48 protein-coding genes, 2 tRNA genes and 1 riboswitch (2 of these 51 running past the window's edge) are annotated in these 57002 nt (G+C 66.2%); of the genes, 8 read left to right on the forward strand and 42 right to left on the reverse strand.

Annotated elements, in window-relative coordinates; all coding sequences use genetic code 11:
* On the forward strand, positions 1–807 hold the 3' portion of the coding sequence (locus tag AC4BCK_RS11525; protein WP_490565961.1) for a hypothetical protein. The gene continues 417 nt to the left of window position 1, outside the view; the window shows 807 of its 1224 coding nt (coding positions 418–1224); the start codon falls outside the window, past its left edge; the stop codon is at positions 805–807.
* Between the two features lie 202 nt (positions 808–1009).
* Here the strand turns inward: AC4BCK_RS11525 and nrdF are convergent, their stop codons facing one another.
* The 8 genes from nrdF to AC4BCK_RS11565 form a co-directional block, all read right to left on the reverse strand.
* Entirely contained in the window at positions 1010–1984 is a 975-nt protein-coding gene (gene nrdF, locus AC4BCK_RS11530; RefSeq protein WP_490565962.1) for a class 1b ribonucleoside-diphosphate reductase subunit beta, read from the reverse strand.
* Complete coding sequence (locus AC4BCK_RS11535; protein ID WP_490565963.1) at positions 1981–2775, reverse strand: NUMOD3 domain-containing DNA-binding protein; 795 nt, start codon at positions 2773–2775, stop codon at positions 1981–1983. Before AC4BCK_RS11535 ends, nrdF begins: the two co-directional genes overlap by 4 nt.
* 38 nt (positions 2776–2813) lie before the next feature.
* Positions 2814–4934 (reverse strand): class 1b ribonucleoside-diphosphate reductase subunit alpha, encoded by a 2121-nt coding sequence (gene nrdE / locus AC4BCK_RS11540; RefSeq protein WP_490565964.1) that lies wholly within the window; start codon positions 4932–4934, stop codon positions 2814–2816.
* A gap of 20 nt (positions 4935–4954) precedes the next feature.
* Entirely contained in the window at positions 4955–5407 is a 453-nt protein-coding gene (nrdI, locus tag AC4BCK_RS11545) for a class Ib ribonucleoside-diphosphate reductase assembly flavoprotein NrdI (protein WP_174180307.1), read from the reverse strand.
* An 88-nt stretch (positions 5408–5495) separates the two neighbouring features.
* Positions 5496–5741 (reverse strand): glutaredoxin-like protein NrdH, encoded by a 246-nt coding sequence (gene nrdH / locus AC4BCK_RS11550; protein WP_066276552.1) that lies wholly within the window; start codon positions 5739–5741, stop codon positions 5496–5498.
* Between the two features lie 370 nt (positions 5742–6111).
* Positions 6112–7497 carry a class I SAM-dependent methyltransferase gene (locus AC4BCK_RS11555; protein ID WP_490565965.1) on the reverse strand — a complete coding sequence of 462 codons (1386 nt, stop codon included), beginning with the start codon at positions 7495–7497 and terminating at the stop codon, positions 6112–6114.
* Positions 7494–8225 carry a DUF1365 domain-containing protein gene (locus AC4BCK_RS11560; protein WP_310112560.1) on the reverse strand — a complete coding sequence of 244 codons (732 nt, stop codon included), beginning with the start codon at positions 8223–8225 and terminating at the stop codon, positions 7494–7496. Before AC4BCK_RS11560 ends, AC4BCK_RS11555 begins: the two co-directional genes overlap by 4 nt.
* Positions 8222–9622 (reverse strand): NAD(P)/FAD-dependent oxidoreductase, encoded by a 1401-nt coding sequence (locus tag AC4BCK_RS11565; protein ID WP_490565966.1) that lies wholly within the window; start codon positions 9620–9622, stop codon positions 8222–8224. Before AC4BCK_RS11565 ends, AC4BCK_RS11560 begins: the two co-directional genes overlap by 4 nt.
* A gap of 120 nt (positions 9623–9742) precedes the next feature.
* Between AC4BCK_RS11565 and AC4BCK_RS11570 the strand changes: the two genes are divergently transcribed.
* Positions 9743–10660 carry a LysR family transcriptional regulator gene (locus AC4BCK_RS11570; RefSeq protein WP_400591395.1) on the forward strand — a complete coding sequence of 306 codons (918 nt, stop codon included), beginning with the start codon at positions 9743–9745 and terminating at the stop codon, positions 10658–10660.
* A gap of 45 nt (positions 10661–10705) precedes the next feature.
* Positions 10706–11212: a DUF2004 domain-containing protein gene (locus AC4BCK_RS11575; RefSeq protein ID WP_104186131.1), complete on the forward strand. Its 507-nt coding sequence runs from the start codon at positions 10706–10708 to the stop codon at positions 11210–11212.
* A 123-nt stretch (positions 11213–11335) separates the two neighbouring features.
* Here the strand turns inward: AC4BCK_RS11575 and metE are convergent, their stop codons facing one another.
* From metE to AC4BCK_RS11615, 8 genes are all read right to left on the reverse strand, one after another.
* Positions 11336–13678: a 5-methyltetrahydropteroyltriglutamate--homocysteine S-methyltransferase gene (metE, locus tag AC4BCK_RS11580; RefSeq protein ID WP_174180214.1), complete on the reverse strand. Its 2343-nt coding sequence runs from the start codon at positions 13676–13678 to the stop codon at positions 11336–11338.
* A gap of 66 nt (positions 13679–13744) precedes the next feature.
* Entirely contained in the window at positions 13745–14707 is a 963-nt protein-coding gene (locus tag AC4BCK_RS11585) for a methylenetetrahydrofolate reductase (protein WP_366278435.1), read from the reverse strand.
* Positions 14708–15029: 322 nt separating this feature from the next.
* Positions 15030–15791: a hypothetical protein gene (locus AC4BCK_RS11590; protein ID WP_400512043.1), complete on the reverse strand. Its 762-nt coding sequence runs from the start codon at positions 15789–15791 to the stop codon at positions 15030–15032.
* Entirely contained in the window at positions 15788–16936 is a 1149-nt protein-coding gene (locus AC4BCK_RS11595) for a VWA domain-containing protein (RefSeq protein ID WP_364273912.1), read from the reverse strand. The genes AC4BCK_RS11590 and AC4BCK_RS11595 overlap by 4 nt, the downstream gene beginning before the upstream one ends.
* The gene (locus tag AC4BCK_RS11600) at positions 16933–18000 is read right to left on the reverse strand and encodes a vWA domain-containing protein (protein WP_400512044.1); all 1068 of its coding nucleotides are present in this window, start codon (positions 17998–18000) and stop codon (positions 16933–16935) included. Before AC4BCK_RS11600 ends, AC4BCK_RS11595 begins: the two co-directional genes overlap by 4 nt.
* Positions 17991–18461, reverse strand: a complete 471-nt coding sequence (locus AC4BCK_RS11605; protein ID WP_400512045.1) for a hypothetical protein — start codon at positions 18459–18461, stop codon at positions 17991–17993. Before AC4BCK_RS11605 ends, AC4BCK_RS11600 begins: the two co-directional genes overlap by 10 nt.
* A complete protein-coding gene (locus AC4BCK_RS11610) occupies positions 18451–19350 on the reverse strand; it encodes a DUF58 domain-containing protein (protein WP_400512046.1) in 900 nt (299 codons plus the stop codon). Before AC4BCK_RS11610 ends, AC4BCK_RS11605 begins: the two co-directional genes overlap by 11 nt.
* A gap of 7 nt (positions 19351–19357) precedes the next feature.
* Complete coding sequence (locus AC4BCK_RS11615) at positions 19358–20365, reverse strand: AAA family ATPase (RefSeq protein ID WP_364273919.1); 1008 nt, start codon at positions 20363–20365, stop codon at positions 19358–19360.
* Positions 20366–20505: 140 nt separating this feature from the next.
* Between AC4BCK_RS11615 and AC4BCK_RS11620 the strand changes: the two genes are divergently transcribed.
* Positions 20506–20709, forward strand: a complete 204-nt coding sequence (locus AC4BCK_RS11620) for a hypothetical protein (RefSeq protein WP_174179838.1) — start codon at positions 20506–20508, stop codon at positions 20707–20709.
* A 42-nt stretch (positions 20710–20751) separates the two neighbouring features.
* On the opposite strand, the gene AC4BCK_RS11625 is transcribed toward AC4BCK_RS11620, so the two are convergent.
* The 6 genes from AC4BCK_RS11625 to AC4BCK_RS11650 all read right to left on the reverse strand — a co-directional run bounded on the left by AC4BCK_RS11625 (position 20752) and on the right by AC4BCK_RS11650 (position 27762).
* The gene (locus AC4BCK_RS11625; protein WP_174179840.1) at positions 20752–21627 is read right to left on the reverse strand and encodes a carbohydrate ABC transporter permease; all 876 of its coding nucleotides are present in this window, start codon (positions 21625–21627) and stop codon (positions 20752–20754) included.
* Complete coding sequence (locus AC4BCK_RS11630) at positions 21624–22505, reverse strand: carbohydrate ABC transporter permease (RefSeq protein ID WP_251424118.1); 882 nt, start codon at positions 22503–22505, stop codon at positions 21624–21626. Before AC4BCK_RS11630 ends, AC4BCK_RS11625 begins: the two co-directional genes overlap by 4 nt.
* A gap of 3 nt (positions 22506–22508) precedes the next feature.
* A complete protein-coding gene (locus tag AC4BCK_RS11635) occupies positions 22509–23861 on the reverse strand; it encodes an extracellular solute-binding protein (protein WP_364273922.1) in 1353 nt (450 codons plus the stop codon).
* A 117-nt stretch (positions 23862–23978) separates the two neighbouring features.
* Positions 23979–25181 (reverse strand): ROK family transcriptional regulator, encoded by a 1203-nt coding sequence (locus AC4BCK_RS11640; RefSeq protein WP_174179959.1) that lies wholly within the window; start codon positions 25179–25181, stop codon positions 23979–23981.
* A gap of 212 nt (positions 25182–25393) precedes the next feature.
* Positions 25394–26599, reverse strand: coding sequence for a class I SAM-dependent methyltransferase (locus AC4BCK_RS11645; protein ID WP_490565967.1), 1206 nt, complete (start codon positions 26597–26599; stop codon positions 25394–25396).
* Between the two features lie 80 nt (positions 26600–26679).
* Positions 26680–27762 (reverse strand): FAD-dependent oxidoreductase, encoded by a 1083-nt coding sequence (locus AC4BCK_RS11650; RefSeq protein ID WP_174179848.1) that lies wholly within the window; start codon positions 27760–27762, stop codon positions 26680–26682.
* A gap of 66 nt (positions 27763–27828) precedes the next feature.
* Here AC4BCK_RS11650 and AC4BCK_RS11655 point away from each other — a divergent pair, with 66 nt between their 5' ends.
* Positions 27829–29151 carry a class I SAM-dependent methyltransferase gene (locus AC4BCK_RS11655; RefSeq protein WP_400619836.1) on the forward strand — a complete coding sequence of 441 codons (1323 nt, stop codon included), beginning with the start codon at positions 27829–27831 and terminating at the stop codon, positions 29149–29151.
* Positions 29152–29245: 94 nt separating this feature from the next.
* Here AC4BCK_RS11655 and AC4BCK_RS11660 read toward each other — a convergent pair.
* From AC4BCK_RS11660 to AC4BCK_RS11720, 13 genes are all read right to left on the reverse strand, one after another.
* Positions 29246–29318: transfer RNA gene (locus tag AC4BCK_RS11660), tRNA-Ala, on the reverse strand.
* Positions 29319–29501: 183 nt separating this feature from the next.
* Positions 29502–29574, reverse strand: a tRNA-Ala gene (locus AC4BCK_RS11665).
* Between the two features lie 113 nt (positions 29575–29687).
* Positions 29688–30089: a ribosome silencing factor gene (rsfS, locus tag AC4BCK_RS11670; protein ID WP_066276611.1), complete on the reverse strand. Its 402-nt coding sequence runs from the start codon at positions 30087–30089 to the stop codon at positions 29688–29690.
* A gap of 59 nt (positions 30090–30148) precedes the next feature.
* A complete protein-coding gene (locus AC4BCK_RS11675; protein WP_490565968.1) occupies positions 30149–31528 on the reverse strand; it encodes a hypothetical protein in 1380 nt (459 codons plus the stop codon).
* A gap of 7 nt (positions 31529–31535) precedes the next feature.
* Complete coding sequence (gene nadD / locus AC4BCK_RS11680) at positions 31536–32147, reverse strand: nicotinate-nucleotide adenylyltransferase (protein ID WP_229666279.1); 612 nt, start codon at positions 32145–32147, stop codon at positions 31536–31538.
* 55 nt (positions 32148–32202) lie between these two features.
* Complete coding sequence (locus AC4BCK_RS11685; RefSeq protein WP_104186060.1) at positions 32203–32433, reverse strand: hypothetical protein; 231 nt, start codon at positions 32431–32433, stop codon at positions 32203–32205.
* A 77-nt stretch (positions 32434–32510) separates the two neighbouring features.
* The gene (locus AC4BCK_RS11690; RefSeq protein ID WP_490565969.1) at positions 32511–33884 is read right to left on the reverse strand and encodes a glutamate-5-semialdehyde dehydrogenase; all 1374 of its coding nucleotides are present in this window, start codon (positions 33882–33884) and stop codon (positions 32511–32513) included.
* Between the two features lie 26 nt (positions 33885–33910).
* A complete protein-coding gene (proB, locus tag AC4BCK_RS11695; protein ID WP_104186062.1) occupies positions 33911–35062 on the reverse strand; it encodes a glutamate 5-kinase in 1152 nt (383 codons plus the stop codon).
* Complete coding sequence (gene obgE / locus AC4BCK_RS11700; RefSeq protein ID WP_174179856.1) at positions 35052–36641, reverse strand: GTPase ObgE; 1590 nt, start codon at positions 36639–36641, stop codon at positions 35052–35054. Before obgE ends, proB begins: the two co-directional genes overlap by 11 nt.
* A 115-nt stretch (positions 36642–36756) precedes the next feature.
* Positions 36757–37020, reverse strand: coding sequence for a 50S ribosomal protein L27 (rpmA, locus tag AC4BCK_RS11705; RefSeq protein ID WP_009372867.1), 264 nt, complete (start codon positions 37018–37020; stop codon positions 36757–36759).
* Between the two features lie 61 nt (positions 37021–37081).
* Positions 37082–37390 (reverse strand): 50S ribosomal protein L21, encoded by a 309-nt coding sequence (gene rplU, locus AC4BCK_RS11710; RefSeq protein ID WP_066276623.1) that lies wholly within the window; start codon positions 37388–37390, stop codon positions 37082–37084.
* Between the two features lie 264 nt (positions 37391–37654).
* Positions 37655–39214, reverse strand: coding sequence for a bifunctional hydroxymethylpyrimidine kinase/phosphomethylpyrimidine kinase (gene thiD, locus AC4BCK_RS11715; protein WP_490566910.1), 1560 nt, complete (start codon positions 39212–39214; stop codon positions 37655–37657).
* 7 nt (positions 39215–39221) lie between these two features.
* Positions 39222–39319: riboswitch (TPP riboswitch) on the reverse strand.
* Positions 39320–39539: 220 nt separating this feature from the next.
* Positions 39540–43025 carry an Rne/Rng family ribonuclease gene (locus AC4BCK_RS11720; RefSeq protein ID WP_490565970.1) on the reverse strand — a complete coding sequence of 1162 codons (3486 nt, stop codon included), beginning with the start codon at positions 43023–43025 and terminating at the stop codon, positions 39540–39542.
* 439 nt (positions 43026–43464) lie between these two features.
* On the opposite strand from AC4BCK_RS11720, the gene AC4BCK_RS11725 reads away from it, so the two are divergent.
* The gene (locus tag AC4BCK_RS11725) at positions 43465–44136 is read left to right on the forward strand and encodes a vitamin K epoxide reductase family protein (RefSeq protein WP_174179860.1); all 672 of its coding nucleotides are present in this window, start codon (positions 43465–43467) and stop codon (positions 44134–44136) included.
* A gap of 63 nt (positions 44137–44199) precedes the next feature.
* On the opposite strand, the gene ndk is transcribed toward AC4BCK_RS11725, so the two are convergent.
* Genes ndk through ileS form a run of 4 tightly spaced genes read right to left on the reverse strand, consistent with a single transcriptional unit; the run spans position 44200 to position 49823 of the window.
* Positions 44200–44619, reverse strand: a complete 420-nt coding sequence (ndk, locus tag AC4BCK_RS11730) for a nucleoside-diphosphate kinase (protein WP_066276631.1) — start codon at positions 44617–44619, stop codon at positions 44200–44202.
* Between the two features lie 40 nt (positions 44620–44659).
* Positions 44660–45124, reverse strand: coding sequence for a DUF4233 domain-containing protein (locus AC4BCK_RS11735; protein WP_251424111.1), 465 nt, complete (start codon positions 45122–45124; stop codon positions 44660–44662).
* Positions 45125–45128: 4 nt separating this feature from the next.
* Positions 45129–46487 carry a bifunctional folylpolyglutamate synthase/dihydrofolate synthase gene (locus AC4BCK_RS11740; RefSeq protein WP_364407166.1) on the reverse strand — a complete coding sequence of 453 codons (1359 nt, stop codon included), beginning with the start codon at positions 46485–46487 and terminating at the stop codon, positions 45129–45131.
* Positions 46488–46490: 3 nt separating this feature from the next.
* A complete protein-coding gene (ileS, locus tag AC4BCK_RS11745) occupies positions 46491–49823 on the reverse strand; it encodes an isoleucine--tRNA ligase (RefSeq protein WP_490565971.1) in 3333 nt (1110 codons plus the stop codon).
* 334 nt (positions 49824–50157) lie between these two features.
* Between ileS and AC4BCK_RS11750 the strand changes: the two genes are divergently transcribed.
* Positions 50158–51237, forward strand: coding sequence for an endonuclease/exonuclease/phosphatase family protein (locus tag AC4BCK_RS11750; RefSeq protein ID WP_490565972.1), 1080 nt, complete (start codon positions 50158–50160; stop codon positions 51235–51237).
* A gap of 3 nt (positions 51238–51240) precedes the next feature.
* Here AC4BCK_RS11750 and AC4BCK_RS11755 read toward each other — a convergent pair whose 3' ends face one another.
* Positions 51241–51999 (reverse strand): SDR family oxidoreductase, encoded by a 759-nt coding sequence (locus AC4BCK_RS11755; protein WP_400512053.1) that lies wholly within the window; start codon positions 51997–51999, stop codon positions 51241–51243.
* A 115-nt stretch (positions 52000–52114) separates the two neighbouring features.
* On the opposite strand from AC4BCK_RS11755, the gene valS reads away from it, so the two are divergent.
* Positions 52115–54736, forward strand: a complete 2622-nt coding sequence (valS, locus tag AC4BCK_RS11760; protein ID WP_490565973.1) for a valine--tRNA ligase — start codon at positions 52115–52117, stop codon at positions 54734–54736.
* A 363-nt stretch (positions 54737–55099) separates the two neighbouring features.
* Here the strand turns inward: valS and AC4BCK_RS11765 are convergent, their stop codons facing one another.
* Together AC4BCK_RS11765 and clpX are read right to left on the reverse strand one after the other, a co-directional pair.
* On the reverse strand, positions 55100–55714 hold the full coding sequence (locus AC4BCK_RS11765) for a mycothiol-dependent nitroreductase Rv2466c family protein (protein WP_310112518.1): 615 nt from the start codon (positions 55712–55714) through the stop codon (positions 55100–55102).
* Between the two features lie 135 nt (positions 55715–55849).
* Positions 55850–57002, reverse strand: partial view of an ATP-dependent Clp protease ATP-binding subunit ClpX gene (gene clpX / locus AC4BCK_RS11770; RefSeq protein ID WP_174179877.1) — the 3' portion only. Its footprint extends 128 nt past the window's final position; only the last 1153 of its 1281 coding nucleotides appear in the window; its start codon lies beyond the right edge, outside the window — the gene reads right to left on this strand; it ends in the stop codon at positions 55850–55852.

Consider the following 57002-nt stretch of genomic DNA (forward strand, 5'->3'; position numbering starts at 1 on the left):
CGCTGGAAGCCGGAGCAACTCCGGCACCACGGCACCGACCAAGACATAGAGAAACTCGTGTCGCTGTCGGCTGGCATGGCCGGGCCCGCATCAGAGATCCTGAAGCTGTACCCGGACGTGGCGAGAGCCAACACAAAGGACGCTCTTGGTCGCCTCAGGAAGCGCATCACAGAAACTATGATCCAGTGCGGATCGGACTGCATATCCTGGCTTGAGGCTGCCGTTCTTCTGAGAGGGGTCCGGACAACGCCCTATGACGAAATCCCCGCGAGCGTTGCAACTACGCTTTATGCCTCTGGGCTGGGCAGCGTTGACTTCCAGACAGACTGTTTCGACTTACTCCCTGGCGTTTCTGATACAACCGTCAAGGCTTGCATCGAGCTTGCGGAGCGGAGCTTTCTTGATGCCCCTCCACAATGGACTTCAATTGCGGGGGCGCTTTTCAAGTTTGAGCGAACAGCCCGAGCGCTGCTGGCAGAATCCACACCATCGGCCGAAGCACTCCTGGAGCTCCTTAGCGATCACACCGAGAAAATTCGGCGCAATTTCACTGCGGAGTATGGTGTAACCTCTCCCGACTTAGGCGCATTACCAAATCCCGCGAGATGGATCGACCTATCAGACTTGCTTGATCTACTTATACACGTTTCCGAAAATTCTAGAGTTGGAGGTCTAACCTCCAAACAATGGACCATGGCGAAGTTGGAAGTTCTTCCAATTCGCAACAAGATCCAGCATATGCGACTGCCCTCCGATGGTGACAAGCGCACAATCGAGAAGCATATTCGCGCTATTACACGCCAATAGCTCTCGAACGAACTAACTGCTGAAAGAGATCGTGGCCCCGCACTCGGTGAGCGCGGGACCGTTCATCAATGAACCGTCAAAGATGGCATCTCTGCAGATTTGATGTCGTGGTTGCAAAACATTGTTAGGACTAGAACGTATTGCCGGGCCAGCTGCGTAGCCAGTGCCCGCAGCAACAACCAGCAAAGTAGAAAGAAAAGACCTAGAAGTCCCAGTCCTCGTCCTCTGTGTTGACGGCCTTGCCGATAACGTAGGAGGAGCCGGAGCCACTGAAGAAGTCGTGGTTCTCGTCGGCATTCGGGGACAAGGCTGAGAGGATGGCCGGATTCACGTCCGTAACTGAGGACGGGAACATGGCCTCGTAGCCGAGGTTCATCAGAGCCTTATTGGCGTTGTAGTGCAGGAACTTCTTGACATCCTCAGCCAGGCCAACGGAGTCGTAGAGGTCATGCGTGTACTGAACTTCGTTTTCGTACAGCTCGAAGAGCAGTTCGAAGGTGTAGTCCTTGATCTCCTGCTTGCGCTCCTCGGACAGGCCTTCGAGGCCCTTCTGGAACTTGTAGCCGATGTAGTAGCCGTGCACGGCCTCGTCGCGGATGATCAGGCGGATCAGGTCAGCTGTGTTCGTCAGCTTGGCGCGTGAGGACCAGTACATGGGCAGGTAGAAGCCCGAGTAGAAGAGGAAGCTCTCCAGCAGGGTGGAGGCCACCTTGCGCTTCAGGGGGTCGTCGCCCTGGTAGTAGTCCATGACGATCTGCGCCTTCTTCTGAAGGTTCGCGTTCTCGGTGGACCAGCGGAATGCCTCGTCGATCTCCTTGGTGGAGGCCAGGGTGGAGAAGATGGAGGAGTAGCTCTTGGCGTGCACCGATTCCATGAAGGCGATGTTGGTGTAGACAGCCTCTTCGTGCGGGGTCAGCGCATCCGGAATCAGGGAGACGGCACCGACGGTGCCCTGGATGGTGTCCAGCAGGGTCAGGCCGGTGAAGACGCGCATGGTGAGTTGCTGCTCGTCGTGGGTGAGTGTGTTCCAGGACTGGACGTCGTTGGACAGCGGCACCTTCTCCGGCAGCCAGAAATTGTTGACCAGCCGGTTCCAGACCTCAACGTCCTTCTCGTCCTGGATGCGGTTCCAGTTGATCGCCTCAACATGGCTGAGAAGCTTTACTTGTTCGGTCATGACTCCGACTCACTTTCTGAAGAGAGACTTGGTTTGGCTGAGTCCTCGACGCAATACTTGCAGTCGGCTTTCTCGATGCCTTTGTTCGTGTGATGTCTCGTGTGGGCGTTTCTCTGGCTGGAAGGCATTGGGCGGCCCTTCCTTACTGCTGACATTTTCGCACGGGTTTCAGCGCTGGCTTTCTTGCCGAAGTTGGGATTGCCGGCGCCCTTCTTTGCCTCCGAAAGCGCCTTGCGCGTCTCTTCGCTCACCGTATGCCCGAAACCGGGATGCTCTGGACCAAACTTTCCGAAGTTCGGGTTCTCGGCCCCCGAGTAGGTACCCTTGCGCTCTCGTGACCACTTTTCCCGCTGCTCAGCAGTGTGGTTCTTCCCGTAGAAGGGTGCGCCTGGCCCGGACTCCCTCTGTATCTTGCGGCCGGTGGAACGAACGCGAGCAGCCTCCCGCATCTCGTCCGTCCACACAACCCCTGTCGGACCAAGCCCGCCGTCCGAAAGGTTCAGGAGCCTGTCGCCTTCGCGACGCAGGTAGCTGATCCAGTCAATCTCGGCCTGGCCCAGTTCGGGTAGGCCTTCAATCCAATCCAGCTCATCTGCAATCAATTCGGAGCGATCATGCTTCCGCAGCCAATCGTAGAAGGGCGTTTTCCGCCCCTCCGCGGCTACGCGGAGGTGCTGATGGAAACGACGACGGGCTGTCTTGGTGGTGATACCCACATAGCGGTACTCGACCTCCCGCCGAAGCCGGATGCCGTAGACCAGGCCGCCCGTCGCCGTCGTCGTTTCCATCATTCATCCCCTAGTGAATATTGATCAACCTATTTGAGTTGTCATAGCGCACATGAAACACAACCCTCAACCTCGGTCCCTTCCAGCGCGAGCTGGCGGAGACGGATGTAGTAGATGGTCTTGATGCCCTTCTTCCAGGCGTAGATCTGGGCCTTGTTGATGTCGCGCGTGGTGGCCGTGTCCTTGAAGAACAGCGTCAGGGACAGGCCCTGGTCCACGTGCTGGGTGGCAGCGGCGTAGGTGTCGATGACCTTCTCGTAGCCGATCTCGTACGCATCCTGGTAGTACTCCAGGTTGTCGTTGGTGAGGTACGGCGCCGGGTAGTACACGCGGCCCAGCTTGCCTTCCTTGCGGATCTCGATCTTGGACGCCACCGGGTGGATCGAGGAGGTGGAGTTGTTGATGTAGGAGATCGAACCGGTGGGCGGGACAGCCTGCAGGTTCTGGTTGTAGATGCCGTGCTCCATGACGGAAGTCTTCAGCGCCAGCCAGTCAGCCTGCGTGGGGATGTGCACGTTCTTGAACAGTTCCGCAACCTTCTCGGTCTGCGGCACCCATTCCTGCTCCGTGTACTTGTCGAAGAACTCGCCGGAGGCGTACTTGGACTTCTCGAACCCGCCAAAGGTCTGGCCGGTTTCGATGGCCAGCAGGTTGGACGCGCGGACGGCGTGGTACACCACCGAATAGAAGTAGATGTTGGTGAAGTCCAGGCCCTCTTCGGAACCGTAGTGGACCCGCTCACGCGCCAGGTAGCCGTGCAGGTTCATCTGGCCCAGGCCGATGGCGTGGCTCTGGTCGTTGCCCTTGGCGATGGACGGCACCGAGGTGATGTTGGACATGTCGGACACGGCCGAGAGCGAGCGGATGGCCGTCTCGATGGTCAGGCCGAAGTCCGGCGAGTCCATGGTCTTGGCGATGTTCAGCGAGCCCAGGTTGCAGGAGATGTCCTTGCCGGTCTCGTCGTAGGACAGGTCATCGTTGTACGTTGTGGGCTGGGAGACCTGGAGAATCTCCGAGCACAGGTTGGACATGATGATCTTGCCGTCGATCGGGTTGGCCCGGTTCACGGTGTCCTCGAACATGATGTACGGGTAGCCGGATTCGAACTGGATCTCGGCGAGTGTCTGGAAGAACTCGCGCGCCTTGATCTTGGTCTTCTTGATCCGGGAGTCGTCCACCATCTCGTAGTACTTCTCGGTGACCGAGACGTCGGAGAACGGCATGCCGTAGACGCGTTCCACGTCGTACGGGGAGAACAGGTACATGTCCTCGTCCCGCTTGGCCAGCTCGAACGTGATGTCCGGGATGACGACGCCGAGCGAGAGGGTCTTGATGCGGATCTTCTCGTCAGCGTTCTCGCGCTTGGTATCCAGGAACCGGTAGATGTCCGGGTGGTGGGCGTGCAGGTACACGGCGCCGGCACCCTGGCGGGCACCGAGCTGGTTGGCGTAGGAGAAGCTGTCTTCGAGGAGCTTCATCACGGGGATGACGCCGGAGGACTGGTTCTCGATCTGCTTGATGGGCGCGCCCACCTCGCGGATGTTGGTCAGCGCGAAAGCCACGCCGCCGCCGCGCTTGGAGAGCTGCAGGGCGGAGTTGATGGAGCGGCCGATCGACTCCATGTTGTCTTCGATGCGGAGCAGGAAGCAGGAGACCAGCTCGCCGCGCTGCTTCTTGCCGGCGTTCAGGAAGGTGGGAGTGGCCGGCTGGAAGCGGCCCTCGATGATCTCGTCCACCATCTGCAGGGCAAGCTGCTCGTTGCCGCGGGCCAGGTGCAGGGCAACCATGCAGACGCGGTCCTCGTAGCGCTCCAGGAAACGCTTGCCGTCGAACGTCTTCAGCGTGTAGGACGTGTAGAACTTGAACGCGCCCAGGAAGGTCTCGAAGCGGAACTTCTTCTTGTACGCGCGGTTGAACAGCTCACGGATGAAGTTCATCGTGTACTGGTCCAGCGTTTCGCGCTCGTAGTACTGGTTCTTCACCAGGTAGTCGAGCTTCTCTTCCAGGTCGTGGAAGAACACAGTGTTGTTGTTGACGTGCTGCAGGAAGTACTGGTGCGCAGCCTCACGGTCGGCCTCGAACTGGATCTCGCCGTTGGGGCCGTACAGGTTCAGCATCGCGTTGAGCTCGTGGTAGCCCAGGCCCTTGTACGCTGCGGGCATCTCGGGCTTCTCGGCCCTGGTTACTTCTGTGTCTGCGACAGTCGTGTCCAAAACGTGTCCAATCCATTGTTTACGCGGGCCACGTCTTCTGGCGTGCCCATTAATTCGAAGCGGTAGAGGTGCGGCACTCCGCACTTGGCGGCGATGATGTCCCCCGCCATGCAGTAGTTGTCCCCGAAGTTGGTGTTGCCGGCCCCTATGACTCCGCGCAGGAGTTCCCTGTTCTGCGGGTTGTTTAGGAACCGGATGACCTGCTTGGGGACGGAACCCTCTCCCCCGGTGCCACCGTAGGTGGGCACCACCAGCACGAACGGCCGGGTGGCGAGGAGGGGTGCTTCCTTGGCTAAGAGCGGGATCCGGGCAACCTCACGGCCAAGCTTCGAGACAAAGCGGCTGGTGTTCTCGGATGCCGAGGAAAAGTAGATGAGCCGGCTGCCGGTGACTACCGGCGGGACCGGCCCGGAAGAATCCACACGCTGAGCCGCGTGGAAATCCTGGACTGCTGGTGCTGCCGTTGAAGTCACCTCGGCTGGTTGTTGATTGCCGGCAGGGAAAGGGTCCCTATGCCACAGAGGAAACGGCGGAGAGAGCCAGTTCCTCGATCTTGTCTGGGCGGAAACCTGACCAGTGGTCCTGGTCAGTGACCACAACGGGTGCCTGCATGTAGCCCAGTGACTTCAGGCGCTCGAGGGCCTCGGCGTCCTGGGAGATGTCAACGCTCTGGTAGGTGATGCCCTTTTTGTCGAGCGCCCGGTAGGTGGCGTTGCACTGAACACAAGCAGGCTTTGTGTAAACCGTTACGGTCATGGTTCCTGTCCCCTTTTCTGGAAAACTTGCTGGTCCGGTGTCCCCGCCCAAGCTGTACCTAGATACTACATCTAGTGCAGACGCCTCTTTGGAACCCCAAGATGATGTATTACAAGTATGTCATTTAATGCACTTTTAATCCACAGGCCGGTACCCCCAAAATGTCCGGAATCCCGCTGTTTTTGGGGAGGGAGTCCACACCCTGTGGAGTACTTAGCCACAATTTTCCCCCAGCGTGTCGGGGAAAAGACGGCGTGTCGCGCAGCCCCGGGCAGCCGCACGGGGGCACCAAAAAGGGGCCCCGACATGACCTTCGGAACCCCTCATGGTGATGAAACGCACGGCGGCGGCAGCCGCCCGGCCGCAGCGGCTAGAGCTGCGCCTCGCGGCGGTCCAGGACAACCTGCTGCACGTCCAGGTAGCCGGACTGGAAGCCTGCCCGCGAGTAGCACAGGTAGAACAGCCACATCCGCTGGAACACCGAATCGAAGCCCAGCTCCGCTACCTCCTGCGAGCGCGAAAGGAACCGTTCCTCCCACAGCCGCAGGGTGGCTGCGTAGTGGTCCCCCATGCCCATCCTCTCGCGCACCCGCAGGGTGGTGTGCTGCTGGGTGACGCCCTCGATGGCGCGGACAGAGGGAAGGAAGCCGCCGGGGAAAATGTACTTGTGGACCCAGGTGTAGGCGTTCCGGGTGGCGAGCATGCGGCCATGCGGCATGGTGATCGCCTGGATGGCCACCTTCCCGCCGGGTGCCAGCACCCGGTCGATGGTCTGGAAGTAGATGGGCCAGTACTCGTACCCCACGGCCTCGATCATCTCCACCGAGACGACGGCGTCGTATTCGCCCTCAACAGCCCGGTAGTCCTGCAGCGCCACGGTGACCTTGTCCGCGTAGCCGGCAGCCGCAATGCGTTCCTGCGCGAGGGCCTGCTGTTCACTGGACAGGGTGACGCTGTACACGGTGGCGCCGCGGGCCGCTGCCCGCAGTGCCAGCTCACCCCAGCCGGTGCCGATTTCCAGGAGCCTGGTGCCTGCCCCGACGCCGGCCTTGTCCAGCAGCCTGTCGATCTTCGCCTGCTGCGCTTCCGCCAGCGCCTCCCAGCCAACAGAAGCCAGGGGCCCCGACGTCAGCGGAAACAGGGCCGACGAATAGCTCATGGTGGAGTCGAGGAAGTTGGAGAACAGCTCGTTGGACAGGTCGTAGTGCCGCGAGATGTTGCTGCGCGTGTTCTGCTCGGCGTTCCGTTCCTGCCGGGGCGTGCGCGGCAGGTACAGCGCGCGCAGCTTCTGCAGCGGCGTGGGAATGAGCGTGTCCACCGACGCGGCAAAGACCTCCAGGACTCCTGCGAGGTCGCTGGCCTCCCAGTCCCCCGCCATGAAGGACTCGCCCAGCCCGATCAGTCCGTTGTCGCCGATCCGGGCGTCAAACGCCTCCGGCCGCACCATGGTCATCACCGGCGCGGCCGGGCCGCCCGTGCCCAGCACGGTGCCGTCGGGGTACTCCACGCGCAGCGGCAGCCGCTTGACCGCCCCCTTGAAGAGGAGGCCGGCGGCCTTGCCGGCCACCGCGGCTTTGGCGCCCGACGGCGGCTGCGCAACTTCCGGCCACAGGTCCGGATCGATGGTGGCAGGCGAGGCCGGCACCCCCGTTGCGGTCCAGGCCGCGGCGTAGGGCGTGGCAGCATCCTCGAGAGTCCTGCGCTGCGCCTTGCCTTCGGCGGATGCAGTTGCCTGGTTGTCGTCCGTCATTGTCATTGAACTGCCTCCTGTGAGGGGTGGTGTGGTCGGGCGACGACCGGCAGGCGTCTTGCCCAGAGTGTAATGCCCTGCACCCTGATGAGTGCGGAAACCAGCAGTGGCGCGGCGGGCACGGCAACGGCCGCCGCCAGGATGTTCCGGACCGTGGCGGGCCGGCGCGTGCCGTCCATCGAGGCCACGAAGGGCCGGTGGCCCTCGCGCTCCAGCACGATGGACACCCCCAGCTTCTCCCCCGGCGCGGGCAGCTTCATGCGGTACTGCCCGTCCACATCGTTGAACGGCGACACGTAGAACGCCTTCGGCACTGAAGCCCGCCCCGCTGGGTCTGTCCGCAACAGGTAGCAGTGGCGCTCCCCGTAGGTGTTGTGGACTTCTGCCACCACGCACTCAAGTTCTCCGCTGGTCCGGTAGCACCAGAACAGCGTCAGGGGGTTGAATACGTAACCGAAGACCCTGGCGCTGGTCAGCATGTGGATCGCCCCGCCGTCGGGCTCCAGGCCCTGGGTGCGCAGGAACCGCTCCACGTTGCTCCGGATGCTGGCCCCGGGGTCCCCCAAGTGGTCACCGGACCTGAAGACGGCGAGCGGCCGGAGCAGGAACGGGAGGCGGGGCAGATGATCCACGTCCACGAACCAGGAGTAGCTGCGGTACGTGAAGGCGTTCTTCAGTGGCGTGCGCCGCACATGCGAGATGGAGGTGCGGTAGATCGCTGCCGCCGTGGTCATGCCGGTTTCGCCGCGGAAAGCAGCTCCCGTTCCCCGCCGTCCCGGGAATCAACCCGGTCAGCGGCCTGGGCGGCTGGCCACGAGCGGCCCAGCGCCCCGGCCGCCCGCACCCCGGAGAGTGCGCCGTCCTCGTGGAATCCCCAGCCCAGGTAGGCGCCGGCGTACGCGATCCTGGTGTCGCTGAGCCCGGCGATCGCCTGCTGGGCCCGCAGCGATTCGGGCGTGTACTGCGGGTGCTCGTACACCATCCGCTCCAGGACCCGGTCATCCCCAATCAGCTCCGATTCCCCCAGGCTCACCAGGTAGGGTTTGCCGTCCGCCGGGCTGAGCCGCTGCAGCCGGGTGAGGTCGTAGCTGACAAGGACCTTGTCCGGCCGGGCCCCGCAGGAGGGCAGGCGGTAATTCCAGGACGCCCTGGCGTTCTCCGCGGAGGGCAGGACGGCGGGATCCTGGTGGAAGACGGTGTGGTTGACCGAGTAGGGCATGCCGCCCAGCGCTTCCTTCTCGGCCGGGGTGGCGTCGGCGAGGAACCCCAGCGCCTGGGCCGGGTGGGTGGCGATGACGACGGCGGCGAAGTCTTCCTGCCCGTGTGCAGTGGTGATCTGCACGCCGTCGGGAGTGCGCCGGATGGCGGTCACGGGGGTGTCGAGCCGGACGTCCGTCAGCGTGGCGGCCAGTTTTTCGACATACCTGGCGGAACCGCCGGTGACGGTACGCCATTGCGGGGAGCCCTTGACGCCCAGCAGGCCGTGATGGCCCAGGAAGGTGAAGAGGTACCGCGCCGGATAGGCCAGCGCGGTGGTGGGGTCGCAGGACCAGACGGCGCTGACCACCGGGGTCATGAAGTGCGAAACGAAGTAGGGGCTGAACTTTTCGCGCTCCAGGAACTCGCCGAGGGTGGGCTCGGGAACCTCGAGATCCGGGTTGACCGAGGAAACCGGAGCCGTCTCCAGCAGCGCCCGCGCCTTGCGGTAAAAACGGGTGACTTCCAGAAGCATCAGCAAGTAGCGGCCACGGAGCAGGCTGGAGGGCCGGGCAATGATTCCGCGTCCGCCCTCGCGGGCGCCTGCGTACTCCAGCCCGCAGCCGTCGCACCGGATGGACATGCTCATCTCGGAGTCCTGCGTCTCCACCCCGAGTTCCGCGAACAGCCTCAGCAGCGTGGGATAAGTCCGTGTGTTGTGGACGATGAAGCCGGTATCCACACCGATGGTGGAGCCGTCCGCCTGCGGCATGTCGTGCGTATGCGCGTGCCCTCCCAGCCGGGAATCCGCTTCGAACAGCGTGACGTCGTCCTGCCTGTTAAGGACGTAGGCTGCGGTCAGGCCGGCCACGCCGCTGCCAATGACGGCCACCCGCCGTGGCCCGCCTCCGGTTACTGCTGGGTCAGGTGACAATGCATGCTCCTCTGCTGGACATTTGCCAATGCTAGAGGGCAATTCGGCACCGTTGCGGCAACGGATGGGTGCCGCGCCCTGCAACTTCTTCGGGGCGGGCCGGCGGAGTACTGTGGGCAGGTGGTAAACCCGGTACACCTGAAGACCCTCCTGGAGGTCACCCGGCTCGGCTCGTTCGCGGCCGCGGCCGCCACGCTGGGCTACACTGCCTCAGCCGTCTCCCAGCAGATGACCGCCCTGGAACGCGACATCGGCGTCGTCCTTTTCCAGCGCTCGGCCCGCAGCGTGGTGCCCACGGAAGCCGCCGTCGTCATGACCCGGCACGCCGCCAAGGTGCTGACGGACATCGAGGCGCTGATGGCGGCCGCCTCCAAAACCCAGGACGCGGCCAACCAGGAACTGCGGCTGGGGATCTTTCCCAGCCTGGCCACCTACGTGCTGCCGCGCATCCTGAAGAACCCGGCGTGGAAGAACCTGGGAATCGACCTCAAAGTGTCCGTCGCCGAACCCGGGCAGACCATCCAGGGGCTGCGCACCGGCGGCGAACTGGACCTCGCCGTGGTTTTCCAGGTGGGGCAGACCGGTTTCGCATGGCCCAACACCATCAACCGGCAATGGATCGGCGACGACGACTTCCGGGTGGTGCTGCCCGCCGGCTGGGGCTTCCGCAGTGACGCGAAGGTCGCCGCCGACCACCTCTCCGAAATGCCCTGGATCATGCACCATCCGGGAACCAGCGACGCCATGGTGATTGAGCGGCTCTTCGCCGGCTGCAACCTGCACCCGCGCGTGGTGGCCCACAGCGACGATTTCCACGCCAGCCTGGAGATGGCAGCCGCAGGACTGGGGGCGGCCCTGGTTCCGGAACTCGCGCTGCGGAACAAGCCGGCCGGCGTTGTGGTGCTGGACGTTCCGGAGATCCGGCTGGCCAGGAACGTCTTTGCACTCATCATCAATGACAGGAAAACTGCGCGGGTCCAGCTCTTCGTGGACCTCCTGGCCGAGACGCTCGCCGGAATGCGGACGGCCGTGAATTAGGCCTGAATGCTGGAATGCGCCGCTGTTCAGGTCTATGTTGAAACTATGAGCAAGGTAGCGAGCCGGCACTTTGGAGAGATCGAACTCAACCACGGCAAGGATCACTTAGTGGCCGCGAAGCACGAGCTTCGCGGGCATCCGCTGGAACTCGACCTCAACATCACGGCGCACGACCACTTCGATGAAGCCGCGCTCCGGAAGGTGGACTACCGCCTGCGGTTCCTGCCCGAACTCGTGGACGAGGTCCGGGACATGATCGCCGAGGAGCTGGAGCAGGAAGGCACCAGCCCCCAGGAATACCTGCACTTCCACTGCAATGCCCTCAAAGACGAACACCTGCAAAAAGTCTTCGGCGTCACCGACCGCAGCCAGCTCACCAACGAAGTCTTCCTCAAAGCCCTGAAGCTGGGCCACGTGGGCATCTACCCTGGCCAGCCCGAGCGCTACTTCGTCCTGGACTTCACCCTGGGCGAGCACTTCACCGATGAGGTCCTGGTGGCATCAGCCGACGAGGACGGCGTGGTGGACGACGAGATCGTCTGGGAGTCCTGAATCGAGTGCTCCGTACCTGCCGTTTTGAACGTCGATAACGGCAAGTACGGAGCAATGGATGGTTAAATGCCGACGGCGGCCGGTCACGCGGGCTTCCCACGTGACCGGCCGCCGTCGTACTTATTACTTGGCCGCTTCCAGCAGGTTGGCGCGGACCGCCTGGGTTGCCTTGACCAGGTTCCGCAGCGAATCCTCGGTCTCGGCGTAGCCGCGGGTCTTCAGGCCGCAGTCCGGGTTCACCCACAGCTGGCGGGAGGGGACGTGCTTGACGGCGGTGGCCAGCAGTTCGGTCACCTCTGCCTCGCCCGGGACACGCGGCGAGTGGATGTCGTAGACGCCCGGGCCAACGCCGCGGCCGAAGCCGTGGGACTCGAGGTCGTGGACAACCTCCATGCGGGACCTGGCGGCCTCGATGGACGTGACGTCCGCATCCAGTCCGTCGATCGCGTCGATGATCACGCCGAACTCGGAGTAGCAGAGGTGGGTGTGGATCTGGGTGGCGTCGGCAGCACCGGCGGTGGCCAGGCGGAAGGAGTCCACGGACCACTTGAGGTAGTCGGCGTGGTCAGCCTTGCGCAGCGGAAGGAGTTCGCGCAGTGCAGGCTCGTCCACCTGGATGACCTTGATGCCGGCAGCTTCGAGGTCTGCGATTTCGTCACGCAGGGCCAGGCCCACCTGGTTGGCGGTCTCGCCCAAGGGCTGGTCGTCGCGGACGAAGGACCAGGCCAGGATGGTGACGGGACCCGTGAGCATGCCCTTCATCGGCTTGCTGGTCAGGGACTGCGCGTACTTGGCCCACTCAACCGTGATGGGCGCACTGCGGGTGACGTCGCCCCACAGGATGGACGGGCGGGTGCAGCGTGAGCCGTAGGACTGGACCCAACCGTGGACGGTGACGTCGAAGCCCTCCAGGTTCTCGGCGAAGTACTGGACCATGTCGTTGCGCTCGGGCTCGCCGTGCACCAGCACGTCGTAGCCAAGCTCTTCCTGCAGCTCAACAACGCGCCTGATCTCGTCCTTCATGAGCTTTTCGTACTGCCCGTCGGTGAGGTCGCCCTTGTTGTTGCGGGCGCGCGCCGACCTGATCTCGGAGGTCTGGGGGAAGGATCCGATGGTGGTAGTGGGCAGCGGCGGCAGGTGCAGCGCTTCTTCCTGGGCGGCTTCGCGGACTTCGTAGGCCGAGCGGGTGAAGTCGGCTGCGGTTAGCGCTTCGGTGCGTGCACGGACGTCGGAGCGGCGCACGCCTTCTGCGGTGGCACGGGAGGCGATGACGGCCGTTGCCTCGTCGATGGCCGCCCGGGCGGAGGCGGGATCGGCCAGGTAGGACGCGAGGGTCTTCACCTCGACGGCCTTTTGGTCCGAGAACGCCAGCCAGCTGCGGAGCTGCTCGGAGAGCTGGGTCTCCTCGGCAACATCGTGCGGGACGTGCTGGGTGGAGGTGGAGGTGGAGACGGCAACCTTGCCGGCTGCTGCCGTCAGTGCGTCCAGCTTGGCAGCCGATGCGGCGAGGTCGTTGCGCCAGATGTTGTGGCCGTCCACGACGCCGGCAACCAGGGTCTTGTTGCCCAGGCCGGCGAGTGCCGCGGCTGAGGGAACAGTGCCTTTGAAGACATCGATGTGGAGGGCGTCGATGTTGGTGGCGGCGAGGGTGCCGAGCTGGCCGTCCAGCGATCCGTACGGGGTTGAGACGAGGATCTGCGGGCGGTTGGCCGCCGAGGAGAGGACTTCGTAGGCGCGGGCCACGGCGGCCTCGACCTCGCCGGCCGGGGTGTCCTGGTCCACCACCAGGGCGGGCTCGTCGAGCTGGACCCAGCTGGCGCCTGCGGCGGAGAGCTTCTCCAGGAGCTGGACGTAGACGGGCAGGATGTCCTCGAGGCGGGACAGCGGCGCGAATCCGGCGGGGGCGCCGTCGGACGCCTTGGACAGGAGCAGGTAGGTGACCGGACCCACGATGTAGGGGCGGGTCTCGACGCCGTTGGCCAGTGCGAACGCGAACTCGTCAACCTTGGCGGTGGAGGCGAGGGTGAACTCGGTCTCAGGGCCGATCTCCGGGACCAGGTAGTGGTAATTGGTGTCGAACCACTTGGTCATTTCGAGCGGCTGCTGGTCCCTGGTGCCGCGGGCCAGGGTGAAGTAGCCGTCAATGTCCAGCTGGCCCTTGTCATTGAGGAGCTTGCCGAAACGGGCGGGGACAGCGCCGAGGTGGGCGGTGGTGTCCAGGACCTGGTCGTAGTAGGAGAAGGTGCCAGGCACTGCGGCCGGTTCGGTGAGGCCGAGTTCCTGCAGGCGCTTGGCGATGGCCAGCTGGATGTCCTTGGCGGCGGAGTCCAGAGCGGCGGCGTCGATCTTTCCTGCCCAGTAGGCTTCGACGGCCTTCTTGAGCTCGCGGCGGCGGCCGATACGCGGGTAGCCCAGGAGGGATGCAGCCGGGAACGGAGTGTGGTTGGGCGTGGTGTTTTGAGACATGGGAAATCCTAAGAGTTGGGTACAGGTCCGCCGTGGGCGGAAAGATTCAGTGCAGGAAGGGGTGCGTCAGCTGGCGAGCTGGCGGGCAGCTGCATCCGGGCGGATGCCGGAATGCGTACGCCGCGGAAGGGCCAGCTTTTCCAGCAGTTCCAGGGCACTCTGGTGCTCATTGAAGGTGTAGATGTGGATGCCGGGTGCGCCGGCCTGCAGGGCTGCGTTGGCAAGGTCCACTGTGGCATCGACACCAATGCGGAGCCGTTCCAGGTCGCTGTCCGCTGATGCCAGGCGTTCCAGCAGCTCGGGAGCGGGCTCCACGCCGGTCAGCTCGCCGAGGCGCCTGACGCGCCGGAGGCTGGTGAGGGGCATGACTCCCGGGATGATGGGGATGGTGACCCCTGCACGGCGTGCCCTGGTGAGGAGGTCCGCGTACTGGTCAGTGTGGAAGAAAACCTGCGTGATGGCGAAGTCCGCGCCGGAACGCTGCTTGGCAAGCAGCACCTCGACGTCGTGCGCCTCGCTGGGCGACTCCGGGTGGCGGGTGGGGTACGCCGCCACGCCTACCGCGATCTTTCCGGCGCAGAGCAGTGCCGAACGGCGCTGCTCGACGCGGCGGATCAGCTCGATCAGGTCCTGGGCGTACCGGAGCGAACCGGCAACCGGCGCCGCGCCGTCCTTGGGAAGGTCGCCGCGGAGCGCCAGGATCCCGCGCACCCCGGTGTCCAGCAGCTCACCGATGATTCCCGCCAGTTCCTGGGGCGTGTTGCCGACGCACGTCAGGTGCGCCAGCGGCCGGAGGGTTGTTTCCAGCAGGAGCCGGTTGATGAGTTCGACGGCGGTGTCCCGGTTTGAGCCGCTCGCACCATAAGTGACGGACACATAGTCCGGTGCGGTGGTTTCGAGTTCCCTGATGGTGGTCCAGAGGGTTTCCGCGGCTGCCGGCGACCGGGGCGGGAACAGCTCGTAGGAGAGCGCCACCGGAGCGGTGTCGGAGAGATTCGGGTGTGTGTCAATAAGGCTTGGTGGAGACATTTGCATCCTTGGCTTTGGGCCATTGGGGGCTGCCGTCGAATGCGACGGCTGACCGGCAATGAATTTGAGTTTGGGGAACACGGAAGAACTCCACAGGACGCAGCCGCGACTGTTACGCCTGGATTGAAGTTCGCCGTGAGCAAATGTCAGGCCCACATGGGGGCACCCACACCCTCCAGAAGGAGGATCGCTGACACGTTACCTCGGTAACTTGTATAAGACTCTATGAGGGGCAGGTACCGCTTTCAAGTTGGCTCCCGAATTAAGACGCAGTTTTACGGCCCGCGTCGCGTCCTCACGGAATAATGTTCGCGCCGCTGCCCTACCACGGCCGGTCGGGGCCGCCGGAGTCCGAGGAGCCGTCCAGGTAGTCCTCCCGTTCACGGCCGCTGTTGCGTTCACGTTGGGCCTGCCGGGCACTGTCCTCCAGTTGCTCCAGCTTGCGTTGCTGCGCGGAATCCTGGCTGTCCGCCCCGGGGCTTTCCTCCGGACCGGTTTCCTGGGCCGGCTCCTGGTCCTGCACCTGGCGGGCGTCGGAGAGCTTTTCCTGCAGCCGTGCTTCCGCTCCGGCCAGCCTGTCCCCCGTCCCGGCCGGGTGCCGGTCGGATAAACAGCCGTCCGGCGCCGCGGCGACGGCCGCGAGCGCTTCCTCGAAGAGGCCGGCGGCCGCGGCCGGGTCCTCCGCAGCGAGCTTATCGTCGCCGAGCCGCTCAATGGCCAGGACCAGGTTCACCGTAATGATGCAGGCCCCGGCCGACCCGGATTGGCGTGGCGGGACGAGTGCCAGCGCTTCCTCGAACCGGAGCCTGGCGGCTGCGAAGTCCCCGGCAAGGACGTCGGCGTCCCCGGCCGCGAAGGGCGCCTTGTGCGGCTCGATGAGGTTCACGACGTGAAGTGCTTCCGCGGCGGACCGGACCGCTGCGGCGTCGTTCGCTTCATAGGCGCTGGCCGCACGTGCTCCCAGCAGGCCAAGGCTCAGGAGTTTGGCCGCCACACACAGCATGAGGATCACGGGTACGGCTGACCACGCCAGGAGGCGCCGCCGTGCCGTCCGGCGGTCCACGCCATGACTGGCGGGCGTCATCGGAGAACTGCCTTGTTGCCGCTGGATTCTTGGACGCCGGAGTTTCCGGTTGTCGCAGGAGCGGCGCCTAAAGCAGCTGAGCGTGAAGAAGGGGCCAACGGTATCCTGCGGAGTTCGCGGAACTGGCGAAGGAGCAGGACAAGCTCCCAAAGGCCCAGGACAAAGGCGCCTGCTGCTGGGATCCAGTAAAGCTCGGTCCGTGCGGCCAGGGAGCCGTCCTGGCCGGCGTTCGTGAGGGCGCCGGTGTCCGGGGCGTCGGGGTGGGCGTCCTGCAGCATCGGGGCGGCGGGGTTCCCGGCTGACCGGTGCACGTAGGGGACGCCCAGTTGCCCCGCGATCTGCTGGAGCCGGCTTTCATCAATCCTGGAAAGTGCATATCCGGCGCCGTCACCGTTGCTGTCCCGGAGATAGGAGGCGTCCCCGGCTTCTGTGGAACCGTCGTCGTACTCCTCCCCGGTGTTTTCCCGCATCCTGCCACCGCCGGCCGTGCCGTAACCCAGGACCGCTCCCCCGGCCACCAGGCCGTCCTCAAGGTCCATCGGCGCCGGCGCCTCTGCGCTGGTCTGTTCGCCGTCGCCAAGGTAGAACACAAGCCGGGGCCGCCCGGGGTGGCTCTGCCGGGCAAGGGTAAGGCGTTTGGAGAGCACCTCGCGGGCCGCCGTGATGCTGCTTCCCTTGGCATAGGCGGTCACCTGCGGCTCAAGGACGGACGTGATGGTGTCCAGCGCCAGCGTGTCGGTGGTCAGGGGCATCCGGACGTGGGCCGCGGTGTCGAAGGTGATGACGGAGAACCGGGCACCGGGCAGTCCTTCGGCGATGGCCGCGATGTCCTGCCGTACCCCCGCCATCCGTGGTTCCGCGTTGCCGTAGTCCTCCGCCACCATGCTGGTGGTGGTGTCCACCACGAAGAACACGTTCAGGTCGGCCGTTGCCACCTGGGCCGTTCCTCCCGGCAGGCCGGGGCGCAGCACAGCCCCCACCAGCAGCAGGACCAGCAGGGCGTGCCGGACCCCGGCGCGGCGGCCCGCTCCCCCGCTCTGATGCCGGCTGTTCCCAGGGCTGCGGAGCTGCCAGCCCAGGACGGCCCCGGCGGCAGCGATGAGGGGAAGAAGCAGCCACCAGGGCAGCACCGGCTGGAGGGTCATGGCCGCAACCGCCAGCCGGCAACCGCGAGGACCAGTCCGGACAGGAGGGCAGCGGCCAACGGAAGGCCGGGCTCATCGGAGACAACCGCCCGCGGAGTGCCGCGGAGCGCTGTTTTCTCCGTTTCCTCGACGCCCCGCACCATGCCCGGCACGGCCTCGGGGTTGTCCAACGCATAGTAGGCCCCGCCGGTGGACTCTGCCGCGGCCCTCAGCTGCGCTCCGGGCTGGTCCGGGCCTGAACCGTAGTCGAGGTCCCCCGGGTTGAGCGCGTAGACGTGCACCGCCCTTTCCCGCGCGAGGGCTGCGGCTTCGCCAAGGGTCATGATGGGCTCGCCGGAAAGGAAGTTGTCCGTCGCCAGGACCACGGACCGTGAGCGCTGCGGCTGCCCGGGGTGCTGAGTGGCGGCAGGGTCCTGGGTGGCGCCAGAATCCTGGGTACCGCCGGGATTCCGGTTCCCAGCCTGGCCGGCGGTAGGCGGGAAGCTGTTGAGGCAGGACGCCAGGCCGTCCCCGATCAGGGAGGAACCCCGGCCGCTCCACGTTCCGTCCAGGAATCCCGAACTGCCGGGCTTCCCGTCGAACGCGTCCCGCGCCAGCTCCAACTGCTCCCGGGCGTAGTGGTAGTCGTCGGTCAGCGGAAATACCTGGACGGCCGTGCTGTCAAAGATGGTGAGTCCGATCCGTTCTCCATCGAACTCCGCCGCGAGTTCGGCGAAGACGTCTACCACCGCGGCGTCGGCACTGCTCATGGAACCCGAGGTGTCCAGGCACAGCATGATGTCCCGGTTGTTCTGTTCGGGCCGCGTGGTCGTCACCCCGACGGGCCGGGCTGCTGCCACCGCCGTGGAGGCGAGCAGCGCGGCGCAGGCCAGCAGGGCGACCGCAAGCCAGCGGCGGTGGTGCCGCAGCGCCGCCTGGTATTCCGGCAGGAGGATGAGCCGGTCCGCATGCGCCACCGGCCGCCGTCGTGCGTTGGCTGTGTTGTCCGTCCGCCTGGCGGCCCACCAGGCTGCGCCCGCCGCCACCGCGGCCGGGGGAAGCAGCCACCACCACATCAGTTCCATGCCTGCACCGCCCTTCGGGCTGCGGCAGCGGACGAGGCTACGGGAGGAACGGGGTCGGGGCCGAACGCGGCCGGGTACAGCGCTCCGACGGCGGCCGCGGCCGATGGAAGGGGATGCCCGGCCAGGTCCGCCTGCGTCATGCGGGGTGCGTCCACTCCGGTGGCGTCGCGGACGAATTTCCTCAGCAGGAGGCTGATTTCCTGGTGCGAGCCGCGGGCGCTCCGCGTTCCGGCGGCGGCGTCCCGTTCCACATCATCGATCCGCTGAAGGTATGCGGCCTTGAGCACTGCCAGGTCCGTCAGCCGGGCAGGACGCTGGACGGCGTCCGCTTCCCGCGGCCTCCGCGTGGCTGCCAGCACGACGCCGTACCAGGCAGCCACCAGGGCCAGCAGCGCCACGCCGGCCCACATCCATGCCGGGCCGTACTGCAGGGGGCCGTAGAACCCGGGGTCAGCCTGCACGGCGGTGCCTTTCCAGGAGAGCGAACAGCGCGCTCACCACGTCCCGGCTGCCCGCCACCTCGCCCTCCGTGATCCCGGCCTGGCGCAGCATGGCTTTCCGGCCGGTGTCGCGTTCGGCGACGGCGGTGGCATAGGCAGAAACGACCGCCGGGTCCCGGACGAGGTGTGCAGGAAGGGGGTAGGAGCCGGAGACGCTGTAGGAGTCCGGAACCTCGTCCGGCGGCAGCAGGGGTTCATCCGGGACAAGCCTGGCGTCCCTCACCGTGAGCCAAAGGATCTCGTGCTGGGCCTGGAGGCGGCGGAGCAGCCGGCTGGTGGCGGGGCTTGCCGCCACCTCATCGGCGACGACGAACAGCAGGTTGCGGCCTTTGATGGTCCGCGCAACATGGTCCAGCTGGTCCTCGAGCCTGCTGGGCGCGGCGTCCAGTGTTGCCGCTGAATCCACGCGCCGGAGGAGGCGTTCAAGGTGGGCCTCGCCGCCCTTGGCGGGCAACGCCGTCGTGCCCGCGGAATCGCCGGACACCAGCCCCACCACGTCGCCGTGCCGGTGGGCGAGGTACCCCATGACGCCCAGGGCCATCACTGCAATGTCCTTTTTCGTTTCCCCGCTGCGGGCCGCCGCGGCCATGTTGCGGCCGGTGTCGGTGACCAGCAGCACTGTCTGCCGGCGGACCGCCACGTAGCGCCTGATCAGCGGCGAACCGTGCCGTGCAGTTGCCTTCCAGTCAATGTCGCGGACCTCGTCCCCCGCGATATAGGCGCGGAGGTCATCGAAGTCCAGGCTGCGGCCCCGGAACACCGAGCCGTACTCGCCGTCAAGCATGCCGCGGGCTTTGCGGTGGGCGAAGATGGCCATGTCCGACTTCACCCGCTGGAGGAGGCTTGTCACGCAGGCCTCAGGGCGTCTGGACGGCAGCGACGACGGCGTCAATCACCGTTTCCACCCGCACTTGTTCCGCCACTGCGTCGAAGTTCAGGATCAGCCGGTGCCGCAGTACCCGGTGGGCCAGCGTTTTGACGTCCTCGGGAATGACGTGGTCCCTGCCGTTCAGCAGTGCCACCGCACGGGCGGCCTGGCTGAAGGCGATGCTGGCCCGTGGGCTGGCGCCGAACTCGATGAAGCCGGCCAGCCGTGAATCGATGTACTGGTGGGCATTCCTGGTGACGAAAACCAGGCCCACGATGTAGTTGATGACGGCGGGATCGATGTAGACACGCCGGACCAGTTCCTGGGCGGCGGTGACGGCCTCCAGCGAGGCGGCCGCGGCCGGCGCCTGCTCCGGCGTGTACACCCCGGCATCGATGCGCCGGATGATCTCGGCTTCCTCCGCGGGTGACGGATAGTCCAGCACGTCCTTGAGCATGAAGCGGTCCATCTGGGCTTCGGGCAGCTGGTAGGTGCCCTCCTGCTCGATGGGGTTCTGGGTGGCCAGGACCAGGAAGGGCGAGGGCAGCGGGTACTCCCGGCCGCCGATGGAAGTCTGGCGTTCCTGCATTGCCTCAAGCATGGCGCTCTGCGTTTTGGCGCTGGAACGGTTGATCTCGTCCAGGAGCACAATGTTGGCGTGGACCGGTCCCAGCTGCGTGACGAACGTGCCGTTGGCGGCATCGTAGATCTGGGTTCCCACAATGTCGCTGGGCAGCAGGTCCGGAGTGCACTGGATCCGCCGGAAGTCGGCGCTCACTGCCTCTGCAACGGCCTGCGCAGCCGTGGTCTTGGCAAGGCCCGGGACGCTTTCCAGGAGGATATGCCCGCCGGTCAGCAGCCCCACCAGCAGCGATTCACGCAGCCGGGCCTGCCCCACAACCTTCGCGTCAAAGCTGCGGGCAATATTCGCCGCCACCTGCTGTGCCCGGGCCAGTTCCGAAGGTTCGATTCTCGCGGACGCACTGGTCGAAAGCACTGGATTTTCCCCCTGGTGGCTGAACTGGGCGTGGCTGCCGGCCGGCTGCACTCCGCCCGCCATCCTATCCAAGACCGCTCCGGCATTTTGGACAATGGGGACCCCTCCCCATCGGCCGTTGCCAGGTCTATCCTTTTGGCATGAGCGAGCTTCCAGCCAGTTACAAGGAGTTTCTCGCCGACAAAAGCGAGATGTTCATCAGCACCGTCAAGCCCGTCCTGCAGCAGTCCGCTGCGGACAAGCTTCATGGAGTACGGGTCACGTACAACCCGGGTGCCACCGGCCACCAGGCCCACCTCGACGAGGCCCTTCCATTCGGTGTGGTCCTCGAGGATATCGACTGAAACCGTCCCTCCTGCCCGTCCGCTTGCGGCCGCGGGGCCTGTTCAGCCCCGGACCGCTCCGGACAGGGCAAAGGAACCGCTGCCGCCCCTCGCCACGATGACGTAGAGGACCAGCACCGGCAGCGAATACAGGATGGAGAACGCGGCCAGCTGGCCGTAGGCCACTGCACCGTGCTGTCCGAAGAAGCTGAAGATGGACACCGCCGCGGGCTGCCGTGCCTCCGAGAGGAGCAGGACGAACGGGACGAAGAAGTTTCCCCAGGCCTGGATGAACACGAAAATGAACACCACTCCCAGCCCCTGCTTCATCAGCGGCAGGACAATGGTCCGCAGGGCGGTCATCCGCGATGCGCCATCCACCCAGGCTGCTTCTTCAAGCGACACCGGCACGCCCTCCATGAAGTTCCGGGTCATCCAGATGGCCATGGGCAGGGTGGTGGTGGCCATAAAGAAGATGGTGGCAGTCATCGAATCGAGCAGCTCAAGCTGGACGAAGAGCCCATACACGGGGACCATGATCGCCGTGATGGGCAGGCAGGTCCCAAAAAGGACGGTGTACATGAAGGGCCGGTTGAACCTGGACCGGTAGCGGGACAGCGGGTAGGCCGCCAGTACAGCCGCCACAACCGTGACCGTGGCCGTCCCCCCGGAGAGCAGCACACTGTTCCACAGCGGCCGGAGCAGCAACTCCGGCGTCAGCACTGCGGCGAAGTTGTCCAGGCCGGCCCGGTCCGGAAGCCTCAGCTCATGCCCGGCTTCGGCGTCCAGCGAAGCCAGGATGAGCCAGAGCAGGGGCAGCAGGAAGCAGGCGCCGATCAGCAGCAGCACCAGGTCAGCCGGAGCGCTGCCGGCCCGGCGCCGTCTGGGTGCGGCCGGCCGGAGCGGAAGGCTGCCCGGCGTCCTGGCGGGGGCCGTCATGGCCGGGGCTCCCGGAGCAGCCGCACGTACGCCAGTCCAAAGGCGGCGCCGATCAGGATGAGCACCGAAGCCACGGCTGTCCCGTAGCCGATATCACCGAACTTGAAGGCCTCCTGGTATGCGAGGACCGGCAGTGTGGTGCTGGCGTTGGCCGGCCCGCCCGCTGTCATCACCCAGACGAGCGTGAAGACGGCGAGGGTCTGCAGCGTGATCAGCATCAGGTTGGTGGTGATGCTCCCCCTGATCATCGGCAGCGTAATGAACGCGAACCGCTGCCAGCCGTGGGCGCCATCCATCTGGGCCGCCTCGGTCACCTCGGCCGGAACCTCATTCAATGCGGCCCGGTACACCAGCATGGAAAAGGCTGTCCCCCGCCACACGTTGGCGAGCATCACGGCCACCATGGGAAAGGCGTACAGCCAGTCCTGCCGGACAAATCCCAGGCCGCCCAGCAGCTGGTTCAGGGTCCCGTCTCCGCTGAAGTAGGCATAGGCGGCGAAGGCGGCCACGATTTCCGGCAGCACCCAGGCGGCCACCACGGTGGTGCCGACGACGGCGGACACCAGCGGCCGTGCCCGCCGCATCAGCACGGCCAGCGCGAGGCCCAGCAGGTTCTGTCCCAGTACCGCCGACCCCGCCACGAACACCACCGTGAGGAGGACGGAGAGCGGAAACACGGGATCCGTAAGCAACCTCTGGTAGTTCTCCAGCCCCACCCATGAGGGATTGCGGGCACTGCGCCCGGTGAGGCCGGCGTCAGTGAGGGATGCGTGGAATGCCCAGAGCACGGGGCCCGCCAGGAAGACAAGGAGGAGCAGGACAGCAGGAAGGACCGGAAGGTAACGGAGCAGTTGCCGTGCCGTGGCTGGAGACCGCACCCGCTACTTCCGGACGGTCTTGGCGGCACCCACGATGTCCGCCACTGCGGCATCATAGTCCGCAGCCGCCTCCTGGGGCGACCTGGTGCCGGTGATGACGGCCTCGGTGGCTTCCTGGACAGCCGCGGAAATCCGGGGGTAGTCGGCAGTTGCAGGGCGGTACCTGGTGACCGAAACGAGCGCGGAGACATCCCTGACGAACGGATTGGCGTCAAGGTACCCGGGGTCGGCGGCCACGTCCTTGCGGACGGCAATCTGCGAGCTTTCCACGGTGAAGCTGAGGGAATTCTCTTCGTTGAGCGCAGTGGTCAGGAAGCTGAATGCCAGCTCAGGCTCCTTGGTCTCCGCCCCGAGCGCCAGTGTCCAGCCGCCGGACATGCTCACAGCTCCCGGGGCCTGGCCGTTCTGGGTGGGGAAGGGGGCAACGCCCATGTCCTGTTCGTAGCCGGGCCACTCATAGCTTCCGCCATCCTGCCAGAACGACGGCGCGTAGGAGCCTTCCACGGTGGCGCCCATCCTGGCGTTAGGCAGCCACTCGCCGAACACCTTCTTCCACACGTTGGCGTCGAGGGCCTCGGCTGGGGAAACGGCCAGCTGTTCGTCATAAAGGGTTTTGAGGAAGGCCAGCGAGTCCTGGAAGCCGGCCGAACCCACCACCCACTTTCCGGCCTCTTCGTCGTAGAGCGATGATCCCGTGCCATACAGCAGCTCGTAGAAGCTCTGCATCACGGTCCCCTCGCCGGTTCCCTTGCCGGCGTACATGTTGAACGGGATAACGGTGGGGTCGTTGGCCTTGATCTTCCGTGCCGTGTCCAGGATGTCCTGCCAGCTGCGCGGCTCCCAGGGAAGGGTGACCCCGGCAGCTTCCAGGACTTTCCGGTTGTACCAGATGGCGCGGGTGTCGGTGCCCAGGGGCACTGCGTACGTCCCGCCGTCGTCCGCCCGCCCTGCCGCCTTGGCGCCGTCGTCGAACGTGTCCCAGTCCTCCCAGCCCTCCAGGTAGCTGTCCAGCTTCAGGAGGTAGCCGGCGTCCACGTCGGAGCGGACCTTGAACGTGTCCTCGTAGAAAACGTCGGGCGCCGTGGATGGCGAGCGCAGCGCGAGGGCCAGTTTCGTCCCGTAGTCGTCGTCGTTGGCCTGGATGGGCTGCAGCTCAACGGTCACTCCCTGGTTCGCCGCCTCAAACTCCTGTTTGGCGGCCTGGAGCATGGTGTCCAGGGCGGTGAAGGAGTCCGTTTTCTGGTACGCAACTTTCAGGGTTTTGGACGAAGCGCCGGGATCGTCCGGGCTGCAGGCCGCCAGGGCTACCGTTGCCGCGGCAATCAGGGACATGGTCTTCAAGGCCCGGCGACGCATGGCGCTCCATTCGGTCGATGGCGGCGGCCCTGTTGTTGGCGGGCCCCAAACCGCACAATATGCACATGCTAGATGGACGTCCTGCGGCAGGCAAGGCGCTGCGCACAGCCCGTCGGGTCAGCTCTCCAGGAGGAGCCGCTGGGCCCGCGGGGCCAGCGTATGCTCCAGGACCAGGGAAGCCGCCCCGATGGCGCCGACGTCGTCCCCCACCCCGGTGCCCACAACATCGATGGGATGGATGAGCCGGGTGTCGCTGTGGGCATCCAGCAGCGCCGGGACCTTCTCCAGGTAGCGGTCTGCCAGGCGGCTCCAGAACGGCCCGCCGAACACCACCCGTTCAACGTCCAGCGTGTTGGTCACCACGGCCACGGCCCGGGCCACGCGCACCGCGGACCGGTCAATGATGGCAAGTGCCTGTTCGTTGCCCTGGTCCGCGAGGTCGCACAAACGGGAAAAGCTCTGCTGGATTTCCGCTCCGCTGTTGCCTGACCGGGAGCCGTCCAGGATGCCGGCGTCTTCCGCTTCGGCTACCAGCACCTGCGGGATGCAGGTGGATTTCACGCAGCCGCGCAGGCCGCAGTCACAGGGGGCGCCGTCGGGATCCACAATGATGTGGCCGATCTCGCCGGCGTTTCCGGAGGTTCCCCGGATGACCTCATCATTGAGGACAATGCCGCAGCCTATGCCGGTGCCCATGTACATGAAGATGAAGCTGCCGGAGCCGCTGGGGCCGCCGGCCCAGGTTTCCGCCACGGCCGCGCTGGTGACGTCCTTGTCCACCAGGACCGAGTATCCGGTGGCTTCGGAAAGGGCGCTGCGCAGTTCCACCCTGTCCCAGCCGGGCAGCAGCGGCGGATCCACCACTGTGCCGTTGTCCAGGTCGATGGGGCCCGGTGCGGCCACTCCCAGGCCGGCGATCCGCTCCCTGTCCACGCCGGAATCCTCCACCAGCTGGTCGATTTCGGCCGCGATGGTGGTGATGACGGCCGAGGGGTCGTTGCCGCCGGGGGTTTTTATCCGGGAATGCCGCACCACCGAGCCCACGAGGTCCAGGACCACGAACGTGGTCACCGCGGGATCGAGGTGGACGCCGAGGGCGAACACACCGCCGGGGTTGAGCCTGAGGATGGTGCGCGGCTTGCCCGGGCCGCTGCCTTCCTTGCCGGCCTCCACGATCAGGTTCTGGTCCAGGAGGCGCCGGGAGATGTTGGAGATGGTCTGCGGGGACAGGCCCACAATCTGGGCAAGTTCCACGCGGCTGAGGCCGCCGGAGGACCTGCGGATGGCGTCCAGGATCACCGTGAGGTTGAAGTCCCCCATTTTGGGCAGGTTGGTTCCGCGCCTCGGTGAGGATTGGCGGATCTCAGTCACAGCGTCCCCTAAACGTCTTCGGCCACGTACATATGGTGATGCTTGAATCGTACGTTACGCGTGGTCAGACACCCGTAGGACGGCACGACGGCGCGGCGCGGCCCCCGTGCGCAGCCCGGCAGCGAAGGTGGTGCTGCCCGGCAGGCTGCGGGCCCACGGGCTCACGCCCCTGCCGGGTCCGTGCCGCGGCGGGTGCTCAAGGTCACCGTGAACTTGGGGTTCCGGCCCTTCACCACGGTGGGCCCGACGTGCCGCTCAAGGGCCGGCGGGTAGGGCAGGTGGCGGTTGAAGACCGTCCACAGTTCGCCGCCCGGAGCGAGCACCCTGCCCGCGGCTTCAATCATCTTCAAACCTGCACCGGCGTGGACGCCCGCACCCACATGGAACGGCGGGTTGAGCAGGACCAGGTCCACGCTGCCGTCCGCCATGGTGCTGAGCGCGTCGTCCTGCAGGACCGTGATGCGGTCCGCCAGGGCGTTGGCCTCCGCCGTGGCCAGCGCCGAGGCCACAGCCGCGGCGGACTGGTCCGTGGCGGTCACCTGGGAGCCGGGGCGCTGCCGGGCGTACATGGCGGCAAGGATTCCGGTGCCGCAGCCGAGGTCGACGGCGTGCCGGGCCGCCTTCATGGAGGGAAGGAACGTCAGCAGGAACCTGGTGCCGATGTCCAGTTTGGTTCCTGCGAAGACGGCACCGTGGGCGGCGACCTTGAGGCCCAGTTCGGCGAGGTGTTCGACGACGGGATAGCGTTCCTGCTCCCCGCTCCCCTGCGGCCCGCCCGCCAGGATCACGCGCGATTTCTGCCGGGCGAGCTGGGGCCGGACCGAGCGGAAGTGCCGTTCCAGCACGGAGTTCATGCCGAGGGACATGTGCTTGACCCGCCCGCCCGCGATCAGCGTGACGTCAGGTGCGGCATACCGGGCCACGGCGGCAGCAACTTCATCCAGTTCCGCCAGGGTCTTGGGCAACTGCAAAAGCACCGCCCGGGCGCCGGCAAGGAGCTCAGGCCCGAGCGGCATCTGCGTGAAGCCGGGCGGGTTCCCGGCTCCGCCGTCGGACGTTCCTGCTGTTGGCTCCGGCACGTGGGCGGCGTTGCGATATGCGGCCGCGTTGAGCTGCAGAGCGCGCTCTCCGGTGACCAGGTCCTGGTGCACGCGGACCGAATCCGGGCTGAGCGTGGCCAGGGCGCCGAGGGTCAGGGCCCCGTACCGGTCCCCGATAACGGCAATCGCGCTTCCGCCGAGGACCAGTTCCGCGGCTGTCTCCAGCAGGAGCCGGTCCGTGGCGTCCCACGCCTGCAGGTTGGGCGCTTCCACATCCGGCCTCCGCCGAAGTGCGCTGAAGACGTCCTGAAGAGTGTCTGATGCCACGTGTTCTGCCGCTTCCGTTGTGCGTGTGCTGTGTGCGTTTGCTGGGGTGCGTGGACCGGGCACGGGCCGTGCCCCGTCCGTCAGCCCCAACTTACCGGTGTTGCCGCCTGACTGATCCCGGGGAGTTTGAGGATGGCCGCCACGGCGGCGCGTCCGGCCCTGTTGGCCCCGATCGTGGACGACGACGGCCCGTAACCGACCAGGTGGACGCGGGGTTCCGAGGCTACCTGGGTTCCTTCCATCGCTATGCCGCCGCCGGGTCCCCGCAGGTGCAGCGGCGCGAGATGCTCCAGCTCCGCACGGAACCCGGTGGCCCACAGGATCGCATCTGCCGGCTGGAAACCTCCTTCAGCGAGCCTGACGCCGCCGGGCTCTATGGAGGTGAACATCGGCTGCCGGTCCAGGGCGCCCCTGGCCGCCGCCGCCTTGAGGGCCGGCGTCCAGATCAGGCCGGTCACCGACACCACGCTCTGCGGCGGCAGGCCCCTGCGGACCCGTTCCTCCACCAGGGCCACCGCGTCGTGTCCCGCCCTGGCGTCGAACTCCTCATCCCGCCACACCGGTTCCCGGCGGGTGAACCAGCTGGTGGTGGTGACGCGCGAGATTTCGTCAAGGAGGCCGACTGCCGAGATGCCGCCGCCCACCACAATCACGTGCTGTCCTTTGAACTCCTCCGCGGAGACGTAGTCCGCCACGTGGAGCTGGCGTCCGCGGAAGGTGGACTGCCCGGGGTAGATGGGCCAGAACGGGCGGGTCCAGGTGCCGGTGGCGTTGATGACGGCCCTGGCTGTCCAGTCTCCGTCCGATGTGGCGATCCCCAGCAGGCCGGCGGGGTCTGTGTCCTCCCGGCTCACCGAGTGGACCTTCACGGGCCGCCGGACGGACAGCCCGAGTTCCTCCTCGTAGTCGCGGAAGTAGCGTGCCAGGAATTCCGAACTGGGCTCGCGCGGATCCACGGCGGGCTTGGCTATACCGGGAAGATCGCTGATGCCGTTGACCGTTTCCATCCGAAGGCTTTTCCACCGGTGCCGCCACGCGCCGCCGGGACCATCCTCGGCGTCGAGGATTACATGGTCAACACCGCGGCGCTGAAGGTGATAGGCAGCCGAAAGCCCGGCCTGGCCCGCGCCGATGACAACGACGTCGGCACGGGCAGAATTCACTCCCCCATGATAGTCGCGGGGCGTCTCCCGGCCTTAGTCTTGGCCCATGGAGACGGGAGGACCACCATGACCACAAGCAAAGGACACGCAGCGCGCCTGGCCCAGGCCCTGTCAGTTGTGCTGGACACCGAAGAGCTGCCCTTGCGCCTGCGGGCCTGGGACGGGTCAGAGGCAGGGCCTGAGGGTGCACCTGTCCTGGAGTTCCGTTCCCGCCGGGCCCTCCGCCGGATCCTGTGGTCCCCGGGCCAGCTCGGCCTGAGCCGTGCCTACGTGGCGGGCGACATCGATTCGCCCGGGGACATCTTCGCGGCGTTCACCGCGTTGAGTTCAGCCGGGAAGTTCGCGGAGCCCGGTCCGTTCCGGCGGCTCACGGCCCGGGAAATGTGGACGCTGCTCCGCACGGCCGTCCGGCTGGGGGCGCTGGGCCCCAATCCGGCGCCGCCGCCCGAGGAGGCAAAAGTGGTGAAGAAGGGCCGGCTGCATTCGCGCCGGCGCGACTCGGCAGCCATCTCCCATCACTACGATGTGGGCAACGATTTCTACGCACTGGTGCTGGGGCAGTCCATGGTCTATTCGTGCGCGGTCTGGCCGGACGGCAGCTACGGCACGGAATCCCCGGAGTCGGGCAACCGGCTCGCCGCCGGCCTGGAAGAAGCCCAGGAGGCAAAACTGGACCTGGTGTGCCGGAAGCTGGGCCTGCGGCCGGGAATGCGGGTGCTGGACGTAGGCTGCGGATGGGGAAGCTTCGCCCTCCATGCTGCCGGAAAGTACGGCGCAACGGTGGTGGGCATCACCCTTTCCACGGAGCAGGCAAACCTTGCACGCAAGCGGGCCGCCGAGGCCGGCCTGACCGAGCGGGTGGACATAAGGGTCCAGGACTACCGGGACATCGGGGACGGACCTTTCGATGCCATCAGCTCCATCGGGATGTCCGAACATGTGGGCAGGGAACAGACGCCAGCCTACGCCGCCGCTTTGTTCAGCCTGCTCCGGCCTGGCGGGCGGCTGCTGAACCATGCAATTTCCTGGAACGCGGGCCCCACCAGGCCGGATCCTGATTCGTTCATTCCGCGCTACGTGTTTCCGGACGGGGAGATGATCAGCCTTGGCGAGATGGTGGCTGCCCTGGAGGGCACCGGATTCGAGGTCCTGGATGTGGAGGCGCTGCGGCGGCACTATGCGTTGACCCTGCGTGCCTGGGTCAGCAGGCTGGAGGCCAACTGGGACCACGCCGTAAAGCTGGCCAGCCTGGGCAGGGCGCGGGTCTGGCGGTTGTATATGGCGTCCAGCGCGCTTGGCTTTGAGGGCGGGCTGACGGGCGTCAACCAGGTCCTGGTCCAGCGGCCGGGCGGTGATGAACCCCCGCTGCGGCGGACAGCCTGGCTCTGAAGGGGCAGCTGGGTTAACGCGGAAGGGACGGTCCCGATGGGACCGTCCCTTCCGATGCTCCTTCGCCTTCCGGCTCGGTGCAGATGTTAATCGGTGGAGCTGAGGGGACTCGAACCCCTGACCCCCTGCATGCCATGCAGGTGCGCTACCAGCTGCGCCACAGCCCCGGATGTGCCGCTTCCGGAATAACTCCCCGAAGCAACCTGATCAGCTTAATGCACTTTCGCCCCGCACGCCAATCGTGGTGCCGTGTCCCGGCCTGGGGCTTGTCCGGGCGCGCGGCTGGGTTCCCGGGAGACGGCAAACAAAAAAATCCGCCGGAATCACAGTGATTCCGGCGGATTATTCGGTGGAGCTGAGGGGACTCGAACCCCTGACCCCCTGCATGCCATGCAGGTGCGCTACCAGCTGCGCCACAGCCCCGAACAATTGCTGCCCTTTCGAGCTTTTTCGGCTTTCCCCGAAGCAACTCAAATATCTTAGAACAGCAATTCCGAAAATTCCAAATCGGGCATATTCCGCGCGATTCCGCGGATTTATTCGGTCTCGGACCCTGCGGTGGCTTTGGCTGACGCGTCGTCTCCGAGCTGCAGGTCCACCACGGGGCAGTCCTTCCAGAGGCGTTCCAGGGCGTAGAACACTCGGTCCTCCTCGTGCTGGACGTGGATAACAATGTCCGAGTAGTCCAGCAGCACCCAACGGCCACCGGAACGGCCTTCACGCCGGACGGGCCGCAGGTCCTGCTTGGCGAGTTCTTCCTCAATACCGTCAACGATGGCGTTGACCTGGCGTTCGCTGGGTGCCGAGGCGATGAGGAAAACGTCGGCCAGGGCGAGCCGCTCGCTGACGTCCAGGGCAACAATATCCTGGGCAATCTTGTCCGCGGCTGCCCTGGCGGCGGCGCGGGCTATGGTGATGGACGATTCTGATGCAGTCACGTGACTCCTTGTTGGGTTAAATATGCAGGGGCCGTCCGTTGCCGGCCGGCTGTTGGTGATCAGCGGGACATGCCGCTGATGATCAGGATGATGCCTGAGACGAGTGCCACGATGCCAAACGCCAGGATCAGGAACTGCAGGACCCTGGTCCGGTTCGCCCGGGCCAGTCCCGCCGTTGCTGCGTCCAGGGGATCCAGCCCGTGGGCGGACGAGGCCGGGATCCGCGGGAGTTCCTCGAAGAGGTCCTCCCCCTGGTGCTCTTCAGTAACCACCTGCTGCGGGCGGGCAGCGGCCCGGGCGGCAGCTTCAGCCCTTGCGATCACCTGCGAGCGGCCGGGACCGTCCTCAGCGGTGGCAGTGCGCTGTGAGCCTGGTAAACGCCGCTTCTTGGTACCGGAAGGGGTGACCTTGGTTCCCGGGCGGGTGGTGACCGGTACGTGCGAAGTTGCGGGCGGCTTCATGACGGGCCGGTCGATGCCGGGGACCTGCACGAATTCCAGCGGCGTGACCATGGCCAGGTTATTGGCAGTAGAGGGCGCGGGGCGCTGTCCGGCCGCGGGCTTCCCGGCCTGGTCCTTTGTGGCGGCATCCACGGGCAGCTTTCCGGCATCCCGGGAACGTCCCTGGCCGGGATCTTTCGGAGGGGTTGCCGGAGCCGGGGGAACCGAAGGGGCTCCGGCCTGCTCAGCCAGTTTTTGCCTGGCCATGGCCCGGCGGTTCATGACCGCCGCACGTTCCGCCAGGGCGATTTGCTCAGCCAGGATCTCCGGATCAACCGCTTCGGGATCCAGGGAGGCAATGTGCTCCATTTTGGCGATCTGGTTTTTTGCCTGCTCTGCGAGCAGGGAGCGGGCGGCCAGAGCCTGTTCCACGGTCATGCCCTCGGGGCCCGGTGAACCGGCCTTTACGCCGGGGGCGGGTGTACCGCCCACACGGGCCTGATCCCCCGCGCCGGTGTTTTCCGGGCCGGCGTGACTGTCTCTGTGGCCGCTGTCCTTATGGCCGTTGTCCTTTTGGCTGCCGTCAACCCGGGGCCCCTCCGCGGAACGCAGAGGAGCGGAAGCGGGCGGAGTGGAAGCCGGCGGAACAATGGGGTTGGCCGCCGTCAGCGCCTGTTCCTTCAGCTGCTGGAGGCGGAGCTGCCGACGGGTGGGAGGACCACCGGCGGAGAGCTGGCCTTCTTTTTCCTCCAGCTCCTTGATGGCGCGAAGGGTTGCACGGTCCCGCGCCCGGATCTGGGATGACCGCGGGGTATTTGCCTGCCCGGCGGCCGTTCCGGCGTCACCGATCCTTGGGGGCGCAGCAGCAACCGGGGCAGCAGCAACTGTCGTGGGGGCAGGCGGGAGCTGCTCCGCGCCCTTTGAAGCAGACTCCTGCTGGGCGTCCCGGGCCTTCCGGAGTTCCCGGCGGCTGCGGATGGGGGGCTGTTCCTGACTCATTGAGAACTCATTCAGTACTGGCTGGTTCACGTGCTAGGGACGGTGGCGCGTCGGCTTCCGCGGCGGCTTCATACAGGCCGTATTTGGCGATGTACTGGACGACGCCGTCCGGCACCAGGTACCAGACCGGATGGTTCGCGGCCACGCGCGCGCGGCAGTCCGTCGAGGAGATGGCCATGGCCGGGACCTCCAGGAGGCTGACATCATCGCGTCCCATGCCGTCCAGGACATGCCCGGGCCGAGTGACCCCGACGAAATGGGCCAGCGACCACAGTTCGTCGATGTCCTTCCAGGAGAGGATCTGCGCCAGGGCGTCCGCCCCGGTGATGAAGAAGAGGTCGGCGTCGGGGCGCTGGGCCCGGAGGTCGCGGAGGGTATCGATGGTGTACGTGGGACCCGGCCGGTCAACGTCCACCCTGCTGACCGTAAAGCGCGGGTTTGACGCCGTGGCGATGACGGTCATCAGGTAGCGGTGCTCGGGTTCGCTGACGTGCTTGTGGGACTTCTGCCACGGCTGGCCGGTGGGGACGAAAACCACCTCGTCCAGGTCGAATTCCGCCGCTACCTCGCTGGCCGCCACCAGGTGGCCGTGGTGGATGGGATCGAATGTCCCGCCCATCACGCCCAGCCGCAGCCTGCCGTTGGCACCCGAGCGGTGCAAAACGCGGGAAATGTTAGTGGCCCTGCCCGTGATCGTGCTTGTTCGGGTGCTGGCGGTGCGGATCCGCGTGCTCCTCGGTGGCCGTGTGGCGGTTGCCCAGGTTGGAGTAGGACAGGGTGATGAACATCATGACCAGCAGGATGGCGAAGATGACCACACCGAAGACCCACGGCTCAGCCCACAGCGGCGCGAGTTCGTGTTCTTCGCCTTCGGCTACGGACGTGGCAATCTGCTGGAACAGCATGTTCTCCCCTTGGGCTCAAACGATTGTGGCAGCGGAAAGCTCCGCCGTTTCTGGCTTCTGGTCTATGTTACCGTGCGCTACCCGCGCACCTGGCCCTCGCCCTGCACGATCCACTTCGTGGTGGTGAGTTCGGTCAGCCCCATGGGACCGCGGGCGTGCAGTTTCTGGGTGGAAATCCCCACCTCGGCACCCAGCCCCAGCTCTCCGCCGTCGGTAAACCGGGTGGACGCGTTGACAATGACGGCCGCGGAATCCACCTCGGCAATGAAACGCTCGGCGTTGGACAGGTCATTGGTGAGGATGGCCTCGGTATGGCCGGTAGACCAGGTGCCGATGTGGCTGACTGCCTCGTCGAGGCTGTCCACCATGGCGACCGCAAGGTCAAGGTCCATGTATTCGGTGGCCCAGTCCTCGTCGGTGGCCGGTTCCGACTCGATGGAGGCAGGAAGGGCGGCGCGGGTGCGCTCATCGGTGTGCAGCCGGACGCCGGCCTTGCGCAGGGCGGCCGCAACGGCAGGAAGCACGCGTGAACCGGAGTGGACCAGGAGCGTCTCCACCGTGTTGCAGACGCTGGGCCGTTGCGTCTTGGCGTTCAGGAGGATCTCCACCGCCATGTCCTCGCTGGCCGACTCGTCGATGAAGATGTGCACGTTCCCCTCACCGGTTTCGATGACGGGGACAGCGGAGTTGGTGACGACGGTCTGGATCAGCTCGCGGCCGCCACGGGGAATGAGTACGTCCACCCGGCCGCGGGCCTTCATCAGGACATTGGCGCCGGCGCGGCCGTACTGGTCCACCGTTTGGACAGCGTCGGCGGGCAGGCCCACGGATTCGAGCGCTTCGCGCAGTACCCGCACCAGCACCTCGTTGGTTGCCTGGGCGGCGCTGCCGCCGCGCAGGATCACGGCGTTGCCGCTCTTGAGTGCCAGCCCGGCAATGTCCACCGTGACATTCGGCCGTGCTTCGTAGATGGCGGCCACCACGCCCATGGGGACGTTGACCTGTCGGAGCCGCAGGCCGTTGGGGAGCGTCTGCCCGCGCACAACGTTGCCTACGGGGTCGGGCAGGTTGGCCAGGTTTTCCAGGGCCGACACCAGGCCCGCGATGCGGGTTTCCGTCAGGGTCAGGCGGTCCAGCATGGCCGCGGAGGTGCCGTTGGCCTTTCCTGCCGCCACGTCCATGGCGTTGGCGGTGAGGATGGATTCAGTGCTCTCCTGCAGGGCTGTGCCTACTGCGCGGAGGGCGCGGTCCTTCCATGCCCGGTTGGCCATGGCCAACCGCCGCGCCGCGTGGCGGGAACGGTCGGCGATGGCGTGCACTGCGGCCTCGACGTCGCCGGAAGACAACGGAATGTCAGCCGGGACCGGTGCTGCCGATGACTCAACGGGCTGCGTGGCGGCAGCGGTGTGTCCGGAATTTTCGGCAGTCTTGTGGATCAGGGCCTCAGTCATGTTCCAAGTTTAGGCGAGCCGGAAGCTCAGACCAGCACCAGGTCGTCAACATGAACAACTTCACGGTCATAGCCGCTGCCCAGCGCCTCACCGAGGTCCCTGGTGGACCGGCCCAGCATTTGGGGCAGCTCCGCGGAGGAGTAGTTCACCAGTCCGCGCGCCACCACCGTACCGTCGGCTCCTGCTATCTCCACGGCGTCGCCGGCTTCAAAATCACCGTGGACGGCGGAAATGCCGGCAGGCAGCAGTGACGTGCGGTGATGGCGGATGGCCTTCACGGCGCCGTCGTCTAGCACGAGCCGTCCCTGGACGGAGGCCACGTGCGCCAGCCAGAGAAGCCTGACGGGCTTCCGGGCGCCGTTGACCGTGAACCAGGTGCCCACGTCCTCGCCGTTAAGGGCCGCGGCGGCGTTGGGCGTGGAAGTGACCAGGGCGTGGATGCCGGATCCCGCTGCCATGGACGCTGCCTCCACTTTGGTGAGCATGCCGCCGGTGCCGACGCCGGCCTTGCCGGTCTTGCCAATGGAGACACCGTCGAGGTCGTGCGCCCCCTCCACCAGCGGGATCCGCTTCGCGCCAAGGGACGGCGGGCCGTCGTAGAGGGAGTCGACGTCGGACAGCAGGACCAGCGCGTCGGCGCGGACCAGGTGGGCCACGAGGGCGGCGAGCCGGTCGTTGTCGCCGAAGCGGATTTCATGGGTGGCTACGGTGTCGTTTTCGTTGACCACGGGGACCACGCCGAGGCTGAGCAGCCGGTTGAGGGCGCGGAACGCGTTGGTGTGCTGGCTGCGGCGCATCAGGTCTTCGGCGGTGAGGAGCACCTGGCTGACGGTCACGCCGTGGGCCCCGAAAGCCTGGGTGTAGCGGGCCATGAGCAGGCCCTGGCCAACGCTGGCGGCCGCCTGCTGGGTGGCGAGGTCGCGGGGGCGCTTGGCGAGGCCAAGCGGTGCAAGACCCGCCGCGATGGCACCGGAGGAAACCAGGATGATCTCTGTTCCGGTGTTGCGCTTGGCGGCGAGTGCGTCCGCGAGGGCGGTCAGCGACTCTTCCGAGATGCCGCCCTTGATGCTGGTCAGCGACGACGAGCCCACCTTCACCACGATCCGGTGCGCGTTGGCCAGCACGCTCCTGTCCACGGACCGCGCCAGCGGTTCCGCGGACGCAGCCCTAGATGTCATCGTCTGCGCCCAGTCCACTCTCCTTGAGCGGCTTGGCAACCCTGCGGCTGCTCACGGATTCGGTCCAGATGCCGGCCTTGCGCTCCGCTTCGAGTTCGGCCCGGGCAGCGGCCTTGGCGTCCTTGCGTTCCTGCTGCTCTTCACGTTTCTGTCCACGGGTGGGGCGGTCGCCGATGTCCGCAAAACGGACGTCCGTACCGCGCGGCGAGGCCAGCAGTTCGGCACCTGCCATCATGGTGGGCTCCCAGTCGAAGACGACGCCGTCATCCTCGCCGATAACAACCGTATCGCCGGGCTTAGCGCCCTGCTTGAACAGTTCCGTTTCCACACCGAGCTTAGCCAGGCGGTCGGCCAGGTAGCCGATGGCTTCCTCGTTGGTGAAGTCGGTCTGCTTGACCCAGCGCACCGGCTTTTCGCCCAGCACGCGGAACAGCGGCTCGAGGCCCTTCTCCTCCCGGCGGATCCGGAACCCGGTTTCGTTGACGGCGCGGGGCTTGATGACCACAGGCTGGACCTTGGGCGGCGCTGCTGCCACCGCGTCCCGGGCCGCCTGCACGATCTCGGCCATCGCGAAGCCCAGCTGCCGCAGGCCCTCGTGGCTGGTTGCCGAGATTTCGAAGACCCGGTAGCCGCGGGACTCAAGTTCCGGGCGGACGAATTCAGCCATGTCCTTGCCGTCGGGCAGGTCCACCTTGTTCAGGGCCACGAGGCGGGGTCGGTGGTTCAGCGGAACTACCTCGCCATCCTGGCCTGCGTAGCTCATGTCCACGGCGTACTTTTCCAGCTCGGCCTCAATGACGGCCAGGTCAGAAAGCGGATCGCGGTCTGCCTCGAGGGTGCCGCAGTCCAGGACGTGGACCAGGGCCGCGCAGCGCTCCACGTGGCGCAGGAAGTGGTGGCCCAGGCCCTTGCCTTCGCTGGCGCCTTCAATCAGCCCGGGCACGTCGGCAATGGTGAAGCGGACGTCGCCGGCCTGCACGACGCCAAGGTTGGGGACCAGTGTAGTGAACGGATAGTCGGCGATCTTGGGCCGCGCCGCGGACATGGCCGCGATCAGGCTCGATTTTCCGGCGGACGGGAACCCGACCAGGGCGATGTCCGCAATGGACTTCAGTTCCAGGACGATGTCGCTGGATTCGCCTTCGATGCCGAGCAGGGCGAAGCCGGGCGCACGGCGCTTCTGGGAGGAGAGCGCGGCGTTGCCCAGGCCGCCGATGCCGCCGGCCGCCGCGACGTATTCGGTGCCTTCACCCACGAGGTCCGCGAGGACGGTGCCGTCCTTGGACTTGACCACGGTGCCGTCCGGGACAGGAAGGATGAGGGTCTCGCCGTTCTTGCCGCCGCGCCAGTCGCCCATGCCGGGGCCGCCGTTGGTGGCATGGCGGTGGGGTGCGTGGTGGTAGTCAAGGAGCGTGGTGGTCTGGTGGTCCACGCGAAGGATCACGTCGCCGCCATTGCCGCCGTTGCCGCCGTCGGGCCCTCCCAGGGGCTTGAACTTCTCACGGTGGACGGAGACGCACCCGTGGCCGCCGGTACCGCCGGATACGTGCAGTACTACCCGGTCTACAAAGCTGGCCACGTGGATCTCCTCAGTGCTGTTTCCTGGACGCCCGGGGCGCCAAGATGATTGTAATGCGGTTAAAAGAACAGTGGAGCGGACCATATGGCCCGCTCCACCGCTTCAGATCTGGTTGTTACTCTGCAGCTGCAGCAGCAACGATGTTGACGACGCGACGACCGCGGCGGGTACCGAATTCAACGGCGCCCGGGGTCAGTGCGAACAGGGTGTCGTCGCCGCCACGGCCAACGCCGGCGCCCGGGTGGAAGTGGGTGCCGCGCTGGCGGACGATGATCTCGCCGGCGGAAACCACCTGGCCGCCGAAGCGCTTGACGCCGAGGTACTGTGCGTTGGAGTCACGACCGTTGCGAGTGGAGCTCGCGCCCTTTTTATGTGCCATCTGAAATGCCTGCCTCTAAATTCTGGGGAATCTGCTGAAAAACCTGAACAGTAACGGAAGGTTACTTGATACCAGTGATCTTGACCTTGGTCAGTTCCTGGCGGTGACCCTGGCGCTTCTTGTAACCGGTCTTGTTCTTGAACTTCTGGATCACAATCTTAGGACCACGGAGGTCCTGGAGGATCTCAGCCGTAACAGTTACCTTGGCCAGGTCAGCAGCGGCGGAGGTGACCTTGTCACCGTCAACCAGGAGCAGTGCGGGCAGCTGAATGGTGCTGCCAGCTCCACCGGCGACGCGGTTCAGGGTAACGAAGTCTCCAACGGAAACCTTCTCTTGGCGGCCGCCTGCGCGGACAATCGCGTACACCACTTGGGAACTCACTTCTCTCGACGTTTATTACAAATTTGCGTGCGGAACCCGGTTCCATGATTGGGTGGGCTCTCGCTGTGCCTCAACGCCGTGGGGTCATAACCCAAGTGTTGGCGTAAGCACCGAAGATCTAGAATACGCTAGTTTTGGCTTCGGCCGCAAATGAGGCTGGTTCCGGCGGGTTGTCTGTGATAGGCACCACAGCCCAGGTCCGCGCCCTTACCTGTGCCCCACCATAGTACCGGCGGGACGCGCAACAGGGTGTCAGGAATGAAGTCGCGGCGCGTCGAAAAAGTCCACCTCGAGGCGGCAGGACTGCCTGAACGCCGCCACCATGGCGTCCCGGTCCCCTGCGGACGCGCTGCGGCCGGCCCCGTCCACAATCGCAACCGCCGTGCGGGTGGCGGCAGCGAAGTCCTCGTCCGCGTACGTGCGCAGCCACTCGGCGTAGGGGTGGCCGGCCGGTTCCCCGGCAGCCACGAACCGGGCGTGGAGTGTTGCGCCCACCTCGGCGTACAGCCAGAAGCAGGGCAGGACCGCTGCGGCCAGCACCGCGTAACTGCCCGACGCCGATGCCGCCGTCAGGTGGTCCACGTAGGACTTGGTGACGGGTCCCAGCTGCGGCTCAACGGTCCGTGTACTGAGCCAGGAGCGGTGCAGCTCGGACTCCACCTCCAGGCACTGCGCGGCGGAACGTGCCCAGAAGAGCTGCTCCCCTTCGGTGGGGGCCAGTGCACTGGTCCGCGCCAGCACCCGTGAGTAGCCGTTGAGGTAGATGGCGTCCTGGGCGAGGTAGTAGGCAAACTCCTTCTCCGGCAGGCTCCCGGAAGCCAGGCCCTGGATGAAGTCCAGCGCGTAGATGTCCTCGAGGTCCTTTGCGGCGTCCGCCCAGAGCTGCGCCGCGAAGCTCCCCTCGCCGCGCACGGCCGGCAGGTGGTGGAAGTGGTGCACGGGCCCGTTGCCCGCCCCCACCTCCAGGGTCTCCGAGGCCTCCAGCGCGCCGGCAAGCCAGGGCTTGACCTCGCGCAGGGCTGCCTCCCAGTCCCCCACCCGGGCCTGGACCGTGGCCATGGCCGCGGACAGGGAGCATCCGGTGCCGTGGCTGTTCACTGTTGCCACCCGCTGACCGGGAACCACGACCACCTCGCGGGACAACATCCCGGCGGTGCTTACGAGGGCGTCGGGGCATTCGGCCCCTGCGAGGTGCCCGCCTTTGACCAGCACCGTGGCTCCCGTGGCGGCGGAGAGGTTCCGGCCCTGTTCCAGGGCGCCTTCCCAGGTCTGCTGCACGTTGCCGCCAACGAGCATGGCGAGTTCAGCCAGGTTGGGCGTGATGAGGTGCGCCAGCGGCAGCAGGCCGCTAAGCGCGGCTTCGGCGGATTCCTGGAGGAGCCGGTCGCCGCTGGTGGCCACCATGACAGGGTCCAGGACCACGACGGCGGGACGCACCTTTTCGAGCCATGCATGGACGGCTTCGATCACCCCGGCATCGCCCAGCATGCCGATCTTTACGGCGTCGATGCTGATGTCGTCGCTCAGGGCATCGAGCTGCTGGGTAAGGAAGTTGGCGGGGGGAACGTGGACGCCGCGCACGCCGAGGGTGTTCTGTGCGGTGAGGGCGGTAATGGCGGCCATTCCGTAGCCGCCGTGGGCGGCGATGCTTTTCAGGTCCGCCTGGATGCCGGCCCCGCCGGAAGGATCGGATCCGGCAATGGAGAGGACCCGTGGCACGCCGCGGTACTCGCGGCCGGGGGCTGCAGGCGCAGAAGCAGCTGCAGGCCCGGAAGCACACGCGGATGTGCCCTGGAGGGTGGCAGTGGGCATTGCAAGGGTGGAAGACAAGAGACATCCCTTCGCCGGTGCTAGCCGGACAGGTTCAACGGGTCTGGATCTCAGCCGGCTCTCTGCGCGGCACCCCGTGTCAGTTCCCCAGCCTAGCTTTTTTTGAGGTCCACAGCGTGAAGGTGACACAGTGCGGCCGGAGCGGGGTGGAATGCCGGTGTTCAATGAGGGTGGTCAAAAGCGCTGCGGAGCGCCGCTTTAAAGGACGGATGCCCGGCCGGCCACTGACTGTGGCTGGCCGGGCATTCGGTCAATACCCGCCCTGGGTCCCGGATTCCGGTAACTCCATGCGTGGCAGCTCCAGTTCCTAGAGCTCTGAGGCAGGCACCCCGACGCCGAGGATGATCGGCGCGTCCGAGGGCTTGCCGCTGGCCGGCTGCGAAGCACCCGCCTTGTCCGTTTCCGGTGCCTTGGCGGCGTGGGAATGCCCGGCCGCGGGGGCTGGAACATTCTCGCGATGCTGGACCGAGGTCTCGTTGGCTGCTCCCTGCGCGCGGCTGGCACTCCGGTTCCGGCGTGCCCTGCGCGGGCGTGACTGCTCCAGGGTGTGGTCCGAGTAGTCCTGCTCCGCTGCGGCGGCCACCGGCCGCTGCTCCGGCTGGACGGCTGCGGGCTCCCGCTGTTCCGGTGCCTGCTCCGGCTCACGTGTCCGCTCCGGGGCAGGAGCCTGCTGGGGAGCCTCTTCCGCCCCGCGCTGGACCGGCTGCACGTCCGGAGTTCCAGCCGGCGTGCCGGCTGCCGGTGCGGGCTCGCCCAGGTGGGCGAAGGCCGCGGCAAGGCGGTCCAGGGTGAGGGCAGGCTTTGGCTGCTGCTCCTCGGCGTGCTCCACGAAGGGCAGGACGACTTTCTCCCCGCCAAAGGTCAGGACGGCAGCGGGCCTGGACGCATCGCCGTCGTGCTTCTCCGTTTCAGCCGGAACTGCGGGCTGGGCCTGCGTTGCCTGCCTGGCGGCGGCCAACTCGTCGTCATGCAGGTGGGCCGCGTGGGCGGCAGCCGCGATGTTGGCAAGGGCCAGCCTGGTGGCTTCCGCTTTCGCATGCCGCTCGGCGTCCGTCGGATCAGGGTGGACCGTGTGGACGTGGACGGCAGCTGCCGGCGCGGCGTCCGGCTGCTGGCCGCCGCGGCCGCGGCGGCGCTTCCGGTCCGGACGGGCACCGGGCTGGCTGCTGTCCGTGCGCTGCGCCTCGATGCGGTTGCCCTCGGCGCGTGCTTCCGGGCGGTGCTCGGCACGCTGCACGTGATGCTCGGCAGCCACAATGTTCGCCCGGCGGTGTTCCACCGGGTCATCGTGGGTGACCACGCCGCGGCCGGCGCAGGCCTCGCACTGCTCGCCGAACACTTCAAGGAGCCCCGTGCCCATCCGCTTGCGGGTCATCTGCACCAGGCCCAGCGAGGTGACTTCGGCAACCTGGTGCTTGGTGCGGTCACGGCCCAGGCACTCCACCATGCGCCGCAGGACCAGGTCGCGGTTGGACTCCAGGACCATGTCGATGAAGTCGATGACAATGATGCCGCCGATGTCGCGGAGGCGGAGCTGCCGGACTACTTCCTCCGCAGCTTCCAGGTTGTTCTTGGTGACTGTTTCTTCGAGGTTGCCGCCGCTGCCGGTGAACTTGCCGGTGTTGACGTCCACCACGGTCATGGCCTCGGTCCGGTCGATCACCAGCGAGCCGCCGGAGGGCAGGAAGACCTTCCGTTCCAGGGCTTTGTGGATCTGCTCATCGATGCGCCAGGCACTGAAGATGTCCTGGTCCTTGGTCCACTTCTCGAGCCGTCCCACCAGGTCCGGGGCGACGTAGGTGACGTATGCCTCGATGGTGTCCCACGCTTCCTCGCCGGAGACGATCAGCTTGGAGAAGTCCTCGTTGAAGACGTCGCGGACCACCTTGATGGTGAGGTCCGGTTCGCCGTAGAGCAGCTCGGGGGCAAGGATCTTGGTGGACTTCGACTGGCTTTCGATGCCCTCCCACTGGGCACGCAGCCGGTTGATGTCGTGCGTCAGCTCTTCCTCGGAGGCACCTTCCGCGGCCGTACGGACAATCACGCCGGCGTGCTCGGGAAGGCGGTCCTTGAGGATCCGCTTCAGGCGGTTGCGTTCGACGTCGGGAAGCTTCCGGGAAATGCCGGTCATGGAGCCGCCGGGAACGTACACCAGGTAGCGGCCGGGCAGGGAGATCTGGCTGGTCAGGCGCGCGCCCTTGTGGCCCACCGGGTCCTTGGTCACCTGGACCAGGACGGTGTCGCCGGACTTCAGCGCGTTCTCGATGCGGCGCTGCTTGCCCTCAAGGTTGACGGCCTCCCAGTTCACCTCGCCGGCGTACAGCACGGCGTTGCGGCCGCGGCCGATGTCCACGAAGGCAGCTTCCATGGACGGCAGGACGTTCTGGACCTTGCCCAGGTAGACGTTGCCGATCAGGGAGTCCTGCTGGGTCTTGGACACGAAGTGCTCGGCCAGGACCCCGTCTTCGAGGACAGCGATCTGGATTCTGTCGTCGCGCTGGCGGACGATCATCTGGCGGTCCACGGATTCCCGGCGTGCCAGGAACTCGGCTTCGGTAATGACGGTGCGGCGGCGGCCGGTATCGCGTGATTCGCGGCGGCGCTGCTTCTTGGCTTCCAGGCGGGTGGAGCCCTTGACGCTGGTGACGCGGTTGTTCACGGCGGGTTCGCTGACGGCGCGCGGAGCGCGGACCCGGGTGACCGTGTTGGGCGGATCGTCGTCTTCCCCGCCCGTCAGTTCGAGGTCCTGGTCGCCACGGCGGCGGCGGCGGCGGCGACGGGAGGTCACGCCTTCATCGGCCTGCCCGGCGGAGTCCTCATCAGCATCCTCGGCGGCGTCGCTGTCTGCGGCAGCGGCGCTGTCGCCTTCTTCACCGTCACGCTCGCCCGCCCTGCTGCGGCCGCGGCGGCCGCGGCCGCGGCGCCTCCGGCGGTTGCCGGCGTCGTCCGAATCGTCCTCGGCGTCGTCAGCCTCGGCATCCTCGACGGGCACCGGGGCGGGCCGGACGACAGTGCTGAGGTCCGGGGCCTGGAACAGCACCGACGTGGGGGAACCCGGTTCCATGAACAGGGACCCGAACGGGCTGGCGGGGGCTGACGACCCTGCGGCGCCGGCTTCGGGCTCGGCAGAAGAATTGGCGTCGCCTTCAACGGAAGGCTCGACGGCGGACGTTGGCTGCGCGGAAGCGCCGGCGGCTTTGGCGGCAGGCGCCTGGGCTGCAGCCTCAGTTACCGGTTCAGAGCCGGCGGGCGCATCGGCGGAGGCCGGAGCAGCGGTGCCAGACGCCGCGGGTGCGGGCTCAGCCGACTCGGTGTCTGCCGGCTCGGTCTCAGCCGGCTCGGGTGCGGCCGTCCCTGCCGGCGGCTCCTCCGCCTCGACGACGGCCGGGGCAGACGTCTTGCGCGTGGCAACCCGGCGGCGCCGGACGGGCTTCGATTCTTCCGCGGCAACCTCTGCAGGCCCGGCGGCAGGCGCCTGCTGCGCGCCGTCGTCGTTGGCGTTGTTGGTGTTCCCGGTTTCGGTGCCGGCCTCCGCAGCAAAGACGGGAAGCGGCTCGGCGGTCTCGACTTTCTTCCGCGAACGGCTCCGGCGGGCGGGCGCCTTGGCCTCGGCGGCCTCAGCTTCCGCGGCCCCGGCCTCGGCGGTGACACCTTCGGCGGCAGCCTCAGTGGCCACGGCCTCGCCGGTTTTCGGAGCGGCCTTCCGCCGGGTCCTCGTGGCCTTCTTCGGCACGGAGTCGGCATCCACGGACGCTGCTTCATCGTTAACGGCTAAAACTTGTTCATTATCCATATGTGGCAACACTCCTGCCCCTGACGTACCGCCACATCCGGCACCCATTGGGGCACATATTGTCAAAACCCGCAGGCGTTGACAGAAGTCAAGTGGATACCCCCAGGTTCGCACCGGCAGTGGGGTGCGGCAGCCCGTGGGGGCCGGCAGGATGTTCAAGAACCCGTTGTTCCACATGCCACAACCAGGTGCCGCCCCATGGAGTTGCGGAGTTCGGATCAAAGAATCCAAAGCCTGCGCTGCTCATCCTTGGCGGTCTTGCGAACAAGCTGCCGGACCGGAGTCCGAATGTGGATCGGGTTCCAGCCACGTTCATTCTCTCATACCCCGGCTATTCCACGGCGGAAGCAGCAGCACTTGTTCGCTTTCCTGGAAGGTCTTTCCAGCGTCCGGCGTTACAATCGGGCAAGGACCACCCGATGAAAAGGACGCCTTGCCAATGCCCAGCATCTCCCCCTTGAGCGGCACCCACACGCCGGAACGGACTGTGGATCCGGACAGCAGTGCAGCCGCAGCCCGCCCGCGGATGACCCGTGACCGGCCGCTTGGCTGGCTGATGGTCATTACCGGGGTGGTCGGATGGCTGGCTTCCGGAACGCTGGTGCTGGAGAAACTGGAGGTCCTCAAGGACCCCAACCACACCACGGTATGCGACGTGAACCCGTGGATCTCCTGCGGCCAGGTGATGCAGACGTGGCAGAGCTCGCTGTTTGGCTTCCCTAATATGTTTATCGGCATCGTGGCGTTCGCCATCGCCATCACCGTGGGCATGTCACTGCTGGCCGGCGCCCAGTTTGCGCGGTGGTACTGGGTGGGCCTCCAGGCGGGGGTCACGCTCGGTTTCGCGTTCGTGGTGTGGCTGTGGTCCCAGGCCCTCTACGTCATCCACATACTGTGCCCGTTCTGCATGGTTGTCTGGGCAGCCATGATCCCGCTGTTTGTCTGGGTGACCATCCGGAACATCAGCGCCGGGGTCATTCCCGCCCCCGCCAACGCCGCCCGCATCCTGGGTGACTCCGGCTGGATCATCACCGCCCTGCTGTATGTGGCCGTCATCGCCACCATCTTCTTCGCCTTCATCCAGGTGTTCGCCGGCACCTCCGGCTTCTAGGCCTGCTGACGGAAAAAGCCCCTGGTTCCGAGGAACCGGGGGCTTTTTGCTGTCCCTGGGCTGTCAGCCCTGGAACCAGATCTTGATCTCGCGTCCGGCGGATTCGGCGGAGTCGGAGCCGTGGACCAGGTTCTGCTGGACCTTCAGGCCCCAGTCGCGGCCGAAGTCGCCGCGGATGGTGCCGGGGGCGGCCGTGGTGGGGTCGGTGGTGCCGGCCAGCGAACGGAAGCCCTCGATGACGCGGTGGCCCTCGAAGATGGCCGCCACCACGGGTCCGGAGAGCATGAAGTCCACCAGGGGCTCGTAGAAGGGCTTGCCCACGTGCTCCTCGTAGTGCTGCTCCAGGAGTTCGCGTGAGGCGTCAACCTTCTTCAGCTCAGCCAGGGTGTAGCCCTTGGCTTCGATCCGGGCCAGGATGGCGCCGGTAAGGTTGCGGGCGACGCCGTCGGGCTTGATCAGGACGAGGGTGCGCTCAGTAGTCACAACTGCTCCAATGCGTTGGTAAGGGGTTTCGGGGTCAAGTCTACGGGGACTGCGGCTGCTGGCCGGGCCCGGCCTCCTCCGGATGGGCGGCTTCCCAGGCAGCCTGTTCGCGGGCCCGTTCCCCGGCTTCCCGGTCCAGCCGGATTCCGGTGCGGATCCCGTACCACCACGCCGCGGCGAACAGGGTGCCCACCAGGAACATGGCCGGCTCGAAGATCCCGGTGAGGATCAGGACCAGCTGCAGGATCCAGCCCAGGCCGATGCCCCAAGGCTTGGTGAGGAAGGCGCACGCAACGATCATCACCACGCAGAGCGCAATCCCCACCCCCAGGATGACCGCCGGCGGGAACTCCCCCCGCCGCAGGCCGAACACCGCCAGGGTGGCAAAGAACATTACGAAGGCTTCCAGCAGCAGGACCGTGGATGCGAACATCACCTTGGTGGAGCGGCGCTTCCTGGGCATGCCCGGCCGCCACTCGCGCTGCGCTTTGGTCAACTTGGCCATGGACTCAGGCCTCCGTCTTGCCGAGCAGGATCCGTGCTTCGGCCACGAGCGTGATGGAGCCTGTGACCAGCACTCCCCCGGAGAGGTCGTCATTGGCTTCGGCGCGTTCCACCGCCCATTCCAGGGCGTCATCGAGCTTCTCGGCGATGTGCACGTTGTCCTCGCCGAAGCCAAGCTCAATTGCCAGTTCGGCCAGCTCACCGGCCGGCACGGCCCGTGGGGAGTTCGACTGCGTGAAGCAGTACTCCTCCGCCATCCCGCCCAGGGATTCCTTGAGCTGGCGGAGGATCTCCTCGGCGTCCTTCTCCTTGAGTACTCCGACCACCGGGACAAGCCTGGTGAAGGTGAAGGCTTCCTGCAGGGCGGCTGCGGAGGCCTTGATGCCGTCCGGGTTGTGGGCAGCGTCCACCACGATCGTGGGAGCTGTCCGCACCACTTCAAGGCGGCCCGGAGACGTGACGTTCGAGAAGCCTTCCTGGAGCACCTCGAAGTCGAGTTCCTTTTCTCCCCCGAAGAAAGCTTCCAGGGCCGCCACGGCCACCGCGGCGTTCTGTGCCTGGTGGGCGCCGTGCAGCGGGACCAGCAGTTCAGGGTAGCGGCCGGCGATGCCCTGGATGCTCACCACCTGCCCGCCCACTGCCACGGTGCGGGATTCGACGCCGAATTCCACGCCTTCGAAGCGGAACGGCACCCCCACGTCCTTGGCCTTGTCCAGCAGGACCTGCGCAGCGTCCAGCGGCTGGGCGGCACTGATGAGGTAGCCGCCGGGCTTGATGATGCCGGCCTTTTCGTACGCGATGTCCTCCGTGGTCTCACCCAGCAGGTCCGTGTGGTCCAGCGAGATGGGGGTGATCACGGAAACCTGCCCGTCACCTACGTTCGTGGCATCCGTGATTCCGCCGAGGCCAACCTCGATCACCGCCACGTTGACCGGCTGGTCCGCGAAGATGGCGAAGCCCAGGATGGTGAGGCATTCGAAGTAGGTGAGCCGAGGTTCGCCTGCAGCCTCGAGCTCGGAGTCGACGATCTGCAGGTAGGGGCGGATCTCGTCCCAGATGCGCACGAAGGTCTCGTCGGGGACCGGGTGCCCGTCGATGCTGATCCGCTCCGTCACCTTGGACAGGTGCGGGCTGGTGTACCGTCCGGTGCTCAGGCCGTGGGCCCGCAGGACGGATTCGATCATCCGGGCCGTGGAGGTCTTGCCGTTGGTCCCGGTGACGTGGATGATCGGGAACGCCTTGTTCGGCTCGCCCAGCACATCCATCGCCCGGAACAGCGGGGCCAGCCGCGGCTCCATCTTGTTTTCCGGCGCCCGGCCCAGCAGCTCGGCGTAGACGCTCTCTACGGAAAATTCGTCAGTCATGGATCAGGCCTCTACTTTTTCGACGGCGACGGCCGGCTCTGCGGCGTCCCCGGGTTCCGCCGTGAGTTCCACGGACAGGGTCTCGCCCTTCACCAGGCCGGCGTTGGCCAGCAGGGCGTCGACGACGTTCTGCTGCGCGGTGACGGTGGTCCGGATCCGGTCGCTGACATTGAGTCCGGCGTCCTTGCGCGCCTGCTGGATGGCACGGACCATGTCGCGGGCCAGGCCTTCCGCCTCGAGTTCAGGAGTGACCTCGGTGTTGAGGACCACGAACCCGCCGCCGGGCAGGACCGCCACTGCCTTCGTGGCGGCGGCAGCACCGCCGTCGGACTCTGCCACGACGGTTTCCAGCGTGTACTCCTGGGGCTCCAGCTCCAGGCCGCCCGCGGTGACCACGCCTGCCTCGGATACCGACCAGTCGCCGGACTTGGAGCCCTTGATGGCCTGCTGGACGTTCTTTCCCAGGCGCGGGCCCGCGGCGCGGGCGTTGACCACGAGTTTCTGCTGGATCCCGAACTCTTCCGGCGAGGCCGTGGCAGCATCCAGCAGCCTGACGGAGCGGAGGTTCAGCTCATCTGCGACGACGGCGGCAAAACCTTGCAGCGCATCGGCGCCGGGTGCCACAACCGTCAGTTCCTGCAGCGGCAGGCGGACGCGAAGGTTCGCAGCCTTGCGGAGGGAAGATCCCGTGGAGCAGATCTGCTGGACCTTGTCCATGGCCTGGACCAGGTCCGGGTTGGCGGGGAACAGCGCAGCGTCCGGCCAGTCTGCCAGGTGGACGGACCGTCCGCCGGTGAGCCCGCGCCAGATCTCTTCGGACACCAGCGGCAGCAGGGATGCCGCTGTGCGGGACACCGTCTCCAGTGCGGTGTAGAGCGCATCAAAGGCATCCTGGTCCTCGTCGAAGAACCGCTGGCGGCTCCTGCGGACGTACCAGTTGGTGAGCATGTCCAGGTAGCTGCGCAGGGCGTCGCAGGCACCTGAGATGTCGTAGTCGTCCAGGCGTTCGGTCATCGTGCCGACCAGTTCGCCGGTGTTGGCCAGCAGGTACTGGTCCAGGGTGTCGGAATAGCCGTCGTAGCGGAGCTTTGCGTCGTAGCCTGAGCCGCCGGCCGCGGCGTTGGTGTACAGCGTGAAGAAGCTGTACACGTTCCACAGCGGCAGGATGACCTGGCGGACGCCGTCGCGGATTCCCTGCTCGGTGACCACAAGGTTGCCGCCGCGCAGGATGGGGCTGGACATCAGGAACCAGCGCATGGCATCCGAGCCGTCGCGGTCCAGTACCTCGGAGACGTCCGGGTAGTTGCGCAGGCTCTTGGACATCTTCTGCCCGTCCGAGCCCAGCACGATGCCGTGGCTGATGACGTTGCGGAAGGCCGGCCGGTCAAACAGGGCCGTGGAGAGGATGTGCAGCATGTAGAACCAGCCGCGGGTCTGGCCGATGTACTCCACGATGAAGTCAGCCGGGTTGTGCGTGTCGAACCACGCCTCGTTCTGGAACGGGTAGTGCACCTGGCCGTACGGCATGGAGCCGGAGTCGAACCAGACGTCCAGGACATCCTCCACGCGGCGCATGACGGACTGGCCCTCTTCGGGGGTGCGGGGGTCGTCCGGGTTGGGCCGGGTCAGTTCATCGATGAACGGGCGGTGCAGGTCCACCTGACCGTCCTTGTTCAGCGGCAGCCGGCCGAAGTCCGCCTCGATCTCGGCGAGCGAGCCGTAGACGTCGGTGCGGGGGTAGTCGGGGTCGCTGGACTGCCACACCGGGATGGGGCTGCCCCAGTACCGGTTGCGGCTGATGGACCAGTCACGGGCGTTCTCCAGCCACTTGCCGAACTGGCCGTCCTTGACGTTGCCGGGGATCCAGTTGATCTCCTTGTTCAGTTCGGACATCCGGTCCTTGAACTTGGTGACTTCCACGTACCAGGAGGAGACGGCGCGGTAGATCAGCGGGTTGCGGCAGCGCCAGCAGTGCGGGTAGCTGTGCTCGTAGCTGGCCTGCTTGACCAGCCGGCCCTGGGCGCGCAGCACCTGCGTGATGGGCTTGTTGGCCTCGAAGACCTGCAGGCCCGCGATGTCGTGCAGGTCGCCGTGCTTGAAGAGCGGGAGGAATTTGGCGCCCTCGTCTACGGAGAGGACCACCGGGATGCCGGCTTCCTCACAGACTTTCTGGTCGTCCTCGCCGTAGGCCGGAGCCTGGTGCACGATGCCGGTACCGTCGGTGGTGGTGACGTAATCGGCAACCAGGAAGCGCCAGGCGTTCTCCATGCCGTACTTTTCGTTGTCCGCGAAATCGCTCCACAGCGGCTGGTACGCCAGGCCTTCCAGCTCGGTGCCGGTGTGGGTGGAGACAACAGCGGCCCGGGCGCCCTCGAAATCGTCATAGCCCAGGTCCTTGGCGTAGTTGCCCACGAGGTCCGCGGCCAGCAGGAAGCTGCCCGTGACGGGCGCGTCCGCAGCGGCGGCCTTGACACCGTTGGGGCCGGCCGGGAGCACGGCGTAAGTGATGGAAGGGCCGACGGCGAGCGCCGCGTTGGTGGGCAGCGTCCAGGGCGTCGTGGTCCAGGCGAGGGCCTGGACGCCGGCGAGCTGCCGGGACAGGTCCGACTCCCCTGCCGTGATGGGGAAGGTTACCGTGACCGTCTGGTCCTGGCGGTTCTTGTAGACGTCGTCGTCCATACGCAGCTCATGGTTGGACAGCGGCGTCTCGTCCTTCCAGCAGTACGGCAGGACGCGGTAGCCGTTGTAGGTCAGGCCCTTCTCGTGAAGCTGCTTGAACGCCCAGAGGACGGACTCCATGTATTCCACGTTGAGGGTCTTGTAGTCGTTGTCGAAGTCCACCCACCGCGCCTGGCGGGTCACGTAGCTCTTCCACTCGTCGGCGTACTTCATGACGGAGGCGCGGCAGGCGTCGTTGAACTTGTCGATGCCCATGGCTTCGATCTGGGTCTTATCCGTCATCCCGAGCTGCTTCATGGCCTCAAGCTCGGCGGGCAGGCCGTGGGTGTCCCAGCCGAACCGGCGCTCAACGCGCTTCCCGCGCTGGGTCTGGTAGCGGCCCACCAGGTCCTTGGCGTAGCCGGTAAGGAGGTGCCCGTAGTGGGGCAGGCCGTTGGCGAAGGGCGGGCCGTCGTAGAAGACGAACTCGTTGCTGCCGGGCTCCCCGCCCGGGGCGTCCGCGCTCCGCTGGTCGATACTGGCCTGGAAGGTGCCGTCCTGGTCCCAGTACTTCAGGATGCGCTCTTCGATCTCCGGAAACTTCACGGAGGCGGAAACGGCGGCACCGCCGCTGGACGAAGGGCCGGTGGAGGCTGAGGCCTTGGGGTAATACGACATGTCGACATCCTGGGTTGAGCTTGGCGAACTGCCGGCTTGCGCCTTCTGTTCCGTTCAGGATGCGAGGACGGATCCAGTGGTGTCCGTCCGGACTCCACGCTCACCGCGGTACCACCTCACTTACCGCCGCTGCCAGCTTCCCGGGGGAACGTGTGCCGCGACGGCCACTCATTACTGCTGTGACGGGCTTACCCGTCCGGTTCTACTGGCGCGTGCCCCTTATTTGTCCTGCCAGGGCGGTCCGCGTGTTCTTCCGGAAGCTCACCGGTGATTGCCGGGTCGTAGCCTTTTTGAGTCTACTATTTCCGGGGCCGGGCCACCAATAATGGAACCTATGCGAGAGTATGGGCCCGGGGTGCGCGGCGGCAGGCCCCGCCGGGCCTGGTCCCGGTGGTCGGCTGCCGCCGCCGTCCTGGCCGTGCCGGGTGCTGCACTGGTGTTCCTGCGCATGGTTCCGTGGGATGTCGGCACCCCCTGGATCCAGCTCCTGGCCCTCTTTCCCGCGGGGCTGATCACAACAACGGCGGCCCTCGCTGCCGCCGTCGTCGCCCTCGTCCGCAACACCGGACCCCGCAGGGCCGTGGCCGCTGCCCTCGTGGCGGGGCTGCTCGCCGTGCAGCTCGGCTGGGTGCTGGACCGCGTCGTGCCGCCCGGCACGCTGGCCACGCCGCCGTCCGGAAACGTGCAGCCGGCCAACGTCCAGTCCCCTGCCCCGCCCGCGGACCTGGCACCGGGGCCGGTGCTGACAGTCATGGCGGTGAACGTGGGGTACTCCGGCGTGGATCCCGGCGCCCTGCTGGCAGAAATCAGGACCCGCAACGTGGACGTCCTGGCCCTGCCGGAGCTTGCCCCTGCCGGCTTGAAGGCACTGGATAAGGCGGGGCTGTCGACGCTGCTGCCGTCGCGCGCCACGGATGTGGACTGGGACGTGACTGGAAGCGCCCTCTTCTCGCGATTCCCCCTCGAGCAGGTGGAACGCGTTCCCGGCTCGGCTTTCCATCAAAGCCGCGCCGTCGCCGTCATTCCCAGCGCTTCCGGGCCGGTGCACCTGACGGCGGTCCACGTGGACTCGCCGCGCAGGGGGCACATCACGTCGTGGCGGCAGGAGCTGCGGCAGCTGGGTGAACTGTGGCAGGCACTGCCTGGCAGCCGGCTTGCCATCCTGCTGGGCGACTTCAACGCCAGCGCGGACCACAGTGAGTTCAGGGATCTCGTGGCCACGGGACTGTCCGACGCCGCGCAGGTGACCGGCAAGGGGCTGGCCCCCACGTGGCCCGTAAATTCACCGGCACCGGCTTTCGTGGCCATCGACCATGTCCTGGTCAGCCCCGGCATCGAGGTGGTGGACTTCGACGTAGTCACGCTCCCGGGAACGGACCATGCCGCGGTGGTGGCGCGCCTGGTCCTGCCGTAGGCGCTACGCCTTGCGGATGAGCTTGTAGTTGGAAGCCTGCGCCACCGGCCGGATCACGATCTGGTCCAGGTTGACGTGGTGCGGAGCGGTGACCGCGTAGCGGACCACGTCGGCGACGTCGCCGGCCGTCAGCGGCTTCTCCACGCCCTGGTAGACCTTGTCCGCTGCCTGCCGGTCACCAAGCCGGTTCAGGGCGAACTCCTCGGTCTGGACCAGCCCGGGTGCCACTTCGATCACGCGGACGTTGTGCTCGGCTTCCTCCAGCCGCAGTGCCTCCGTCAGGGCGCGCTGGGCGAACTTCGCCGCGTTGTAGCCGCCACCGCCCTCGTACGCCGCCAGCCCGGCGGTGGAGGTCAGGTTCAGTACTGTCCCTTCGCCATTGGCCCGCAGCATCGGCAGGAACGCCTTGATGAGCTTCATGGTGCCCAGCACGTTCACCCGGTACATCCATTCCCAGTCACCGGTGCTGGCGGATCCGATGGTGTCCGCGCCCCTGGCACCGCCGGCGATGTTGACCAGCGTGTCGATTCCCCCCGCTTCGGCCACCTGCGACACAAGCCGGGACACGTCGTCGTCCTCGGAAATGTCGGCGGGCAGCGCGACGGCGCCGGTCTCCTTCTCGAGTTCGGCCAGGCGGTCCGCGCGGCGGGCCACGGCGAACACCTTCCAGCCATCCGCCGCCAGGGCGCGGACAGTGGCCTCCCCGATTCCGCTGCTTGCGCCGGTCACCAAAGCTGCCTTTTTCTGCGAAACATCAGTCATGGCACCACCATAGCGGGACGGCGGGAGGGCGACGCCGACCGGCCCGCCCATGGGAACAGGGCGCCCGGCACCGCAGCGGGCGGGCGGACAAGCCCGGACATGAAACAATTGGCAGATGGCTGAAGACACGCAGGGTACAGACACGCCCACAACCGCCCCCATCAACGTTCCGGACAAGCCGGCCCTCGAAGGCCTCGAAGCTGCCCTCACGCAGCGGTGGCTGGCCGAGGGGACCTACAAGTTCGACCGGGAAACCACCCGGGACCAGGTCTACTCGATCGACACTCCCCCGCCCACGGCGTCCGGGTCGCTCCACGTGGGGCACATGTTCTCCTACACGCAGACCGACGTGCTGGCACGCTACCAGCGGATGACAGGCAAGAACGTCTTCTACCCCATGGGCTGGGACGACAACGGCCTGCCCACCGAACGCCGGGTGCAGAACTTCTACGGCGTCCGCTGCGACCCCTCAATCCCGTACAACCCCGATTACCGGCCGCCGGCGCAGCCTGCCAAGAACCAGCGGGACTTCGACGTCGTCTCCCGCCGGAACTTCATCGAACTGTGTGAAGAGCTGGCCGTTGAGGACGAGAAGGTCTTCGAAAACCTTTTCCAGACCCTTGGCCTGTCCGTTGACTGGGAGCTCACCTACCGCACCATCGACGACAACTCGCGGGCAGTCTCGCAGCGCGCCTTCCTGGCCAACCTTGCCGCGGGCGACGCCTACATGGCAGAGGCACCCACCCTCTGGGACGTCACGTTCCGTACCGCCGTAGCGCAGGCGGAACTCGAGGACCGCGAGATGCCCGGCGCCTACTACCGCTACCCGTTCTTCACCGAGGACGGGGAAAAGATCTACATCGAGACCACCCGTCCGGAACTGCTGGCGGCCTGCGCCGCCCTGGTGGCAAACCCCGACGACGAACGGTACCAGCCGCTGTTCGGCAAGAAGGTCACGTCCCCGCTGTTCGGCGTGGAGGTTGAGGTCAGGGCGCATCCGCTCGCGAAGGCGGACAAGGGCTCCGGCATCGCCATGGTGTGCACGTTCGGTGACCTGACCGACGTCACCTGGTGGCGCGAACTTCAGCTGCCCACCCGGGCGATCGTGGGCCGCGACGGACGGATCGTCAGCGAGGCTCCCGAGTGGATCACCACCGACATCGGCCGCGAAGCCTTCGCCGCCATTGCGGGCAAGACCGTCTTCAGCGCCAAGGAAGAAGTGGTGAAGCTCCTGACCGCCGCCGAACTGCTCGACGGCGAGCCCAAGAAGATCATGCACCCCGTGAACTTCTACGAAAAAGGCGACAAGCCCCTTGAAGTGGTCACCTCCCGCCAGTGGTACATCCGCAACGGCGGCCGGGACGAGGACCGCCGCGAACGCCTGATCGCCCGCGGGCACGAAATCGACTTCCACCCGGCCTTCATGCGCTCGCGCTACGAGAACTGGATTGCCGGCCTGAACGGCGACTGGCTGGTGTCCCGCCAGCGCTTCTTCGGCGTGCCCATCCCGGTCTGGTACCCGCTGGATGCTGACGGCAACCCGGACTACGACTCCCCCATCGTCCCGTCCGACGGGCAGCTGCCCGTTGACCCGGCTGCGGACGCCGCACCCGGGTTCGACGAATCCCAGCGCGACGTTCCCGGCGGCTTCACGGGCGACGCTGACATCCTGGACACCTGGGCCACGTCCTCCCTCACGCCCAAGATCGTTGGCGGCTGGAAGCGCGACGAGGACCTCTTTGCCAAGGTCTTCCCGTTTGACGTCCGGCCCCAGGGCCACGACATCATCCGGACCTGGCTCTTCTCCTCCGTGGTCCGCGCGGACGCCCTGGAAAACAGCGCGCCGTGGAAGCACGCCGCCATCTCCGGCTGGATCCTCGACCCCGACCGCAAGAAGATGTCCAAGTCCAAGGGCAACGTGGTGGTACCCACCGACGTGCTGGAGGAATACGGCTCGGACGCTGTCCGGTACTGGGCCGCTTCGGCCAAGCTCGGTGCGGACACAGCCTACGAGATCGCCCAGATGAAGATCGGCCGGCGCCTGGCCATCAAGCTGCTCAATGCCTCCAAGTTCGTCCTGAACCTGGGCGCCACGGAAGACTCCGTGCTGTCCGCCGACCTTTCCGTCCTGGCCAATCCGCTGGACCGGGCGGTCCTGGCGCAGCTGTCGGAGGTGGTGGCCCAGGCCACCAAGGCCTTTGACAACTATGATTACGCACGGGCGCTGCAGATCACGGAAAGCTTCTTCTGGCAGTTCACGGATGACTACGTGGAGCTGATCAAGGACCGGGCCTACGGCGCCGCCGGTGAGGCCGAACAGGCTTCCGTACTGGCAGCACTGGCCACCACCCTGGACACCCTGCTGCGGCTCTTCGCTCCCTTCCTCCCCTTCGCCACCGAAGAGGTATGGAGCTGGTGGCGCACGGGCTCTGTCCACCGCGCCCAGTGGCCAGCACCGCTGGATGTCCCGGGGGGCGACACCTCCATGCTCGCAACCGTTGGGGTGGCCCTCAGCGGCGTCCGGAAAGCCAAGTCCGAAGCGAAGGTCAAGCAGCGCACGGAGGTTCTCACCGCGACCATCACGGCTCCGGAGGCACTGGCCGCGCAGCTGCATGCCGGCCTGGCTGACCTGAAGGCGGCCTCCAACGCCCGCGAGATCATCCTTGCTGTCGGCGAGGGCGAACTGAGCGTCAGCGACGTGGCGCTTGCGGCGACGGAAGAGCCGGCGAAAGCGTAGCCCCAGTCCGGCCCTGTTCCAGGGCCGGACCTGTTTCAGGGCAAAGGGGAAGCCCCATCAGCGTTTTGCCGTTGGTGGGGCTTCGACTTTTCGGCCATCCGGTGACGTCTTGATGGTCTGGCAGGATCCTCTGATCTTCAGGTCTTCCTACCACGTCACTGGTAGCTTGCATCTGGCTTTGCCGATGGCTGCGTCAGATGACATATCACTGAATCTTTGGTTCCTGCGTCCCCCTTCTTTCGAAGTGGGTAAGAACCATTGTTGTCCTGCCCACCCGCAAGCGCAAGAGCCCCGGTGGAACTACTTGGTTGTAGTTCCACCAGGGCTCCTTTGGCCCTGCCGTGCGGGCCGGCCGGACCAGTGCTAGGTGAACTCGGGCTGCTCGGTGCGGCTGCGCTTGAGCTCGAAGAAGTGCGGGTAGGCCGCAATGGCAGTGGTGGCGTCCCAGAGCCTTCCGGCCTCCTCACCGCGGGGAATCCTAGTGAGCACGGGGCCGAAGAACGCTGTTCCGTTAAAGGCCACGACGGGAGTTCCGACGTCCTGGCCCACCAGCGAGATGCCCTCCTGGTGGCTTGCCCGGAGCTGGTCATCGAAGGCGTCAGTAGACGCGGCAGCGGCAAGGGTGGCGGGAAGCCCGCAGTCCGCAAGCGCTTTGGTGATGACCACGTCGCGGTCCTTCTCGCCGGCTTCGTGGATCAAGGAGCCCATGGCATCGTAAAGCGCCTTGACTGTTGCATCTCCGTGCTGTTGCTGCGCTGCAATGATCACACGGACAAGTCCCCAGGCGTTGTCCATGGATTCGCGGTAAGACGGCTCAAGGTCACGGCCCTCATTGAGGACCGCCAGGCTCATGACGTGCCAGTCCGTTTCGATGTCGCGGACACCTTCCACTTCGCCGATCCAGCGGGAAGTGATCCAGGCGAAGGGGCACAGCGGATCGAACCAGAAATCGGCTTTGTTCTTCACGGAATCAGTCATGGGGCATTCCTTCGCTGGTTTCCGTGGCGCAGGGTTGCCACGGTGTGGACGGGGGGTGGTGCGGGGTGACGGCGCTGTTCCAGGACAAGCCGTATCGGGACAACAAGCTGTCGCGGGACAAGCCGTGCGGACGAATCAGGCCGACTTACGGCGCTTGGTGACGTGCGGAACGATGGTTGGTTCGGCACCCTTCAGGACAACGTCCTCCGTGATGATCACGCTGGCAACGTCTTCGCGGCTTGGGAGATCGAACATCACGGGCAGCAGGACTTCTTCCATGATGGCGCGCAGCCCGCGGGCGCCCGTCCCGCGCTCAAGCGCCTGCTCGGCGATGGCGTCCAGGGCAGTGTTGTCAAAAACAAGTTCCACGCCGTCTATCTGGAACATCTTCTGGTACTGCTTCACCAGGGCGTTCTTGGGTGTGGACAGGATCTGGATCAAGGCGTCGCGGTCCAGGTTGGACACGGTGGTGATCACGGGCAGCCGGCCGATGAACTCGGGAATGAGGCCGAATTTGAGCAGGTCCTCCGGCATCACCTCGCCGTAGGAGTCCACTTTCTTGCTCGCCTCGTTCAGGGGGGCTCCGAAGCCAATGCCCTTCCGGCCGGACCTGGATCCGATGATCTCCTCAAGGCCGGCGAAGGCGCCGGCAACGATGAACAGCACGTTGGTGGTGTCGATCTGGATGAATTCCTGGTGCGGGTGCTTCCTGCCGCCCTGGGGAGGAACGGAAGCAACAGTTCCCTCAAGGATCTTCAGCAACGCCTGCTGGACGCCCTCGCCCGAGACGTCCCGGGTGATGGAGGGGTTTTCGCTCTTGCGTGAAATCTTGTCGATCTCATCGATGTAGATGATGCCCTGCTCGGCCTTCTTGACGTCGTAGTCAGCGGCCTGGATGAGCTTGAGGAGGATGTTCTCCACATCCTCGCCCACGTAGCCGGCCTCGGTCAGGGCCGTGGCATCGGCGACGGCGAACGGGACGTTCAGCCGCCGCGCCAGGGTCTGGGCAAGATACGTCTTGCCGCATCCTGTGGGCCCGATCAGGAGGATGTTCGACTTGGCGATTTCGACGTCGTCATGATGCCCGCCATCGGCAAGGCTTCCGGACTTGGGGGCGTGGCCGGCCTGGATGCGCTTGTAGTGGTTGTAGACGGCGACGGCGAGGGACCGTTTTGCGGGTTCCTGGCCGATGACGTATTCCTGCAGGAAATCAAAGATCTCACGGGGCTTGGGGAGCTCGAAGCTGCCCAGATCGGCAACCTCCGCGAGTTCCTCTTCGATGATCTCG

It is taken from the genome of Pseudarthrobacter sp. As-47 (assembly GCF_058215595.1).

What these genes read in the sequence shown, in the direction of transcription:
- nrdF (WP_490565962.1), bottom strand. Translation starts at nt 1,984, where the DNA reads ATGACCGAACAAGTAAAGCTTCTCAGCCATGTTGAGGCGATCAACTGG.
- AC4BCK_RS11535 (WP_490565963.1), bottom strand. Translation starts at nt 2,775, where the DNA reads ATGATGGAAACGACGACGGCGACGGGCGGCCTGGTCTACGGCATCCGG.
- nrdE (WP_490565964.1), bottom strand. Translation starts at nt 4,934, where the DNA reads ATGCCCGCAGCGTACAAGGGCCTGGGCTACCACGAGCTCAACGCGATG.
- nrdH (WP_066276552.1), bottom strand. Translation starts at nt 5,741, where the DNA reads ATGACCGTAACGGTTTACACAAAGCCTGCTTGTGTTCAGTGCAACGCC.
- AC4BCK_RS11555 (WP_490565965.1), bottom strand. Translation starts at nt 7,497, where the DNA reads ATGACAATGACGGACGACAACCAGGCAACTGCATCCGCCGAAGGCAAG.
- AC4BCK_RS11560 (WP_310112560.1), bottom strand. Translation starts at nt 8,225, where the DNA reads ATGACCACGGCGGCAGCGATCTACCGCACCTCCATCTCGCATGTGCGG.
- AC4BCK_RS11575 (WP_104186131.1), top strand. Translation starts at nt 10,706, where the DNA reads ATGAGCAAGGTAGCGAGCCGGCACTTTGGAGAGATCGAACTCAACCAC.
- metE (WP_174180214.1), bottom strand. Translation starts at nt 13,678, where the DNA reads ATGTCTCAAAACACCACGCCCAACCACACTCCGTTCCCGGCTGCATCC.
- AC4BCK_RS11585 (WP_366278435.1), bottom strand. Translation starts at nt 14,707, where the DNA reads ATGTCTCCACCAAGCCTTATTGACACACACCCGAATCTCTCCGACACC.
- AC4BCK_RS11590 (WP_400512043.1), bottom strand. Translation starts at nt 15,791, where the DNA reads ATGACGCCCGCCAGTCATGGCGTGGACCGCCGGACGGCACGGCGGCGC.
- AC4BCK_RS11595 (WP_364273912.1), bottom strand. Translation starts at nt 16,936, where the DNA reads ATGACCCTCCAGCCGGTGCTGCCCTGGTGGCTGCTTCTTCCCCTCATC.
- AC4BCK_RS11600 (WP_400512044.1), bottom strand. Translation starts at nt 18,000, where the DNA reads ATGGAACTGATGTGGTGGTGGCTGCTTCCCCCGGCCGCGGTGGCGGCG.
- AC4BCK_RS11620 (WP_174179838.1), top strand. Translation starts at nt 20,506, where the DNA reads ATGAGCGAGCTTCCAGCCAGTTACAAGGAGTTTCTCGCCGACAAAAGC.
- AC4BCK_RS11625 (WP_174179840.1), bottom strand. Translation starts at nt 21,627, where the DNA reads ATGACGGCCCCCGCCAGGACGCCGGGCAGCCTTCCGCTCCGGCCGGCC.
- AC4BCK_RS11635 (WP_364273922.1), bottom strand. Translation starts at nt 23,861, where the DNA reads ATGCGTCGCCGGGCCTTGAAGACCATGTCCCTGATTGCCGCGGCAACG.
- AC4BCK_RS11640 (WP_174179959.1), bottom strand. Translation starts at nt 25,181, where the DNA reads ATGGGGGACTTCAACCTCACGGTGATCCTGGACGCCATCCGCAGGTCC.
- AC4BCK_RS11655 (WP_400619836.1), top strand. Translation starts at nt 27,829, where the DNA reads ATGACCACAAGCAAAGGACACGCAGCGCGCCTGGCCCAGGCCCTGTCA.
- AC4BCK_RS11675 (WP_490565968.1), bottom strand. Translation starts at nt 31,528, where the DNA reads ATGAGTCAGGAACAGCCCCCCATCCGCAGCCGCCGGGAACTCCGGAAG.
- nadD (WP_229666279.1), bottom strand. Translation starts at nt 32,147, where the DNA reads ATGGGCGGGACATTCGATCCCATCCACCACGGCCACCTGGTGGCGGCC.
- AC4BCK_RS11685 (WP_104186060.1), bottom strand. Translation starts at nt 32,433, where the DNA reads ATGCTGTTCCAGCAGATTGCCACGTCCGTAGCCGAAGGCGAAGAACAC.
- AC4BCK_RS11690 (WP_490565969.1), bottom strand. Translation starts at nt 33,884, where the DNA reads ATGACTGAGGCCCTGATCCACAAGACTGCCGAAAATTCCGGACACACC.
- proB (WP_104186062.1), bottom strand. Translation starts at nt 35,062, where the DNA reads ATGACATCTAGGGCTGCGTCCGCGGAACCGCTGGCGCGGTCCGTGGAC.
- rpmA (WP_009372867.1), bottom strand. Translation starts at nt 37,020, where the DNA reads ATGGCACATAAAAAGGGCGCGAGCTCCACTCGCAACGGTCGTGACTCC.
- thiD (WP_490566910.1), bottom strand. Translation starts at nt 39,214, where the DNA reads ATGCCCACTGCCACCCTCCAGGGCACATCCGCGTGTGCTTCCGGGCCT.
- AC4BCK_RS11720 (WP_490565970.1), bottom strand. Translation starts at nt 43,025, where the DNA reads ATGGATAATGAACAAGTTTTAGCCGTTAACGATGAAGCAGCGTCCGTG.
- AC4BCK_RS11725 (WP_174179860.1), top strand. Translation starts at nt 43,465, where the DNA reads ATGCCCAGCATCTCCCCCTTGAGCGGCACCCACACGCCGGAACGGACT.
- AC4BCK_RS11735 (WP_251424111.1), bottom strand. Translation starts at nt 45,124, where the DNA reads ATGGCCAAGTTGACCAAAGCGCAGCGCGAGTGGCGGCCGGGCATGCCC.
- AC4BCK_RS11740 (WP_364407166.1), bottom strand. Translation starts at nt 46,487, where the DNA reads ATGACTGACGAATTTTCCGTAGAGAGCGTCTACGCCGAGCTGCTGGGC.
- ileS (WP_490565971.1), bottom strand. Translation starts at nt 49,823, where the DNA reads ATGTCGTATTACCCCAAGGCCTCAGCCTCCACCGGCCCTTCGTCCAGC.
- AC4BCK_RS11750 (WP_490565972.1), top strand. Translation starts at nt 50,158, where the DNA reads ATGCGAGAGTATGGGCCCGGGGTGCGCGGCGGCAGGCCCCGCCGGGCC.
- AC4BCK_RS11755 (WP_400512053.1), bottom strand. Translation starts at nt 51,999, where the DNA reads ATGACTGATGTTTCGCAGAAAAAGGCAGCTTTGGTGACCGGCGCAAGC.
- valS (WP_490565973.1), top strand. Translation starts at nt 52,115, where the DNA reads ATGGCTGAAGACACGCAGGGTACAGACACGCCCACAACCGCCCCCATC.
- AC4BCK_RS11765 (WP_310112518.1), bottom strand. Translation starts at nt 55,714, where the DNA reads ATGACTGATTCCGTGAAGAACAAAGCCGATTTCTGGTTCGATCCGCTG.